Origin of the sequence: Siminovitchia thermophila, assembly GCF_016909185.1 — a bacterium.
GTDB classification, from domain to species: domain Bacteria; phylum Bacillota; class Bacilli; order Bacillales; family Bacillaceae_C; genus Siminovitchia; species Siminovitchia thermophila.
In genome coordinates this window covers 1-57,671 of the sequence record NZ_JAFBFH010000020.1, presented here as the reverse complement: position 1 = coordinate 57,671, position 57,671 = coordinate 1, and the positions used below count along the sequence as shown (strand labels likewise).

Here is a 57,671-nt window from a genome sequence, read left to right as displayed (position 1 = left end):
ATGATTATGTTGCGCACGGAGAAATCGTCGACTTTGTAGTAATTATGACTTACGAATGGGGATGGGCTGGCGGAAGGCCATGGGCCATCGCACCCATTAATGAAGTAAGAAAAGTTCTTGATTATGCGGTTACGGCGATTCCCCGCCACAAAATTCTTATGGGCGTACCGCTGTATGGACGTGATTGGAAAATACCTTGGGAAGAAGGAACATTTGCTAAAACAGTTTCCCCGGAAGAGGCGGTCGACCTTGCGGTCAAGTACGGTGCCTCTATCCATTATCACGAAACCTACCAATCTCCCTTTTTCCGTTATACAGACGAAACAGGCCAACAGCATGAAGTGTGGTTTGAAGATGCCCGCAGTGTACAGGCAAAGTACGACACGGTAAAGGAATATGGCCTCCGCGGAATTGCCTATTGGGTGCTTGGGCAGGCTTTCCCGCAGAATTGGCCGGTGTTGGATGCCAATTTTACAATCATAAAGCGAAACTGCCATTAAGTGAGATTGGGTCCACTAATAGTTGGGCTTTTACTGTAAAATGATCTCCCTTTATCTAGCTTACCGCCAGTTAAATCGGGTGATACCAAAAGAGCGGTTTCGGCAATATGATCTTTAGCTAGGGCTGTCCAAAAAGCATAATTTCAGCTTGAAATTTTTTTAAAAAACCCAAGAATGCTGTAAAATCAACATTCTTGGGCTTTACATTTTTTACTGGATTTACTTTAAGTTGGACTTTTTACACAGCCCCTTCAATGTTCGTAAAACGTTCCATTAGGATGAAAGTATATTCACATCTCGATCTTTGGGACGTTTATTCCATCTAAACCACGCGATGATGATTGCCGCAATAAGTGTAAATCCAAGATAACCCATAACGGGGTACACTGTGCCGACAAGCGTCGTAAATCCTACAAAGCTGGCAGCAAATGCGGCGATTCCGCAAGCGACTACCAAGGTTTTGAATCTTGGTGTATCGATTGGACTGATCCGCGCCGTGAATGAATAAAGCATCCCGACCGCAGTATTAAAAATCATCCCTAACAAGACTATCGACATTATGCCGCCAAAAATCGGGGATATTTCGTTAGCCAAATAAAGCATCGGCATATCCGCGCCAGAGACGGTATCAAGTTTGGCAAACATCCCAATATTAATGAAAAAAATTAATGCTCCCAAACCGATCCCGCCAATCATTCCGCCAATCCCGGCAGTCTTCTCATCTGTCGCAGCTCCCCCCATCACGGCAAGCATCGCCGCACCAGCCGCAATATTATAGGACACATATAAAAAAGCCCCTAACAACCAATGAGTTGCAGCCGGTTTTTGAGAATGGGCAACTTCCTGCATTTGAGCGAAGGTTCCGTCCATTGTTAACAAGGAATAGATAGCAATAACGATGACCGCCAAAATTAAAAACGGCGTAACCAAACCCATTGCAGAAATTACCTTTTCAATATTAAGACAAACAACCATAATAGTTATGAACGAAAGGATTATATTGCCAATAATGCCTGGTACCCCGAATTGCTGCTCGAAAATGGAACCCGCTCCAGCAAACATCACTACCGTAACTCCAAACAAGAAGAATGTCATGATAATATCAACAGCAAGACCAATATACTTGCCGCAAATGTGGTAAATGACCCGCTTATGAGATTTCGTTTGCAGCCGGCATCCAAGCTGTGTAAGATTCATGCCCAAAAAGGCAAACAAGAAAGTGGCTACTGCCGACCCGATTATTCCCGGCCAGCCAAAACTTGTAAAAAACTGCAATATCTCTTGGCCGGAAGCAAAGCCCGCGCCTACAATGAGCCCGATAAATGCTCCCCCTATATGAATACTCTTTTTCATCCATTACTCTCCTTTTTTTGAATCTTTTGTCAATTTGATAAATAAGGAGAAAAAAGACATTTTTTCTCCTTCAGAACCTTACGAAAACGTTTTTTTCTCCATTGTAAAACGGTCGATCGCTTCCAAATCCGGTTCGTACCCAATTCCTGGTTTTTCGGGAACGGAAATATAACCGTCTTTAACAGTCACTTCCGGTTTGATAATGTCTGTTTCCCAATAACGGGAAGAAGCGGCTGTATCACCAGGCAATGTAAAGTTTGACAATGTCGTCAATGCCACATTGTGAGCTCGTCCGATTCCCGATTCCAGCATGCCGCCACACCATACAGGAATTTCATGGCTTTGGCACAAATCGTGAATGCGTTTGGATTCGCTCAGCCCTCCCACACGGCCAATTTTAATATTAATGATCCGGCAGCTCCCCAACTCAATCGCTTTTCTCGCATCTTCATAAGAATGAATACTTTCATCAAGGCAAACGGGAGTTGCGATTTCTTTTTGTAGCCGGGCATGATCGATAATGTCATCGGAAGCCAAAGGTTGTTCAATCATCATTAATTCAAATTCATCCAACGCTTTTAACGTATTAATATCTTTTAAAGTATAGGCTGAATTGGCATCAGCCATTAATGGAACGTCCGGAAACTCTTTCCTCACTTCCCTCATGACATCAACGTCCCAACCGGGCTTGATTTTCACTTTCATTCTTTTATAACCTTCTTCAACATGCCCTTCGATCAAGCGCAAAAGATCCGAAACAGTATCCTGGATGCCGATGCTGATACCGACTTCGATTTTTGATTTTTGTCCGCCAAGCGCAGCCGCAAGAGAAATCCCTTGTTCTTGACAGTATAAATCCCATACTGCGCCTTCAAGCGTTGATTTGGCCATGTTATTTTTGCGGATATTGGAAAAAAGTTCTGAAACTTCGTCGGGATGTTTGATCTCCTGATCTAATAAAGTCGGAATTAAAAAGTCCTCCAGTATATGCCAGTTTGTTTTCATTGTTTCTTCACTGTACCAAGGAGAATGAAAAGCAACTGATTCACCCCAGCCGCTGCGGCCGTTCTCATCTTTTGCTTCAAGTAAAATAAAATCTCTGTTCTGGAGTGTCCCAAAGCTTGTTGTAAATGGAAACTTCAGCCTCATTTGCATATGACGCAATGTAACTTCCTTAATTCGCATGTTTTTCTGCCTCCAATAATTTTCTTTTAACCAATTTATAATAATGGACAGGTCCTTCCTGCTCTTTCTCAAGCGCTATGGCCACATACCCTTTGGAAAACAATGTTTGAAAAATAGTCCTCGTTTTCATGCGCCAATTGATGACGAGCATGTTGTCTTGCTGTTTCATTTGCTGGAAAGCGGCAGGGATCGGGACAAAAACGAGATCATAATCCTCTATTTCAGATAAATGAGGTTCAATATTTGGCAGTTTGGGCATTTCATTTTGTGCATATTCCCAAGGAATTCTCCATTCTTTTCCACCGTCTGGCAAACGGAATTGCCGGTCAACCCACCATTCCAATTTAAAACGGTCTGACGGCAAGCCGGAGTTCAATGAATCGTTCATGTCACCATAACAATTTTCAATATAAGTGGAACAAATGGCGCCCAATTTGGATAAATTTAAATACGCGTTTTTACTTTCCAACGGGTCATATGTCCATGTCAACAGTGAATATCCCTTGTTTAATGCGGCTTTCTTTTGTTCTTCTTTCAACGCTTTTCCAATTCCCCTATGCTGGTAATCGGGGTGAACTCCAAGAAGATGTGAGCATAGAAAGCTATTTCCATTGGCATAACCGGGAAAACTGTAACTGAAACCGACAAGCTCCCCATCAACGAATGCCCCAAGCATCAGTCCGCCATTTCTCACGGCGGTAATCGTTTGATGGATTGGGATCGGCTCCATGCCCCAGACCTTTTTTTCAAGCTTTTGTATGAGCTGTAACTCCTGAATAGTGTGAAGTGTACGTATTTCGATCATTTGATTCCCTCTTTTTTACCAAGATTAATTGAAAAATAACTCGTCACTGTGTATTTGGTCATATTCTTCTTTCCGTTTTTCAAAGCCTTTTTTATCCTTGATGGTTACACCCGCCACAATGGCATTAATGAAAGAAATTAAGGCGGGTGTCATATCGAGTGTGGACATTTCCGTCGAATGAAGCGGCAACAAAATATCGGCAACGTTCCGAAGCGGGGCAAGCGGAGAATCGGTGACTCCGATGATGGCCGCCCCCTTTCTTTTGGCCATTTCCGCAATATGAAACGTTTCCTTCATGTAACGATGAAAAGAAACGGCAATGAAAACGGAATCAGCATTCATTCCACTAATGGCGGACAAGATATCGTCTGTATCCCTCCGAATGAGATAAACGTTTTCCCTGACAATGCCGAGTGAAAACGCAAACCAATTGGCTGGTGAAAATGACGATCTCAGCCCGCATATATACACCTTCTCGGCTTGCACTAGCCGGTCAACAGCCTTGTTAAAATCTTCCTCATTTATACGGACGATCGTTTCCTGTATAAGTTGGCGGTCTTTTTCCATCATCTGCTCAAAAAAACGGGGCCCATCCGCCAACTCTCGTTTGGAAGAATAGTAGTGGGACAAACTGCTTTTTTCATAAATAATTTGGTCGCGTACTGTTTTTTGCAGCTCTGAATACCCTGACAAGCCGATGGCGTAGCAAAACCGGATCACGGTCGTCTCACTTAGCCCGATTATCTCCCCGATCTCTTTGGCAGAATGAACGACAAATTCCCTTGGTTGTTCCAGAAAATACTTGGCAACTTTTTGCTGGCCTTTAGACAGTTGGCCATAGTGAGATTGAATCATTTCCGTTAATGTCATTTCATTCACCCTTACAAAGAAGGCAATCCTTTCCCGATAATTAATTATGCAGTTTGTACTTCATGATTACATTTAAACTTATCACATTTGCTCGATATGCACAATCACTTTTCAGAAAATTTCAGGAAACTGGATTCCCCATGGAAAAGTGGCTGTCCGCCGTTTGCCGATGGTTCCTTTTGATGAAGTATTTTTTCAGTTATCCTAATCTCCTAAAGACTTTTTATCTCGTATCCCCACAAAGGTGTCGCCGATTTGCATGTTTTATCATTTCATCTTAAAATCTATTGCGAAATTGACGATACTTGAAAAAAGGGTTACCATAATTTCAAACATCATCTTGATTCACACATACATGATTCTTTTTCTAACAGACAAAAAAGCGAGGTTCTAAAAAGGGGAAATCCAATTGTTAGCACAAGAGCGATATAGTATTATTATGGAAATGTTAGAGTTGAATAAAATCGTCAAAGTGCCCGAACTTTGTGAAAAATTCAATGTATCCATTGAAACTGTTCGTAGAGATTTAGAATTTCTTGAGCAGGAAGGCAAGTTAAAACGGGTATACGGCGGAGCGGTGTTACAAAGCAAGTCTGGCGCGGAACCTTCTTATAATACCCGATCTACCAAAAATGCCAAAGAAAAAATAATGATCGGCAAAAAAACCGCGGAGCTCATTTCTGACGGAGAGACATTAATGATCGACCTCGGCACGACAACCTTGGAAGTTGCCCGCCACTTAAAGAACAAAAAAAACCTTACCATTATTACAAACTGCCTGACCATCGCACAAGAACTAGTAAATGTTCCAACATTTCGAGTCATTTTACCCGGTGGAATATTACGGCCGAATGAACTGGCTCTGTCCGGATTTATTTCCGAACAATTTATGAAAGAGTTCAATGTGGATAAAACAATCATTGGTGTTGGCGGCATTACAAAAGATACCGGCATTACAGATTATCATCTGGAAGAAACACGGGTTAGAAAAATAATGATTGAAAATGGGAAGCAAATCATTGCCGTGGCCGACCATAGTAAATTTGGCATAAAAGCGCTAGTAAAAGTATGCTCTATTCGGGACGTAGACACCATTGTGACAAACGACAAATTAAACCAGAAGATCGCACAAGAATATATAGAGGAAGGCATTAAAGTAATAGGCTATAAAAACTGATTAAAAATCTACTCTTATTGATAAGAAGAGTAGATTTTTTTTATTATTCCCTTCTTTTTCATAGAAATCGTTTGCATAAAGGAGTATAATACACGAAAGCGCACATAAAGTTATTATAAAACCGCTATTAAAACACAATAACATAATAGGAATCCACCTTTTCTGCACTATTCTTATGTTGTTTTACTTTGAATGTTAGGGGGAATACACATGAGTTTTGATGAATTGATTATTTGGATCATGGCGATAGGCCTACTCCTAGGCGCACTTGACAGGATTATTGGAAATAAATTTGGGCTCGGCGAGAAATTTGAAGAAGGTTTTCATTCAATGGGCCCATTAGCCCTTGGAATGGTTGGGATTATCACCTTAACTCCTGTCATTGCGCGTGTATTGGGACCGGTCATTATTCCAATCTTTGATGTAATGGGTGCCGATCCGGCAATGTTCGCTTCTATTCTGGCAAATGATATGGGCGGCTACCCATTGGCCATGGAATTGGCTGTGAATGAAGAAGCGGGATTATTATCTGGTTTGGTTGTAGCTTCAATGCTTGGATGCACATTAGTCTTTTCGATCCCAGTCGGGTTGGGACTGATCGAGCAAGAAGATCGGCCATTTTTTGCTAAAGGCTTATTGGCTGGAATGGTAACGATCCCATTTGGTGGATTAATCGGTGGATTAATAGCCGGCTTTGATGTCAAGATGATTTTTATCAACTTAATTCCGGTCATGATTTTATCTCTTATTTTAATAGTAGGCTTAGCGATTATCCCGGAAGTGTTCATCAAAGGTGCGCTTATTTTTGGGAAATTGATTGTCATCATAATTACGATCGGTTTAGGGGCTGCCGCGTTTGAATCGTTAACCGGCGTAGTAATTATACCCGGAATGGCTCCCATATCGGATGGAATTGAAATTGTAGGATTTATCGGGATTATCCTATTAGGAACTTTTCCTATATTACATTTGGTAGTGAAAGGTTTGGAGAAGCCTTTGGGAAAAGCGGGCCAAAAATTAGGTATGAATGCTGTTGGAGCGGCGGGCATTGTCATTACAATGGCGAATAGCATTCCGGTTTATAAGATGATGAAAGATATGGATGTAAGAGGAAAAGTCATCAATACCGCTTGGCTGGTGCCGGCAACCGCGGCATTAGGAGATCACTTGGGTTTTACCGGCGGAGTACGGCCCGATATGATTACTGCTGTTGTATTAAGTAAAATAGCCGCGGGTATTTTGGCCATTGCACTAGCTTACTGGTTTACAAGAGAAAAACAAAACAAACAGCATGAATCTGGTAAAAGAGGTGCTTAAATATGAAAAAATATTTCATTGGACTTGATCAAGGAACTACAGGTACAACAACGTTAATTTTAAATGATGATTGGGAAATTCATTCCCAAGGGTATGTAGAGCATACGCAATACTATCCTCAGCCGGGATGGGTTGAGCATGATGCGTTAGAAATATGGGAGAAAACAAAAGAATCCATCGGGACTGCCCTCGAAAAAGGAAATCTAAGAATTAATGAAATCACAGCAATAGGATTAGATAACCAAGGTGAAACAGTCGTTGTTTGGGATCGGCATACCGGCATACCCGTGTACAATGCCATTGTCTGGCAAGATAGAAGAACGGCTCAAGAAGCAGACAAATTAAATGAAGAATGGGGAAAAGTCATAAAAGAAAAAACCGGTGTCTTAGTTGAATCATACTTCTCCGCATTGAAAATAAAATGGATTTTGGATCACGTGGATGGGGCAAGAGAAAAAGCGGAAAAAGGAGATTTGTTGGCCGGAACCATAGATACGTGGCTCATCTGGAAAATGACCAATGGACGGCTCCATATTACCGACTATTCAACCGCTTCCAGAACGATGTTAATGAATATTCATAAAGGTTGTTGGGATGATGAAATTTTAGAAAGATTAAACATACCAAAATCAATGATGGCCCAGATACGTCCTTCCTGCGAACATTATGGCAATACAGATCCGGGGAGCTTTTTAGGTGGAGCAATTCCCATAGCCGGAAGTGTCGTCGATCAACAAGCAGCTCTTTTTGGACAGGCTTGCTTTGAGCCAGGTACTGTCAAAACCACCTATGGAACAGGTTGCTTCATGTTAATGAACACGGGAGAAAAAATAGTAGATTCCAAAAACGGTTTATTAACGACAGTTGCTTGGAATATCAACGACAAAACTTCCTTTGCTTTAGATGGCGGCATTTATATTACTGGAGCAGCTATTCAATGGCTGCGAGATGGAATTAACATCATTGAAACCGCGCAAGAAACAGAAAACTTGGCGAAATCTGTACCAGATACAGGCGGAGTTTATTTCGTGCCTGCATTTGTTGGATTGGCCGCACCTCATTGGGATCCATATGCCCGGGGTACAATGGTAGGCATTACTGCTGGAACAACAAGGGCCCATATTGTAAGGGCGACACTGGAAAGCATTGCTTATCAAGTGAAGGAAAACATGGATGTTATGGAAAAAGACTCGGGAATCAACATAAAAGTGATGCGTGTGGATGGCGGTCCAGTAGTGAATGACTTTTTAATGCAATTCCAAGCAGACTTACTCGGCATACCGATTGATGTCCCTGTCATCACCGAAACAACTGCCCTTGGTTCGGCTTATTTAGCGGCTTTGGCGATTGGGGAATTTAACAGCCTTGATGAAATAGCCTCTAAATGGAAGTTAAGCAAACGATATACGCCAAAAATAACAGAAGAAGAAAGAGAAAAATTAATGACCGGCTGGAAAAGAGCGGTGGAACGCTCAAAGAATTGGACCTCTGAGTAACATGAAAGGGCATTAATGAATGTATTAATGCCCTTTTTGTTGAAATTATTGCCAACTTCTTGTGTATTTGTTACAACTTGACGTGTATTTGTGTTGATTGTATAATAGTTTTAACAAAATGATCTGTTTGATGAAGGGAGAAACGAAATGCAGAATGAAATAAAAGACGTAGTAGTCATTGGCGGCGGAGTTGTAGGAACTGCCATATTACGAAAACTATCCCTGTATCATTTATCTATTGCTTTAGTAGAAAAACAGCCTGATGTTTGTGAAGGTGCCAGTAAGGCGAACAGCGGAATTATCCATACAGGCTTTGATGCGCCGCCCAATTCTTTGGAAGCGGAATGTTTGAAACGTTCCCGTGATTTATGGCCTGATTATACAGAACAATTAAAAATTCCTTACATTCCTTGTGGTGCCATCATGGTCGCTACAAACGAAGAGGAAAAGGAAATCATTGAAAAGAAATATATCCCAAATGCAGAAGCAAACGGTGCCCATGTGGAATGGTTAGATCGAGACGAAGTATTGGAAATGAATCCGGCTGTTACAGACAAAGTAGTCGGCGCTCTTTCCATTCCTGGTGAAGCGATTTGTGACCCTTTTACTGCCACCCGTTCTTATGCCGAATTAGCAGTCATCAATGGAGCTGAACTATTTTTAGGGTCCGGCGTCATTGATATAAAAGAGATCGAGAATGGCTTTTCCGTCATATTAGAAGATGGCCGGGAAATTAACACAAAATATATCGTGAATGCGGCGGGGGTATATTCGGATCACATTAGCCGGATGATCGGCGATACGAGTTTTACCATTTCACCAAGAAAAGGACAATTTATCTTAACAGAAGAAGAAATTGATATTTCGCAAATTATTTTGCCGGTGCCTACTGCCAAATCAAAAGGCACATTAGTTTCTCCAGTCGTGTTTGGAGGATTTTTACTCGGTCCGACAGCAGAAGACCAGCAGGATAAAGAGGATAAATCTACAAGTACGGAAGGAATAGAGCAAGTTTTAACTGGTTGTGAAAAGCTCATCCCTCAAGTACGAGAATATGATAGCATCCGGCAATTTGCCGGCATTAGAGCAGTCTGCAGTACAGGCGATTATGTCATTAGACCATCAGAAAAAAACAAACAATTTATCCACGCTGCCGGTATTCGCTCTACTGGATTATCCGCTTCACCAGGCATAGCCGAAGTTGTTGCCGAACAATTACAAAGTGCCGGATTAGAATTGGAAAAAGATCATGATGCGAAAATAGAAATCCCCAACTTATTTGATGATTCAGAAGAGAATGTGGGAGAAATTATTTGTTTATGCCGGACCATTACAAGAGGCGAAATTACGAATGCAATGGAAGGTCCTGTTCCACCAACAACCATTGATGGAGTCAAAAGGAGAACTGGCGCTACCTTAGGCGAGTGTCAAGGTAACTGCTGCATTCCAAAAATTGTCGATATCCTTCATGAATATGGATTGGATGATCATAAGGTACCTCTAAAAGGTATACAACATTCAACGATCGCTGTAAAAGGGGGCCAACAAAGATGAAGTATGAACTTGTCATTATAGGCGCAGGTTTAACTGGAATCGAGACTGCATTAAAAGCGCATGAGTTAGGCCTGAAAGATGTGTTAGTCGTCGACTATCACGATGAATTTGGCGGTTTTAGCAACCCCCTTTTTCATGAAGAGGGATTTGAAGCAGAAAAGAAGTTAGTCGAAACATTCAAGGAACTGCCATATGAAAAATGGACGAAGGCAACGGTGACAGGTTTATTTGAAGCATTTGCCGGAGGAAATCACGAATTGAATATCCAGACTTCTTCGGGAACAAAAGATATAACGGCCGAAAAAATCATTATTTGCTCGGGCGCTCTGGAAAAACCAAGAGAAGCGCATAAAATCGATGGAACAAGACCGGCCGGCGTGATGACGCCAACGATGGCAATCGGCTTAATGAACAGAAACTTACTCCCGGGAAAAAAAGTAGCTGTATATGAAAACAGTAAAACCTCACGTGCTGTCTCTGCCATTTTAGCAACAAAGCAAGGCGTTGATGTCGTAACGGTCCAAGCAGATGATTATGCTGTACACAAGATTCATGGGACATCACGTGTTGAAAAAGTAGATATAAAAAATAAGCATAATGACCAAATGGAATCATTGGATTGTGATAGTTTCATTTTTAGTGAAGGATTCATACCGTCAACGTTCTTCCTCAAAGGCACCGGGATTGAATTAAATGATCAACACTTTGTTGTGACCAATCATGCGGGTCAAACGAGCGTGGAAAATATACTGGCTTTTGGCCATTGCACCGATCAATTCGAAGTGGCTAGCGAACGAATCGAGGCAAGTGTGAAGCAATTATTTCAGTAAAGAAAGGAACGACTTTCATGAAGATAAAAGATTCATTTACGATCAATGCGGCAAAAGAGGATGTTTGGACGGTTTTTATGGATGTTGAAAAACTGGCCAGTTGCGTACCAGGATGTCAAAATTTAGTCGCTCATAGTGATACGGAATATGAAGCAGATATGGTTGTCAAAACAAAATTCATGACCATTAAATTTAAAGCCAATGGGGTTCTGGCCGATGCTGTGGAAGGTGAAGAACTGAAAGTTGAAATGGTTGGCAAACCGATGAAACTGGCTGGTTTATTTAAGTCAAAAATGACTGTTCAGCTTGAAGAAGTGGAGGAAAATGTTACAAAAATTCATTATGAAATGGATCTGCAAATGACAGGTCGTTTAGCTACATTGGGAGATATTTTAATGAAAGGAACCGTTAAAAAATCCGCCGACGAGTTTGCGGATAATGTGCAAAAGCTATTTGCAAGTTAAGGGCATTGTAAAGAGTGCACATTCCCCTTAACCACGCTGAGATAGGCGCCGTTACAATCACTTGGTGATGATCATCCATCTTGGCAGGTGTGCGCACTCCCCTGATCCCGGAGGCAGACCTGATGATATCATTGATAATTACATTTCTTTCTACGAAGTGAAAATCGTCAGAAACCCAATTGTTCCCGCATAAAAAGATAAGGCTCCTTCATCTGATCCATAAGGAGCCTTAGACTGTCAAAAAACCCTCGAAAGCTTAAATCCATTCACTCTTTGGAATTTGCTCGTCTTTTTTAGGATTATTCGCGACTTTTTTCATTTACTATCCACTATTTCGGTTTACTAGCGACTATTGGAAAATACTATCCATTTTTTAAATTTACTCGCCGATTCCAGGTCATTACTCGCGACTTTTTAGATTCACTCACGATTTTGGAAAATTGTCAGCGACTTTTTAGATTTACTCATGACTTTGGGGAATTGCCAGCTACTTTTTAGATTTACTCACGATTTCGGAAAATTGTCAGCGACTTTTTAGATTTACTCATGACTTTGGAAAATTGCTCGCGACTTTCCAATAGTTAAAGAGGCTATCCGAAAAGGAATATTGCAGCATGAAAACTAAAAAACAAACCCAAGATTGCCGTAAAATCAACATTCTTGGGCTTTACATTTTAGTGTATTAACTCTAAATTGGACTTTTTACACAGTCCCCTTTTTCTCATTCGCTTACACCAGCTTCTGCCCGCAGCTCGAGCAGAAATTCCCGCCGCTTGTTTTCTCCCCGCAATTCGGACAGAAATTCGGTAATTTTCCTCCCCCTGCTTGCGGTTGGCCAGTCTGATTGGGCGCCTCCTGCTGGTCTTGATTCATATTTTTCATCATTTTATCGGCCATGCTCATCCCCATCATCATTCCGGCCATATCCGCAGCGGTTCCGCCGCCTTGAACCTTACCGGATGCGATGCCATCCGTCATTGATACTTGCTGATAGGTTTGAAGGTCTCCGATCATGCCGTGCGAAGCAGTCTTCGTAATCATGTCTTGGATTTCTTTCGGATAATTGAAGCTCATAATGTGGAAGCCCGTGATCGTCATGCCGCTATCAAGAATTTGCATGTCAAGATCTTCCTGAATTCCCCGGGCAATTTCAAAAGCGTTTGCCTGCAAATTAAACATGTCTTTTCCTTCTTTTGAAATCCACTTCATTAAAAGCTGATCAAGAATGGAGATGATCCTGATTTTTACATCTTCTACGAGATAGCTGTTTTTTACTCCGGCAATTTTATCAATCAGCGCGATATAATCATTGACTTTAAATTGGAAAGTACCGTTGGCCCTGACTGGCATGCCGCCCGGAAGCTGGGGCGTGGGAATATTAATGGGGTTTTTCGTTCCCCATTTCACGGTAAACTCCTTCGTGTTGACAAACAGCACTTCAACCCTCATGCCGCTGTTGAAGCCGAACTTAAATCCTTTTAAAGTCGATAAAAAAGGGATAATCTGTGATTCAATATTATAATCTCCTTCTTCTTGAAAGATCCCTTCGATTTTTCCGTTATTTAAAAAGATCGCATCCTGGCCGGGCCGGATAATGAGCCGGCTTCCTTTTTTGATTTCCCGGTTGCTCCATTTCCAAAAAATCATATCGTCCCTGAATTCTTCCCACTCAACTACGTTAGCAAATTGATTTTTAAAAAATACCACCGATGATCATTCCTTTCAAACCTAAAATTTCCCCATACTGCCGCTGTGGGAATGTCCGCTTTTTGTGGTCCCGCCGCCAGAACCGGCACTCTCACCACTGCTATTGTTGGAAGGCTTTTTTCGTTTCGTTGTTTTTGTTCGGATATACTGGTCTTTTCTTTGTTTTACCTTTGTATTCTTCTGGTCGTGGTATGTGCGCGCGTTGACAGTCACTTTTCCACCTGTATTGAAAGCCATTATGCCAACCGCCGCTAATGCGATCACGAGCGAAGCGATGATTTGAAACCACCCGTTAAATAAGATATTATCCGGATTCACTCCCGGCCTGAATCCCATGTACTTGGAAGACGTCTTAATAAATGATTGAAACGCTTTGTCGTAATTGCCATCAGATAAGTCCGGGGTAATTTTTTTTCGGACGAGATCTGCCCGCTCATGGTTCAAATATTTTTTCGCCTTGTAAAAACCCGCTACATATACGTTCCGATTCTTCATATCAAGCGTCAGTATAACGGTATTTCCATGAGGCTTATCATAGCCCGGCGCCTGCTGATCATAAAAATCTTGGGTAAGCTCCTTCGTGTCTTGGCCTTCCTCGTTCTTGGTGGTCAATATGATAAAATCTGTATCTCTTTTCGCCCCATATTTTTTGGCCAGCGCTTCAAGCTTTTTGACTTCACTTTTGCTCAAAAGTTCGGCATTATCAAAGATTCTTTGTTTTTCCGGAGAATTTGCTGCCGCGGTTGTAAAAACCAAAAGGGACAACAACAAGAGAACAGCCATCAGCAAAATGTTTTTTAAAAAATAGTTCCTCACCACAAGCCACCTCCCATAAGGAGAGAGACGATCTTCAACGTGATAAATGAAGTGCCTGCGATCCCTCCGAACCAAGCGGCTGCCTTTGAATAACTGATCGGGGGCTTGCCGACAATCTTGCCGGTTTGACCATTCATGGCAAAAGTATGTTCCGTTTTATCATAATCATAATAAACCATCCAGACGGGGAGCAGGACATAATCACTGCGAACCTTTGTAGTATCAATATCTTTTCGACGATATGTAACAGAAGAATACCCCGAAATGGTAGAGCTGATATATGAATCTATGAATGGTTTGATCTTGGACTGAACACGAGGGAAAAGCTCTTGATCATCGTAGTTGTATTTTTCCGCAATATATCCTGCCAAGTAAGGTGTTTTAAAGTCTTTTAATTGATCATAAGGAAAAGGTTCCAGTTTATCCATGATGTTGTCGTCCATTTTTTCAGATGCATCAATGGGAACCTTCACATAGGACAAATCGATATCCCGGTACACCTCATAATATTTCGTCTCAGTGTATTCATAATCTCCCTTTGTATACCTTTTGACTTTCGTAGCGACTGCCTCCACCTCCGCTTGGCCGCTTACGTCATAAAGCCAAAAAGGAACATACATCCCGGTGATTCCTTTGACCCTGTCGGCCGACATAAATCCTCTTGGTGTAAGAAGACCGTTTTTACACCATTTCTTGAAAGCGCTCATCGCCTCTTCCTTACTAATTTTAAAAGGAATCACCTTTGCCGGCGCCAATACACCGGACAGACGATCCTGCAAAACGACCCCCGCGCCACAGAAACTGCAAGTCGTTGCTGCTGTCTCCGCTTCTGTGATTAAGGCGGCTCCGCAATTTTCACAATGATACTCCTTTGCTTCATCATCTGAAAAAACGACTGTCTTTAAGTTTTCTGATATTTGATCTATATGATCTTGCCTTCCACAGCTTTGGCAAGCCAACATCCCCGTCTCGCTGTCAAAGGCCATATCATCCCCGCAATTCGCACATTTATAATGAATAACCAACCGATACGCCCCCTTTCATCGCTCAAATCACTTGCTAAAACAGTGCAAAAGCTGCAGCCCGGGCTACAGCTCACACTAAGGTTATCTATTTGTGTTCAAGCGCCTTCTCATAAAATATTATTCTTTATTTTCAAGTTGTTTTTTTAAAGCGGTCAGCTCATCTTCTACATCCGGCTTACGATCATATTTGGCAGTCAATTCTTCTATGTCATCTTTTGGCGCCATATTCAACTCGGCCATGGCATTCGCTTCATCCAACGCCCGTTCCACTTTCTCTTCCATTCTACCAAATGCCGACATGGAGGCGTTCGCTCCTGTTACAGATGACCCCATTTTATTCATCCGCTCCTGAGTCCTGGCAACGGCGGCCTTGCTTTTCAACATCGCTCTCCGGGCTTCCAGCTCGCCGATATCAGCCACAAGCTTGTCATGCATTTCCCGCATGCGAATGGCGTTGGAGGCGGCCAGGCTGTATGCTTGCTGCAACTCTTGTTCTTTTTCCGTTAAAGTTGCTTTTTTCTCCAAAAACTTCCGCGCGTCATCTTCATTTCCCGCTTCCAATGCTTTCACCGCATAACGCTGCATTTTTTCAATTTCAGCAGAACACTCATTTAACGCTCTTTTTGACCTTTGCTCCTCCGCCATGACGGAAGCTGTTTCAGCTTTTACCTTTCCCAAGTCGCTATTTACATTTCTCATATACTGATCGATCATTTTCTCAGGATTCTCTGCTTTGTCCAATAAGGCGTTCATATTGCTGGCCATAATATCCTTAAACCTTGCTAAAATCCCCATTTAAACACTCCTAAAAATGTATTTCTTATACTTATATACTGAATTAGGAGAAAAAAAGTTTCATCTTTTTCATGTAGCACTTTCTTCCATTATGCAAGAGGGGCTGTGTAAAAAGTCCAACTTAAAGTAAATCCACTAAAAAATATAAAGCCCAAGAATGTTGATTTTCCGGCATTCTTGGGTTTTGTTTTTTAATTTTCAAGGTGAAATATTACTTTTCGGACAGCACCGCCTTTGTTAGGTTTGAAAAACAATATCTCCACCGATGATGGTCATTTCAACTTCTATATTCAATAATTCATCCGCATGGTCAATCGCCAGCAGATCTTTTGAAAAGACGGTCATATCCGCCAGCTTTCCTCTTGAAATGGTCCCTTTGACAGCTTCTTCATTCGTCGCATATGCTCCGCCAATGGTAAATAACTTCAAGGCCTCTTTCATGGATAGTTTTTCTTTTTCACCCCAGCCCTCGTGAGATTCTCCAGGATGCCTCCGTGTAAGAGCGGCATGAATGCCCAAGAGCGGATCAACAGGTTCGATGGGCGCATCAGATCCGCCTGCACATAACACTCCGGCGGAAAGCAAGGATTTCCACGCATATACATACGGTATCCTTTCCTCACCAAGCCTGTCTTGTATCCAAGGAAAGTCCCCAACTACAAACCTTGGCTGAATATCCGCCACCAAGCTTGGTTTCGCCAAACGTTGTATTACATCCTCTCTTAGCAACGATACATGGATGATGCGGTCGCGAACTTTTACGCTGGGAAATTGCTCGAGTACGCGCAGTACATTGTCCACCGCCTGATCCCCGATTGTATGAACAGCAATCGGCATGGAATATTCCCGGGCATTTTTGACTATTTGAAAAAGGGTTTCCTGATCATGGATCGCTTCACCGTACTCGCCAGGCGCATCATGATAGGGCTCGGAGAGCAGCGCGGTCCTTCTTCCAAATGCGCCATCCGCAAAAATTTTAATCGCGCCGATCCGCAATGACGCATTGCCATACCCGGCATACATTCCTCTTTCCTTTAAGCGGTTAAGAAAGGGGTAGTCGATCAATAAATTGCAGCGCAGCCCATTTTTCTCTCGATTAATCAATTCATCGTACAATTGATATGTTTGATCCAAACCGCCCAAATAGCTCGGGTCATTCGTATGGACACTGGTCAATCCCCGTTCCATTGAATATTTCATCGCCTGCTCCAGCCCGTTCTTCAATTCTTCATATGACTTTTCCGGAATGCGGTCCGTAATCAATTTGGAGGCTGTTTCAAGCAGCAATCCCGTAGGCTTCTTCGTATTCGGGTCAAGAACAACGCTTCCACCCGCCGGAACGTCCATCGAAGAATGATAGTCGGCCATTTCGAGTGCTTTACTGTTCACAAGGAAGGCGTGATGGCAAATCCTTTTGATAAAAACCGGACAGTGCGGAGCCGCTTCATCAAGTTCCTGAATCGTGGGGATTCCGCCATCATCAAAAAGATTTTCATCAAATCCCATTCCTAACAACCACTTTTCTGATGGAGTCGTATTTGCCCTTTGCCTGACTTTTTCCAGCAACTCTCTTTTGGACCCGACTCCTGTCAAGTTCAAATCCAAAAACTGAAAAGCAACTCCCGACAGATGCATATGACTGTCAATCAGGCCCGGCGTCACCATTTTCCCTTGCAAATCAATGACTTGTACTTCATTTCTTCCCCACTGCAACATCATATCACTATGTGCACCAAGATCTACGATTCTTCCATTTTCAACAACGACCGCTTCCACTACCGGATGACGTTGATCAAAAGTATGTATTCTTCCCTTTGTAAAAATGATTTTCGACATGTGCATTCCTCCATATAACCCATGTGCAGGGGGAATCATCCAGACTTCCCTTTATTCTATCAAAGTCCATTTCAACAAGTAACTCAATGAACGAAGTTGGAAACAAATGTCCGGAATAGATGAAATCCGTATTTTGCAAAAATCGAACGATCTTTTTTTCCCGCATGTAAGGTGCCGTAACACTCCCACCGCAAAACTTGGGTGGATACAAAAGGTCCAAGTGGGAGATAACGGCACCTAAATGCCCGATTGGTTCAACTAACATTCAGTAGGGAAAACGCCTGCTGAATGAAGTTTCACTTTATCCCGCATGTAAGGTGCCGTAACACTCCCACTGCAAAATCTTGAGTGAATACAAAAAGGTCCAAGTGGGAGATAACGGCACCTAAATGCCCGATTGGTTCAACTAACATTCAGTTGGAGATGGAAAAAACTCCTACTGAATGAAGTTTCACTTTATGGTTCCCAATTTGTAACGATGACCCCGCCCATATTATCACCCGATATCTCATACATATTGCCGACACGCACCTCGATGGAGGGGTGATCTGTTAACTCATAATACGATACTTCATACTCCTCCCCATCCACGCGTACTAATAGATGCTGTTTCTGTTTAACATACTCCAGGTATTGTTCCAAGACAAAGCCTTCCTGATGGATGACAGCGCTGTGCGGCAAACCGACATATCGGAAATGCCACGGTTCATATTGTATTCCAGTAATAGCCGACTTGTCCTTGGGATAACGCAGGATAAATCCATATTTCCATGCGTTTTTTTCCAGCCACTTTCCCTCTGGCGCTTTTTCCATTTTCATTTCAGAAGAACCGATATCCAATGCGAATCCCGCGTTATGTTCGCTGTACCCCTCCGGCATGGCGTAATCTGCTCCCATTTCTAAGTAGAGCCGATTTTGTTCTTCAAAGGTACGAAATCCACTATTTACCATAAATTGATCAATGCCTTCTTTCTCAGCGTCTTTGACCATTTTCGAAAATTCATTCGCTACATGTTCTGAAAGCCTGATATCTGATCGCAACAATCCGTATCCTTTGGACACAAAGGTATTTTCCGATAAGTGAATAATGTCCTTCATCATTCCGGATTTTCGGACAGGATGGTCGTGATTGATTAATAACAGATGGCCCGTATAAATATGATCTTTATTAATGGTTATGGTGGATTTCCCGGCTTTGTTGCTCGGTTTCCGGACGTCGCTTTCCGGTCCAAAAACAATGAATGCAACAGTAAGCCCTAGTAAAAGTAAAATAAAAATACTCGAGCCTGCCTTTTTCATATAAATCTCCCTCCTATAAGGTTAATCGTAGGAAAGGACACTTAAGAAAGCAGGAAGAAATGATTAAGTTTTTCTTAAATTTTCATGGGAAGTCGCACCGCAAAGATCGTTTGAACGGGATCACTCTTGGCGGTTATGGTCCCATTATGTTGTTCCACAATATTTTTGGCAATAAACAAGCCAAGCCCTGTGCTGCCCTGATCGACAGATCTGGACTTTTCCTCCGTAAAAAAGACGTCAAAAATATGGGACACGTTTTCGGGAGCAATATAACTTCCATAATTAACGACTTCTACAACAGCATCTCCTTCATCAACATACGCTCTTATATCAATGTATTTGCCGTCCGCGCCGTAGCGAACCGCATTCGAAAGCAGATTTTCAAAAACTCTGGCCAGCATTTCTCCATCCGCGGATATTTGTAAATCAGGCGTCACATCCACTCTGGCTGTCAATCGTTTTTTTTCAAGTTCCGGGTAAAATTCTTCCTTTAGTTGCCTGAGCAATTCTCCGAGATCTAAAAGTTCCTTTTTCATTTTTAACATTCCATAATTTAACCGCGACACTTCAAATAGCTCATCAATAAGCTTTTCCAGCCGAACAGATTTCGTATGGGCGATTGTCAAATAGTGCTGAACTTGATCCTTGGTCAGATCGCTCTCTCTTAAAACCAAGTCCAAATATCCCAAAACGGATGTCAGCGGTGTACGTAAATCATGAGCTAGATTGACAATTAACTGATCTTTACTGCTTTCGGCAAAATCTCCACGTTCCAATGAGTCTTTTAACTTCTCTCCCGCTTTATGAATATCTTCCGCAATGTCGCCAAATTCGTCCTTTGTCCTTATACGGACGCGGGTATTAAAATCTCCATTTGCCAGTTGATGAATCCCAGTGGAAATCTCTTTAAAATAAGAACTGTAAGATTTAGTGAAAAAGAAGAAAAACAGGATGGCAAGCGGAATAAAAATGATCAGGAAAAAATTTATATCCCCTATCTCGGCTATCTTCAAGCGGACTTGCGCAAGAGGATCCTCTGCTCTCACCTCTTTTTGATAATAAAACTGAAGAATTTTATAAAGTCCGTATGTGATGCCTCCGGCGGCAGCCATACTCATGCAGAGACGGATAATCATCTGGGTTCGAAAGCTCCGCAGCATGTTACCCATTGAATTTATACCCTATTCCCCAAACGGTTTTAATGAACTTGTTTTTATCCCCATCTTCTTTCAACTTTTTTCTTAAACCGCGAATATGTACCATCACTGTGTTACTGCTTCCATAATAAGCTTCGCCCCATACATTCTGAAAAATATTTTCCGTACTAAATACCTTATTGGGATAGCTTGCCAACAAATGAAGAATGTCGAATTCCTTAGGCGTTAATTCGATGGACTCACCATACAGTTTAACGGTCCGCTCATCGGCGTTCAGAACCAATCCTCCGGAAATGATTTCATTTTTTTCCGTGGAATAACCTATCAGTTTCGAACGCCGAAGCTGGGCCTGCACGCGGGCTACCAACTCCATCGGGTTAAATGGCTTGACCATGTAATCATCCGCCCCCATGACAAGTCCGGTTATTTTATCCAAATCAGATGCTTTGGCGCTTAAAAAAATCACCGGAAGATAATATTGCTCCCTTATTTTCTGAACGACCCCATAACCGTCCATTTCCGGCATCATAATGTCCAATATGACCAAGTCGATATGTTGCGAATGAATGGCATGAAGCGCTTCTTTGCCATTGTACACTTTGATAGTATGTAAGCCTTCCTTTTCCAAATGCAGACATATTAAATCAGCAATATCCTGGTCATCGTCGGCTACTAAAATGTTTGTCACTTGTTCGTCACCATCCGAATGTGAATTCAAGTTTTCTGTTTAGGCAGTTCCTTATCTTATAGTAGCACATATACAAAATGATTCAGTACTGGGATTTTGTGCAAAAAGGAGGGAAATTATCGAGTGCGATGAGACTCTGGACTCGGGCCGTCCAAGAAAGACACTAGACAAAGTCGCTGGGAATAAAAATAAAAGCGAAGTCTTTTCACTCCGCTTTTTGTAAAAATATGCTTTTCAAAACCAACTCCTCTCCATCAAGAAAGCTTACTGGCATCTATATATGCGGCATCCTAATCTATCCTTATAGATCATGGATAAATATTGGTGCTGGTGGAGTGTGTGAAAATAGGAGGGATCTATATTTTTTGAAAGTGAGAAATCCAAGGCATGGCACATATTCTGTGCGTCTGGATGCAACTTGAAATTTTCTGAAAGAACTTGTCGGAAACCGGCTTTTTGAAAATGGGCACGCCATTCTGCCTCGCTCAGTAGTTGCCTCACCCCATAAAAGTGAAGAATCTGGGCTAATTCAGCTTCGGTAATCAAATTTTCCAGTGTCATTTCAATAGCCAGCAATATGCCATTTGGCTTTAACACCCGTTTGTATTCTGGTATGGACTTGGAGACATCTGTAAACGCAGTAACCGATTCGGACAAAATCATATCAAATGATTCGTCTTCAAAAGGCAGGTGTTCGGCACTTCCGTAACAAGTAACGACCGGAAGCTGCAGCGAGCGAAATCTCTTTTTTGCCTTTTCGATCATAATTGTATGACAATCAAGGGCTGTTACGTGACAGCCGTACTTTTTTGCAATATAGGCAGAAGTTTGCCCTGTTCCACAGCCCACATCAAGGATTTTTGTAGTGCTACCGATTTTTTCCCTGGATAAGATGTTTTTTGTCAATTGCAGACCGCCTGGGTGGGCGCCTCCCACTCCGAAAAAAGCCAGACAATTAAGATAGGTGCTTTCCACATTCATTCCCGCCCTTTTGTTCAAGTTCTTGATATGATATTCAAAAGAGCGGCTAATGCCTCAACTTCGATACAAGAACAAACCATCTCCATTTGTATCCGTGCCAACCGTTTCTTCCTTTCCATTTAAAAACTTCTGTTTTTACGCCGCCTGGTGCTTTACTGTACGGTAATGTTTCCTGAAGCGGTCTCAATATCAACCTGATACAAGCCTTTTCCCCCTTTGCCCTCGATTCTTTTTTTATCTCCATGTTTAATGAAAAGCGGAACAGAAATGATTTGCTGGCCACTAGCCGTCTTCGTTGTTAACTGGATATCGGGTTCCTCCTTTTCATGTAATAAAAGATTTACATTGCCGCTAGCCGTTTGGGCAAAAACATCACTGTGAAAATCGGCAAATTCAAGGGAGATGTTGCCGCTCTTTGTAGTCGCTTCGATATGTTCCGTTTCTAATTCTTCCGATGTGATATTGCCCGAACCTCCGTTGATGAAGATTTTTCCTTTATAATCCTTTGGAATGTTCACGTGAAGATTTTTATTAAAGTTCATTTTTGGACCAATATTAAAGAAGCTTTTCTCCAATTTGATAGAGATTTCTTTTTTTCTTTTATCCATGATTAATTTTGAATGAGATGCCTCTAACTGAGATTGATTCACACTATTGATATGAACGTTCGTACTGCCATGATCAATATAGATTGCTTCGATTTTATTAAGATCGGCCGTTTCCTTTTTATTTCCGCCACCAGTCGCGCAGCCAGCCAAAAGCAAAACCGATAAAACCAAACAGATACACATCTTCTTTTTCAATTTGCTCGCCTCCCTATTACACACCAAAAAACTACGAATTCAATAATAAAATCAAGCCGGCGATCGTCATCATCCATGAAAGAGCGGACCCCGAGTTTTTTTCGATATATAATCTGATTCTTTCCAATGGTCCTTGCAGCCACCCTTTAAACAAGCAATGTGCCGCCAGCAACAGAATCCCTGGAAGAACCATGATCACATTATAGCCCGCCAGCATGGGGAGCCACTCCACCGGATGTAAATGTGCAGCCGTCATAATGCCTATAGCCGCAAAATAAGGCAACGCCGTCCCGACTTCCACCACTCCCGTTGTGAATCCGAGCGCCACCATCGCCAGCATGCTTGCACTCTTCGGCTTCCGCACTTTAGGAGCAGTTTTTTTTGTTGGCACAAAGAAACTGCCAATCAATAGAGCCAGTCCAATGATGAACATACCTCTGCTTACTATCATGTTGTCGGTTATATTGGAAATAGCCCTGGTTATAGTATCTAATCCCAACATGAGAATGAGCCCGGCCACAAAGTAGAAACACGCAACAGTACCCAAATAGACCATCAGCCTGCCCGCGACTTTACTTCTCTCCGAAAGGAGCATATAGACGGTCACTCCCAAAATCGTCGGGCTTAGTGTATCCAACAGCGCCAATGCCCCTACTGAAAGCAATAAGGCCGTACTCATCACAAATCTCCTTTTTTACTCAAATAAATATCGGAAGCCGCTTCAAAAAAATCCAGCACTTCCGGTTCAATCGGATAAAATCCGGCCTTTTCCGATGCTTCCGGAGACTTCCGGACTTGCCAGACCTTTTCCAGAAATTCGTCGTTATTCCCAAAAGCTTCTTCCGACTTTTCAAATACGCGTCTGATAATTTTTTGGATTTGTGGTGCTTCCGGCCCCTTGTCCATATGTTTCTTCAATTGCGCTAGCAAGGAAATCCACTCCAATGTATCAGGATCGGTTCGATTGATGTTGGGCAGCTGTCTCAATAGCTCCATTTCTGATTCATTAAATACCTGTTTCCTGTATATGTCTCTGCTGTTAGGGTCCTTTGTATATAGCTTAATTAAGTGCTGAACTTTCAATAGATCCACTTCACCATCTATCGCTATTTCGTTTAATAATCCTTGCAAGGTCATTTCCATTTGTTCCAATTTCTTCTTTTCATTGGAAACAAAAGTCAACTGATCTTGCAAACACTCAGTCCAATTCCGTTCATTCGAAAGCATCTCTTTAATCTCGCCAAGACTGAAGCCCAGCGACTTTAAAAATTGAATTTCTTGCAGTTTTATCAGTTCTCTTTCTCCATATAACCTATGTCCTCCTTCCGTCTTGCCCGCCGGAAGAAGCAATCCGATTTGATCATAATAACGCAGCGTCCTCACTGTCACCCCGGTCCGCTTTTTTACTTCTTTAATGGATAGCAATGAAAACTTCACCTCACATAGAGTGTTTAACATCAGTATACAAGATGACGTAACGTCATTTTCAACTATCATTTAAGCCAATTTTTAAAAAAACTGTGCGATATTTATGGAGGCCATCAACTCATCTGTTTAAGAGACATTTGAAAAGATCATCACCCATATTCGACAAAACCATGCAAGCTTTGTTTTAATCTTGTGCGAGATATTTAAATAAATAATGCCGTTCTTTTATTTTGGTGATCAAGGATGGGATACCAAAGAGTGACGGGGCGTAGTTATGCGCAGTCCGGACAGCATATTCCCTATTACCCTTGCCTCTCCGATCAGGAGACCTCCGCTTCGGATATTACGTTTATCTTTTTTACTGTATCCCTCACGAAAATACGAGCATGCGGCGGCTTCCAGTTATTAGTGGCCTCGCATCATGTGTGACCGCAGTCGGATTAACAATGCGCTCGCCATCTGCTTTAAGGACCATTATAGATAGCTCGCCAAACTCACAAATGAGGGCAAATGTATATCTCTTCATATAGCAAATGGCGCAAAAACTTTTGATGTTTTTAAAGAATAAGACATTAATAAACAAAATGAGGATGAAAAAGCGAGTGAAGTGTTCAAAACTGCTACAGTTGTAGCAATACATTGGGGGACAGGCAATCATCAAACTTACCGGAAAAAGCGTCGCTTAAATATGTTTTGAGCACGGGGAGGTAAATACGGGAAGTGAATACGCAAGAAAAAAAACGAAAGGACAGGGACGCGTGCGCAAGCCACATGCAGGGGGAGAAAGGACAGGGCGTGCGGAAGCCAAATGCAGAAGGAGAAAGCACCCATGCAGTCTTTAAAGACAGCACGGGATACTGATACGATCCGAACTTGGGAAATACAAACCAATTAATAGTTTTATAATCATAGTATTTGTGACTTTCCACAATCCTTCAAGCCATTCTCGTTCAACAAAGCCGCATATTCAGATATTCCTAATGATATTCAATCGTGTTTGCCGTTCGAATAGCCGCTTCTTCGTCGAGAAGTCTTTCAACTATGTAAAGGGACATGTCAATCCCGGATGATATGCCGGCCGATGTCACGATGTCTCCTTGATCTATGTATTTGACGTCTCGAATGACCTCGATTTCAGGATAAGACTTTTGCAAGAGATGTAACGCCGCTTGATTCGTTGTGGCTTTTTTTCCATTCAACAATCCTGCCTTCGCTAAAAGAAAAGCCCCGGTACATACAGAAACAATCAAACTCTTTTTTGACTGTTGCGTGATCCAGTCGATAATGCTTGCATGGCCAGATACATTTTTGATGCCACGATATGGCCCTCCCGGGACAACAATCACATCAAAGCCGGGCGCTGTATCAAAACTGAAATCAGGCTGCACTTTTAAGCCATTATGAACCGTTATTGGCTCGCCATCTACCGAAACAGTATTTACAAGGAACGGCTTTTCCTTTAGGGGCAATTGATTTAAAAATAACTTGGGTACATCACTTTCTTTATTGGTAGATAAATTAAAAACTTCATATGGACCAACGAAGTCCATGGCATCAACATCGTCGAAGATCAAGATTCCTACATGGAATTGTTTCATTCCTATTCCAGCTCCTTTCTTCGACATTATATACCCTATCTGGGTATATGTAAATGAGAATGATTCATGTTGTAAAAAGCACAATTTCCAAATTGGACCGTATTTTCTTTTCCTCGATCGTATAGCTACTCATTTGGAGAGTATTTCTTTTGGCTCGATAGGCCCCTACTAAGTGAAAGAGTATTTCCTTTTCCTTCATTTGAATTTTTCCCCAAAAAAGCACAGCTCTGTGATCATCTTTGTGCAAGAAGAGTTCCCTGATGAAACACCATCCGCCATTGATTTTCATTGCATTTCCAAATGGAACTTCTGACCTGTTTACGATCCAACATGTAAAAAAAGCAGAAAGAACCAAGTCATTTTCTCCTTCTGCTTTGTATTACTTTTGAAAATTTATCTCTGCTCGGTAAACGATCGACTATTCTCTGAGCTTCATTAGATGATTCTTTCTTATGAAAGGTATTGCCAGGCATGCAATGATTACCGTAAGCGGGAATTTACCGTCTCCTGCAACCCACTCGATGACGGTAACAGGAGTATAAATTCCGTATACAAAAATCATGATAAACAGATATATTCTGCGCCACTTCTTTTCCTTTGTCATGTCACGCATACCCACTTTCCATTTTATTCATCCAGGGAATGGGTTCCTCGAATCGATAAAAACTTGACAAAATCAATCTTGGGTCCGGCTGACTCTTGGAATAATTTCTTTTTGATTCCTTTGAGGTAGTCGCCATAAGCTGTGGATTCCACATTGTTCGATGCTTTTACATAGATTCTTTCTTTTTCAAAAATGCGAATTTCCGCTTCGCTCGTATTTCCGTTATTTTCATGGATTGTATCTTTTGCCGCGGCTTTCATAGCGGGTATAATGTGAAAACGCAAATCATCATCTAATTGATCCCGTAACATATCTCCCCATTTTCCATTCTTAATTTCATCTGAAATCACTTGATTCATCGCTTTTCTTCTTGCTTCGTTTTGACTGAGTTCGGGTTTGGCTGATTGGATTTTTACAGTCTCTTCATCTACTCTTTCGGCAATCGTTTTTGGATACAATTCACTGATGGTCGTCTCCGATTCAGGATCTAAACCCTCAAGCAGCTTTTTGTTCAAGTCATCTTCATAGGCATCAATTGAATCCCAAATTTGTTCATATAAAACGGCAGTCGCCGCCAGGCTCGCCTGTTGGGCAGTCGTGTTTGCCTGCTCCTTTACGGCCAATACCTTGGATAAATTTAACACAAAAACAAACATGATCATCATAACCGATAAAATGCCGATCATGAATATGGCCGCATTGCCTCGTTCATTGTTCAACCTTTTGCTCCATATTTGTTTCATTCAATAACCCTGCCTTTTGCGGTGGAAGAGAAAGGATAGGAGGTTGTACCAAAATATTTTTTGGGAAGAAACACAAACCGAATTTTCGCGTTGACCTCTGCCGTATAATTCTGATCTCCACTTATCGGCGCGCTTTGAAATGTAAGATAACCGCTGCCCGTCGAAATAATATCCTGAGCCGCCGAAGCCGCTTCACTTTTATCTTTCGTAATGGAATAAACCTTTCCCGCCTCATTCGCCGCAGATTGGATGAGCACAACGCCGTGGATGGTCACAACCAATTGCCATATAATGACCGCAATAAGCAACATAAAAGGCATGATTCCCAAAAACTCTATGGTGGCAGAGCCTTTCTCATCTTTTAACTTTTTTATCCACTTCATCATGTGTGAGCCCCTCCATTTAAATGACCGCCTCATTTTTGACTTCAAGAGAGTTTAATCCTTCACGCCATTTGATGACCAAGCTGGTTAAAATAACGACAAACACCGGAAAAAAGATCGTATTTAAAAAGATTTGCGTAATGACGACCGCGGCGTAAGAATCCGTTATTGATAAGAGAAGAAAATTTAATACGATCCCTATGATAAACTCCAATATGCTAATCAGGAAAATAAACAAAATGATTTTCCAAGAATGCTTCTTGAAAATTTGAAAGCTTTCCTTCGTGCTTTTCCATACAGACTTTCCATCCATGATTGCGATAATGGGAGCCGAAATAAATGCCGCCAATATGACGAACCCGGGAATAATAAAAAGAATAAAACCCAATACTGTCAGTAGTGAAATAACAGCCGAAAACAGAAAGATATGGAAGCCCTGTGCCGCAAATGTATAGAAAGCATTTTTTAATGGATTCTCTCTTCCTTCATATTCATTAACTGTATACTTGATAAAAGGAACCATCGCATAGATTAATAGAAGCATTGTAATGTAGGCATAGTAAATATCCGCAACTGAAAAAATGGAACCGTTTGTCGGTGTCACTGCATGAACGTAATTGGTTGTAAATGAATGCAGGAGCAATATCGGAACCTGCACTAAAAAAGCAATCAACAAAAATTTTTCATACTTGCCGACAAATAATGAAAAAGCATATGGTATTGGCTTATTCATGATATAAAACTCCTTACTCTCCAGGATTCATTCATAAAGCCGCCGGACCTCTCAACAGCTTTTCCCTGTCTTGTATTAATTTTTCAGCGTTCTTTATAATGCGTTCTTTTTTTATCTCGATTTGCTCTTCTTCCGAAAGATGCATTATATCCCGCTCATATGTGAACTCGGCCATCCCCTGCTCAAAGCTATCTTTGCTGGACTGCATCCCTTTTATAAATTGTCGGCTTTCGGTAGAAAATACTTTTTTTTCTTTCATGATTTTTTGGAAGAACTCCGAAAATTGATTGTCCAGTTTTTCCAGTATAAGCCCTTGTCTGAATTGCAGGAGATCGAGTTTTGCTAAAACAGTGAGTGTGTAGTCAATATCCTGATCCGTAATCTGTCTTTTCACTAATATATGATGATCATAGTAACTCTCATATTCATCATAACTACCTTTGAAACGGACTTGCAGGTCCATAGATTCTTTAAAAAGCTGATTTCCTTCCCGCATTGTGGGGTCATCTGCAAAATGGGTTTCTACTGCGTCAATAATACCTTTAAAGTACTCGGGCAACACTTTGCTTCGCGGGCCGACTACCTCAAAAACATTGTGGGCAGCAAGAGACATCAATTTGAGCGGAAAAACAGCCTCCCTGTACTCGCTTTTTGGGCCGCCATCAAGTGATATGATGGCGTGCCCTTTAAAATCACTCGTCTTGTTTCCATGATAAATAACGTAATGATACTTTCTTCCGTTTATGTCATAAGCAAAAGGGTTTAAGCTATAACGTTCAAACCATTTTTTATAGCGTGCCGCTTCCTTCATTAACTTTTTATGCTCCATCTATATCCCAACCCTCTCATCTCAAAGCATGAATGGCTGGCACTCATCAACAATGTTCCTCACTGTTCACACTAACGAAATCAGCTTATTCATGATAAGACTTCTTCTGGAAGGTGTCGACTATAAGGCCGCGGGTCCTCGCAACTGCTTTTCCCTGTCTTGTATTAATTTTTCAGCGGTTTTTATCATGTGTTCTTTCTTTAGCTCGATTTGCTCTTCTTCCGAAAGATGCATTATATCCCGCTCATATGTGAACTCGGCCATCCCCTGCTCAAAGCTATCTTTGCTGGACTGCATCCCTTTTATAAATTGTCGGCTTTCAGTAGAAAATACTTTTTTTTCTTTCATGACCTTTTGGAAGAACTCCGAAAAATGATTGTCCATTTTTTCCAGTATAAGCCCTTGTTTGAATTGAAAAAGGTCGAGTTTTGCTGCAACAGTAAGCGTGTAGTCAATATCGTGATCAATAATCTCTTTTTTTACCAACAAGTCATTGTCATAGTAATTCTTATATTCATGGAACAAGTTGTTGAAACGGACTTGCAGATTCATTAATTCTTTAAATAGTTGATTTCCTTCCCGCATTGTTGGGTCATTTGAAAAATGGGTTTCTACTGCGTCAATAACACCTTTAAAGTACTCGGGCAACACTTTGCTTCGCGGGCCGGCCAAATTAAAAATATTGTGGCCAGCAGCAGACATCAATTTGAGTGGGAAAATGGCCTCCCTGTACTCACTTTTGGGGCCGCCATCAAGTGATATGATGGCGTACCCTTTAAAGTCACTCGTCTTGCTTCCATGATAAATAACGTAATGATACTTTCTTCCGTTTATGTCATAAGCAAAAGGGTTTAAGCTATAACGTTCAAACCATTTTTTATAGCGTGCGGCTTCCTTCATTAACTTGTTATGTTCCATCTATATCCCAACCCTCTCATCTCAAAGCATGAATGGCTGGCACTCATCAACAAATGATGGATAAATGTTTAGTATCAGGCTAGGCTGTTGCTACAATATGTAATCATTACGCTCACTGTTTTATCAAATTTCTCTTTCACCACTCAAATGAAGTTTCGGCTATTGTCCCGAAAATCCACTTGTTATATTGCCCTGTTTCTTGAATTCTTGTTTGTGTTTTCTTTTTCATCTTATAAAGTGAAACTTCATTCAGTAGGAGTTTTCTTCCCTCTCCTTCTGAATGTTAGTTGAACGAATCGGCCATTTAGGTGCTTTTTTTCTCCCCACTTAGACCTTTTGTATCAACTCAGGTCTTGATGTGGTGTATATGGCACCTTACATGCGGGGTAAAATCTTGTTCCTCACTGTTTACGAAATCAGCTTATTCATGATAAAACTTCTTCTGTAAGGTGTCGACTATAAGGCGGCGGGCCCTCTCAAGTGTTTTTCCCTGTCTTGTATGAATTTTTCAGCGGCTTTTATCATGTATTCTTTCTTTTTCTCGATTTGCTCTGCTTCCGGAAGATGCATTATATCCCGCTCATAAGTGAACCCCGCCAACCCTTGTTCTAAGCTATCTTTGCTGGACTGCATCCCTTTTATAAATTGTCGGCTTTGATTAGACAGTACTTTTCTTTCTTTCATGATCTTTTGAAAGAAATCCGAAAATTGATTGTCCAGTTTTTCCAGCATAAGCCCCTGTTTGAATTGCAGGAGATCGAGTTTTGCTAAAACAGTGAACGTGTCATCAATATCCTGATCCGTAATCTCTCTTTTCACTAATATATGATGATCATAGTAACTCTCATATTCATGATAAATACTGTTGAAGCGGACTTGCAGGTCCATTATTTCCTTAAGAAGCTGATTTCCTTCCCGCATTGTGGGGTCATCTGAAAAATAGGTTTCTACTGTGTCAATAACACCTTTAAAGTATTCGGGCAACACTTTGCTTCGCGGACCGACTACCTCAAAAATATTGGCGGAAGCAGCCGACATCATTTTGAGCGGAAAAATGGCCTCCCTGTACTCACTTTTGGGGCCGCCATCAAGTGATATGATGGCGTACCCTTTAAAGTCACTCGTCTTGTTTCCATGATAAAGAACATAATGATATTTTCTGCCGTTTATGTCATAAGCAAAAGGGTTTAAGGTATAACCTTCAAACCATTTTTTATAGCGTGCGGCTTCCTTCATTAACTTTTTATGCTCCATCTGTATCCCAACCTTCTCATCTGAAAACGTAAATGATTGGCACTCATAAACAAATATGGATGAATGTTTAGCGTCAGACAAGGCTGTCCCTACAACACGCAATCATTATTTGCCAAACAAGCCTTTGAACTTGTTCCAAGTATTCTTGGCAACGTCTTTGGTCTTGTTCCATGCCTTTTTGGCAGTGCCATCCGCAAAGAATTTCGTTACTTTGGATGCTCCCCAAACAACTCCACCGGCAACCATTAAACCGGCACCGACGGCTTGGCCGCCCGGAATGGCGGATGATACCATACCGGCATTAAAAAGCGTTTCCCCAAAACTTGCCGTAGCATCTGCAGTGGCGGCTGTTTTTTCGGCACCACTGGCATTGCTATTCCATACATCAATTGCCTTCTTTGTATTTATTGCTGTGTCAACGGCAGAGAATCCGGCGCTGATTCCCGCGCCCACTGCTGACAGTTTAGAAACAGCTCCTATCGCAGGGGCGGTGGTGGATGCCCCTCTTGCAACTGTCGAGCCAAAACTTCCACCCGTGCGAAGTTGGTGAAGTGTACTACCCGCGTCGTAGACGCCTTTCCCTTTATCATAAAAATCTTTGGCATCAGAAGCGGCGTTTACGTACCACGGGGTCCTCTCCCCCATGCCCATTTTTACGCCATTTAATAGCATCCCGGTCATATAACCGCCGGCAGCGCCAAAACCACCGCTTCCGCCACTCGTATAGGATCCTATCATACTAACTTGACCGCCCACGACATCGTTGGCTATATATTTGGTTACATCGTAAGCAGTGGGACTGTTGGTTGAGGCTCCTCCACCGGAATTTCCAGGAGCGTTCCACGGGGATCCATTATAGCCGGGGGTATTCCATGGGTTCCCGTTATAGCCGGGAGCATTCCACGGATTCCCGTTATAGCCGGGCGCATTCCACGGGTTCCCGTTATAGCCAGGGGCATTCCACGGGTTCCCGTTATAGCCGGGGGCATTCCACGGATTCCCGTTATAGCCGGGCGCATTCCACGGATTCCCGTTATAGCCGGGCGCATTCCACGGATTCCCGTTATAGCCAGGGGCATTCCACGGATTCCCGTTAAATTCTGATCCGTTCCAGTCGCTGACTCCTTCTCCGGGTCCCTGGTTCCAAGACTTTCCTTCCCAGGTGTCACCTTCCCAGGAATCACCTTCCCAGGTGTCGCCTTCCCAAGTGTCGCCTTCCCAGGTGTCACCCTCCCAAGAATCACCTTCCCAAGAATCACCTTCCCAGGTATCGCCTTCCCAAGTGTCACCCTTCCAAGGATCGCCAGTCCAAGGAGCGACTGCTGCAACTGGCAGCGCAAACGATTGAAACAAAATGAAAAACAGCGCGATCAGTGCAGCAGTTCTATTTAATATTTTCGGGTTCCTCATATTTGATTCCTCTCTTTATTACCCAAGGCTGTCTATTCAGTGGTTGTATTCGATTGGTATTTTTTATTTATTTGCTTTTTAATTTCTTCCGCTTTCTCCACATTTAATTGGTCCAACTCATCTCTGATCTCATCCTGTATCTGATTCGCCAGTGCGTCTACCTCTTTATTTCTATTTCTTAATTCATCTTTCTGATGAACATCGATCTTTCCTTCATCTTTCATGATTGTTAGAACCTTATTGAGATTCAGAAACTGCTGTCTCGTTTTGCTTCCCCAATTATTAGAAAACCCGATAATCTCAAAACTCTGTTCCACTCTTTGATGGTCAACATCCCTAATGGAATCTTTCTTCCACTCTTCCCATCTTTCCAAAACTTCATCAGCACGTTTGAATTCTTCCTGTAATTCCTCCCCATTGTTGACAGTTGTGTAAGTGCCGTCAGCAATTCTTGCCATCTCTTTCAACTGCTTCTGGGCGTCCGAGTCCACATTAAACCCGATAATATTGATAATGGGGGAAATACCGGAATCGCTTAATGCCTTGGCCTCTTGTACGGGGTCCCCGTCGCAAGTTTCAACCCCATCACTCACCAAATAAATTAAGTTGGTAGTTGTTTTCGGATCAAAAGCTTCCATCGCTTCCCTCGCCTGCTTCAAAGCACCTGAGATCGGTGTCCATCCGCTCGGTTTAAGAGTTTTCAAGGCTTCTTGAAACGTTGATTCATTATAGGTTTCATAACCATATAGTTGCTCAATACTGGAACAAGACATTTTCTTGTCCCCATCTGAACCGCTCCCTTTATGACCATACACACGCAAGGATACATTCGCCTCTGCCGGAGCACTTGAAAGAAAATCCGTAATCGTCTCTTTGGCAAGGTCCATCATCGTTTTTCCATTGATGACATTTGCCATGCTGCCGCTCGAATCAAGAATGACTTCAATATTATAGTTTTCTTTGAATTGATATTTTTCATCTGGAAGATCAGGATTGCCGGACATCGCAAATTCCCACTTGCTCATTATATCTTGCGGATCAGGAAAGTCGCTGGCCACTTGGCCATATACATAACGAAAATACTTGTCATAATTCTCTTCCGTCGCCTCTTTAGGCAAGGCAGGCATATCTTTTATGGCCTCGATGATTTTCTCCTTGTCCTCATTCAAGTCCAAAACCCGGTCTCCGAACGGACCTGCCGGCTGGTTAATCAGATCGTTTGCATTTTTCGGTATTTCTTGTAAGTCGGAGAAAAAAGATTCCTGCTGTTCTTCATTATCCGCTTGTTTGCCATCTTTTTCTCTTTCAGATCCTTTATCTTTTGCTTCCTCTTGGACTGGTTCTTTCTTGACATCATCCTTGTTGGAGTCCACATCTTGTTGGGCATTGCAGCCGGCAAGAACAAGGAAGGTAAAAAGCAAACTGAATGCGTATTTTTTCATTGTGTTACCTCCCTCGATCTGAATTTTTATCCAATTTTATCAATAAACTCTACAAATTTATCCTTTACCGTGTTACCAAAATCCCCGCCCGAAAAAGCTGTTGAAATAACACCGACAGCGATGACGACAACTGCCGCAATACCAATCCACTCAAGGGTCTGCGAGCCTCTTTCATTTTTAACGAACCCATTCATTTTGTTGACGCTTTTTACATATAATGCAGTTAATTTTTTCATATTGATCTCTCCTACTATTAATTTAATAAATTAAAAATGCTATTGTCTCCAAAAATCAAGTTCAAGACCATCAACCCGGCAATCATTAAAATGGATACTGGCGCCACTACAAAAGTGGTCACCATTGTGACTTTCGGCGAGGCTTTTGCCGCCAATTCCTTGATTTGCTCCTCACGGATTTGACGCAGGGCTTCCGCCTGGATTTTAAATGTTGTCGCTATTGGCACACCTAATCTTTCTCCTTGAATCAAACCTTTAATGAGGCCTTGAAATTCCCGATTGTCATTTCTTTCCAATAAATTCCGATAAGCTGTATCGCGCGGCACCCCTAAATTAATTTCATAAAGGAAACGGGAAAATTCTTCCCTCAGAGGTCCGTCAAAGAAGCGAATCACCTCCTTTAATGCTTGGTCTAAACTGACTCCTGCCTGGAGACTTGTGCTGATCGTATCGAGAAAATCCGGCAAATCAAGCCGCAGGGCTTCCTGTCTTTGCTTCGCTTGTGTCCGCACGATGATAATCGGTGTGAAGTAGCCGGCAAGCGGAAGAAAGATCAAGCCATATTGGGAAAAAGGAAGCCCGATAATGAAAGATAGCACTCCCACAAAAAAGCCAACCACCATCAGGAATATTTTTATCCCTTGAAATTGTTGAACGGACAACTGATATACATTCCCGGATTTTTTCAGCCAAACGGCAACATCTTCATTTTCACTGAAAAAATTGATCCTTTCTCCCAGATCGGAAAATTCATCTGCATATCTTAATACTTTCTGGACGATGGTTGCCCGACTGCTTTTTTTCATCTTTTTCTTGCTAAACGCATCTGTATGGGTGACCTCGGAAACGTGGTCAATCAGCAGACGTTTTTGTTTGATATAAGCGGATAAATGGCTCATTGTCAGTATGATTGTCAGCCAGAAAAGGATTACGCATAAAATGATTAATGCATCCATGTGTTACACCCTAATATTTGTAATTTTGCGGATCAGGAAAAAAGAAAGGGCAATTCCCAGTAAAAACAAAGTCAAAATGACCAAGCCCGGGGCTGTCCATAGCGGTTCAATAAAACCTTCGATGATGTTATTCATCACGAGCAAAAGAAAGATCGGCAATGCCGGGACAATATAGGAAATATACTTTTGCTCCGATGTCATCGTCTTGATCACCTGGGTGAGAACTTTTCTTTCCTCCAGCGTATTGGCCATCGTTTCCAGCGTCAAAGCCAAGTTTCCGCCTGTTTTCTTTTGAATGAGCAACGTCGCAATAAACAATTGAAAGTCTCTTGATTTATTCTTTTTTTGTGTTGATTTTAAAGCACTTTCCAGTGATACCCCAAGCTTCAATTCATGGGATATCCGTTTAAACTCTGTTCCCGCCGGTTCCGGAATTTCCTTCGCTACCAAGTCAATTCCTTGGCTGATCGTCAGGCCGGAGCGGGCAGCGTTTCCAAGCATTCTGCAAACATCGCCAAGCTGTTCATTGAATCTTTCTTCGTATTTATTTTTTCTGAGATAAAATAATGTATAATGTGAAACGATCAGCAAACCTATGGCAATCAATATGCTTACAATAGGAGGCATGTTGAAAATGTTTAAAAATAATACCGTGAAAACAAGAAAGCCCAAGATGTGGATTCCTATGTATTCTGAAGGAAGAATTTTTAAATTCGCATTTTGGAGCTTGCCACTGATCTTTTCCGCGCCTCTAGATTGATCGTAGCGGTCGCCCCATACGCTGATAAAGCTTTTTCTTTGTTCCTCGGGAAACCAGCTGCGGACTTTTTTGTACCACTCTTTTTTTTGGGATCGATAACCAAGGAAATAATAACCGGAAAACAACAGGAGCAAAACAGATAAGCTATACAAAATAGGAATGCTTAGATTCATGGGCTGCTCCTCCTTTTGCTTCAAAAACCGCAGGATCTATATGGATGCCTTGCACGTTCATTTGTTCCAGGCATCTTGGGATGACGCCTGTTGCTGTAAAATGCCCCTCTACTTTTCCTTTAGAATCAATGCCGGTTTTATTAAAACGAAAAATATCCTGGACTTTAATCCGATTTTGATCATCGACATAAACTTCCGCGATATTCACAATTTTTCTCGTTCCATCACTTAATCTTTCTGCCTGAAAAATATAGTCAAGAGCTCCGACAATATATTCCCTGACGATATGGGGCGGCAAATCCATCCCGGCCATCACCACCATCCCTTCCACTCGGCGTATGGCATCCGCCGGCGTGTTGGCGTGCACGGTTGTCAATGATCCTTCATGTCCCGTATTCATTGCCTGAAGCATATCGAAAGCCTCTGCTCCGCGGACTTCACCGACAATGATACGATCGGGTCTCATCCGCAAGGCGTTTCGTACCAATTGCCTGATGGTGACCTCCCCTTTTCCTTCTACGTTGGCAGGGCGGGCTTCCATGCCGACCACACTTGAACGGTTCAGGCGAAGTTCCGCTGAATCCTCTATGGTGATAACACGTTCATAACCCGGAATGGCTTTTGCCACCGCATTGAGGAGTGTTGTTTTCCCGCTTCCCGTTCCTCCGGAGATCAGCACATTCATTTTCACCTCTACAAGTGCTTCAATAAAGCGGGCCATTTCCTCATTTAAAGAATCAAAGGAAATCAAATCCTCCATTTCAAATGGGGTTTTTCTGAACTTCCTGATTGAAATGAGCGTCCCGTTCAAGCTGATGGGAGGGATAACCGCATTGACACGGCTGCCGTCCGGCAAGCGTGCATCCACCATTGGCGAACTTTCGTCAAGGCGTCTCCCAAGGGGGGCGATCACCCTGTCAACGATGTGACGAATATGTGCTTCATCCTTAAATGTGATATTTGACCGCTCTAATCTTCCTTTTTTTTCTATAAAGACTTCATTGGGGCCATTCACAAGAATTTCTGTGATGCTTTCGTCGTTTAATAAGGACTCCAAAGGTCCGAATCCGACACTTTCATCAATAATGCGTGATAGCAGAATATCTTTATCGCTTCGGGGAATGATGACTTTTTCTTCGGCCATAAACTGGTTGATCAGCCGTTCGATCGTCAGCCTTCTTTCCCCTTCGCTTAAGCTGATCAAATGTTCCAGATTCGTTTCTGCCAACAGGCGCAATTTATAGTGCTCTACCAATTCATCAATAAACGGATTGGATTTAGACAAATGAAGGTGATCCTCAACAGGCTCTTCAATTTTGACTGGATCGAATTTTTTCCGAAAGAGCGACAATGACGGCACCTCCTAGTGTTATCCTCACTCTTTGAAACTACTGTTTTATTTAAGCATGGAATGTACCCATTTATGTATATCTTTTGCCGCCAAAATCATCTTCTTCTCTTTTGGCTGGGTGCGAATAGGATTCCCTTTGTTGATTGCTGCCTGAACACCTTTGATATCTCTTCTAATTTCTGCGGCGACAGGGTAGGAGACAAATCTCTCCAAATCTTTCTTTGTCAATTCATTCTCTCTGCCTTTTTTATTGATGACAAACTCGAAACGGTCTTCGGTTGCAATGCCGAGCCGTTGAAAGAGATCTTCTACGCTTTTTAATAGGCGGATAGATGGGGTGTCCATCGTAATCGGATAATAGATGCGATCCGCCTCTACGAGAGCCGCGTATGTCGATTCATCAATCGTTGACGGCAGATCAATAATAATGAAATCATATGTTCTTCGGCAGGCTCGAAGGAGCCGGGTGATAAATTCGCCGTCAACACTTTCCGCCAATTCTGCATCACGGGGACTGATCAGCATCTCCAATTTGGAGGAAGGTTCACCTTCTGCGATATTTCGAATATGGTTTTCGTTAATTTCTTTTATGACTGGTTTTAAGTCGATGATGGACCTTTCGCTATCCATCCCCAGAAAAGTCTCTGCCCCGCCAAAATGTAAATTCAAATCTATAAGCAGTACCTGGGCTGTAGATTCCAATTTTAAGGTTTGGGCAAAAGTGGTGCTGAGAAATGTCTTGCCAGAACCGCCCTTTCCGCTGTAAAAGGCGAAAATTTGCCCGGTTCCTCTCTTGAAACCGCTGGTAGAAGCTGTTTCCGCCATGGTTTCTTCCCTTATGCTCAGTTCCCGAATACGATTTTCCAGCACGTGGATTTCATCCGGCAGTACAATATAGTCAATTGCGCCCAGCCGGATAACATCACGAAGCAAAAGAAAGTCTTGACTGTCGTGGATGTATAAAATCGCCATATGTGGATTTACTTCCAGCAATTGAGGTATTATATCCAGCGGTGAGGCTGATTCGTTTTTTATTAAAATAGCCAGACCGACTTGTTGAAACTGAGACTGAATTTGATTGGGATGGATTAACTGCAGCTCGTACGAATCTAGTCTTTGTTCAATCGATTGGTAAAGTTCATTTTGTTCACCAACTATTACTATGGCTTTACTCGTATTCATGGTTACCTCCAACTATAATCACGGCTTTCTTCATTCCGTGCCGGTCAACAGCGATATTGAATTAGGCTGTTTCTTTTGGGTTTGCCTTCTGCTCTCATTTTATTTCGTTTTCGCTATTTTTCCCCATTTTCTTTCAGGTGTTTTTACTTTTTTTCTGGAGTTGGCTGCTCCGGCGCGGGTTGTTCTGGAGTTGGTTGCTCCGCCGCTGGTGTTTCCGGTGCTGGCTGTTCCGGCGCTGCTTTGGCCTTATCTCGACCTTCCCCCGGCTTTCCCACATTTGCCTTTACGATTCGAACGCTGTCCGCATAATTTTGCATATGTATCAGTTGTGGCGCCTGTTCAGTAGGAATTTCCAACTGGACACCTTTAAATTTATTTTTTTCCTTCGAAACGCGGGCAACTTTTACATCTTTCATAAAATAGGTCGTTTGTTCTTTGGAATCGAAACGATGGGAAACAATAATATCAACGCGATCCAACGCTTCCAACTGTTCATCAAAAATAATTCTGTCCGATCTCATGACGGAAATGAGACGGTTATTCTCTTCAACTACGGAAGAAGTTTGTTTGAGCATATTGCCTGTAATAATATCTCCCTTTGATAAAGGAACCATAGACACTTTATTTACCAATTTTTCGGTGTTAGTAATATGGTAATCTTTTAAATATTTTTGAGGAATCTCTTCAAACGTTATGTCCTCAGGCCGTATTAAAGTTCTGGATGGAATGTCTTGGTTCGCAGTCACAACTTGAACCATTGTTCCTAAATTTGTATTTAGGGCTTGGACTTTTTTTAATATGAGCATACCTGCTGTTATTGCCAGCAATAAGGATATAGAAAAAAATATAATCGCTTTTCTTTTCGATTCCAGCATTTTCTCCCTCGTGACTCCTTTAATATCAAGTTAGAAAAAAAGTTTCCTACTATAATAGTTAATAACATCTTTCCGTACAGCAGGTCAATGCGCCCTCATTCGCCATCAAAAACGCTTATACATTTACAAGTACCTATCAATGAACATTTACATATAACAAAAGTAATAAAATCATTCTATGAAGCATTACTATTCTCTCTTTATTTATCCTTTTTTTGGTAAATTGTTTGAAGGTGGAAAATAACTAGACACATTCTCTTATTTTTCTTTTTTTCTTATATGATGAGGTTTTTCTCCTTCACGACCCTTTATTCTGATTTTTTAGTTATTTGTCCTGCTTTTTCATTGTTTCATTCCCGGTTAAACGGTGTCATAAACCTTACCTCCTATTTTTAAAATAACCAGTCGCATAAAATCGCTGTGTTCGTAAAAAACCCATTGTTTGTTTTTCTAACGCGCAGAATGGATGAAACATCAAGCTCATGGACTTTCTTGTTTACCATTCCTGTTGTCAAAAAGCCGCTGGAATCAAGCAAGCGGTTAAAATCAAATCGTTAGGATTCCCTCTGATAGCAGTGGAGATTTCAAGTAGTCATCCATCCGATTTCATGTATACCTTTCCAATTTTCCGCAACAATCCAGAGACGGAACGGCCAATCGCCCTTGATGAGATTACCTTGGTTTGCACGGAGCAATGGTTATTGCTTTCGTATCTCTTCATATTAATAGTCGAATGGATCAGCAAAAGAAGGGGAGATCTAATAGCCATTTTTCCGCCCTTAGACTTCTCCCCTTCATTTAAAACGTAGTGCTATCAAATAGGACAGCCAATAACCTGCAAGAGTGTAGTATTGCAGGCTGACTTCTTCTCAGCGTGTTATTGAATTTTGACAGCTGGAAGTGTATATACGATCATTAAAACACACACACAACCATCACTTATCATGTGTAGAGATGCTCTGCGATCATCGAACAGCTTCTTTCATTAAATAGCGCTTCTTTAATCGAGTAGACGTCAATTCCAACAGTACAGCGACAAGAAGGATGGCGTACGTAATAAAGCCGACTTCCCGCACGTCAAAATAAAAGCTTGACGCCATAAACAATTCAAAACCGATTCCTCCGGCACCTGCCGCCGCTCCCATGGCAACCGCTACGGTAAAGTTTGTCTCAAACCGCAGGAATGTCCAAGATAACAGGGATGTAGCCGCAGAAGGCAGTACAGCGTTTGTCACAACATGCCACCAGCTTGCCCCGGAAGCACGCAAAGCCTCAATAACACCGTCATCCAGCTCCTCAAATGACTCTGCGAACGCCTTAACCAAGAAGGCAACGGTATGGAACAGCATGCCCAAGACGGCTGCTTCGCTGCCCAGCCCCGCGGCAATCGCAAAAATAAGTACCCATAATACTGTAGGAACAGCCCGGATAAAAGCCACAATCACAATGATTGTATTGGCGATCGGTTTTGGCGAGAGATTTCTGGCGGCAAATAAGGCAATAAACAAAGATAGTACAGCACCTGCTATTGTAGCTAAAAACCCCAGCCCGACTGTCAAGGTTATTTGATATAAAGCCTCTCCCAAAGAAAAATTATTGAGGGAAGGTTGCAGAAATACCAGTTTTAAATTGTTTAGCGTATCAATTGTCGCCTGCGCAAAATGAATATCTTTATAATCAAGCGCAAAAAACCCATAAACGGTTAGAAGCGCCAAGCTCACAAACGTTGCTGTCATGACAATCTTTGATTTATTCCAGTTCGTGATCTTTATTTTACCTGAATGGGTTGTCCTCAATTCCAAGGCCGGGCTGCTTTTGGCCGTAATCATTATAAAATGACCCTCCTTACATAGTTTGAGATTAGCTCTATTCCAATGACAACAACGACAATACTCATGGTAATCAGACTTACCATGTTATAATCCATGCTCTTGTAATATAAATCGAAGGAAAAACCAATTCCTGTTCCCGTTAAAATTCCGATTAATGTCGAGCTACGAATATTCGTTTCGATCATAAACAAAATCCAACTGACGATTTGTGGAGCGCATTCGGGGATTACGGCATTGTACACTACTTGGAAATAAGTAGCCCCTGTTGCTTTAAGGGCTTCTACGGAACTGTTGCTCGTTTCATCAATCGTTTCAGTAAATGCACGTGTTAAAAATCCCAATGTTGTTAAAAACAAAGCAAAATAACCGGTAAGGGCATTTTGTCCGAATGATAGCAATAAAATTAAGGCCCAAGCAACAATCGGTACGTTACGAAATACAGAGGCGATAAAGCGGCTTAACGTACTAAAAAACATATTCACTCTCGTTGCTTGTGATCCCAGAATGGCAAGCAATAAGGCAAAGACACTTGCTGTAGTAGTGGAAATGATGGATAAGATGATGGTTTCCAGCAACTTATCCAGGATGGAGGGCAGCTTTTGCAACGATTCACCCGTTATCATAAGATTCGATGCAATCCATTTAAAAGCCTCAGAGACAGATAAGAGGCTATGCATAAATTTAAAGTTGGTTATATTGGCTGATAGGAGTGTCATTCCAATAAGAACGAGTATGAGAAGCGTTAATTGGCGATTCTTTTTTCTAAGCACATCGATATTCATTGTTTTCCCCCTATTCCATAATCAGGTCGCCAGCCTCAGATCCGTAAATACTATGAATGATATCCGGTGTCAGCCCTTCTGCCGGACCATCGTATACGATCTTGCCGCCGTTTAACCCGATAATGCGGTCTGAATACCGTTTCGCCACATCCACCTGATGTAAATTAACGATACACGTAATATTCATGCTTCGGGATATATTTTGTAAATGATCCATAATTACTTTGGAAGCATTCGGATCCAATGAGGCAATCGGTTCGTCACAAAGCAGTATTTGCGGATGCTGTATCAATGCCCGGGCAATACCGACCCGTTGCTTTTGCCCGCCACTTAATTGATCGCATCTTTTGTACACATGCTCCATCATGCCCAGTTTTTCCAACAGGGTAAATGCTTCCTCTTTTTCCGTCTCTGAATATCGCTTTAAAATGCCTTGAATATTGGTCTTATATCCTAATCTGCCATGTAGTACATTTTCGATGACAGTCAAACGAGACACCAAATTATAATGCTGGAATATCATGCCAATTTGCGTTCGATGTTTACGCAAGTCTCGTTTAGATAAATTCATGACATCGACATTCTGAAAAATAATTTTCCCGTTTGAAATATCCACCAAGCGATTGAGGCAGCGAAGCAATGTCGATTTACCGGCCCCTGAAGGCCCGATAATAGATACAAACTCTCCACTTTCGATGTTAAAGTTGACTTCCTCCAGCACCTTTTTATCCTGTTCATACTGTTTAGAGATATTTTTCACTTCTAAAAGCGGCATCTATATTACTCCTCACTCGTTTTTACTCAAACAAAAGAGCGTATGGAAGTTTGAGAAATACGCTCCTTTGCAACTGTATCTGCTATTTTGCCAGTTCACGAATTGGATCAAACCAGGCATCATCCGTAACTACAAAACGCTCCTTGTCTGTTTTCTTGAATAACCCTGCTTGTTCTGAATCCTCCGGAACAAAGATTGTTTCATTATTTGCCACTTCATCCGAAGCGAGGCTTTCCTGGATCTTTTTGAAATCTTCTTCACTTAAAGTGGATGCATTGGCTACGAAAGGCGCGTTTAATACCGGAGTCACGCTAATTAAAGTAAACTCCTCGCCAGTCAATGTATTAAAAGGCTCAGCGGCGTCATCTCTTACTTTATAAGTTGACCCTGCAGTATTTTCTTCACCGTCCGCTACTTCTACATAATTTCCAACACATGTATCACAAAACGCCGCGACATCAGCGCGTTTGCTTAACAGATTTACAGCTGAACCCTGGTGCGAATCGCCATATAGCACTTCTTTAAAGAATTTTCCGCCCTCCATTAAATCTTCCGGAGTCAAGTCTTTCCATTGATCTTGTTTAGAGAAATGAGTAACGATACTGTTGGAAGGTACTTTAAATCCAGATGTTGAGCTATTGGACACGAAAGAGAATTTGGAATCAACGATTTTATCTATAGTAAATTCGCCGTTCTCCTTGTGCTTCTCGGCATCTTCAGCTCTGACAGCCAGCCAGCTATGGTAAACCGCATCCTCCAACGTTCCCGATGCGCCACTTGGCACGACAACGGGTTCAATGTCTTCGCTTTTATTCTTTGCTTCGATATATCCTTGTGCACCCATAAATGCCATTTGGGCGTTGCCATTGGCAATCGTCTCAATGGCTACCGCATAGTCCGTTGTCAATTTATGGGTTACTTTTTTTCCTGTTGCCTCTTCTATCACTTTACCAATCTCATCACGAGCCGCTTTTAAATCATTTCCAGATTCATTTGGATACCATACCATTGTAATTTCTTCTGAACTAGCAGATTTCTTCGTGTTCGAACAAGCTCCCAGAAATACAGAAATGACGATTAACATTACTAATGGTAAGAATGATTTTTTCATCACTGTCTCCTTTTAAAAAAATAGTTCTTATTACTCGTTTGGAGTATTTTTGCTTCTTTTTTCGTTATGATTTCACCCCACTGATACAGATGGACTTCTTTTACTTACTATTCAAACATATCCCGCCGGCTTAAAGAGGTGTTTTACATATTTCTTAAGTAGTTTTTACAATATCTAGATAATTGAATAAACTGCTTCTGTAGGGCTATCAAATTCCCCGAGTTGGATCGGAGCACCAAAGCTGCCATGATAGTCACTTCCGCCCGTCATGAACAGATCAAACTTCTTGGCATAGGCTTCTGTTCTGCTCTTGTCCTGTTCGGAGTGATCGTAATGATTTCTTTCAATGCCATCCAGCCCATGCTGTACAAGTTCTTCAACCATGTCAAATGAATCCAGTTGGCCCGGATGAGCCAAAACGGCATAGCCACCATCTTTTTTAATCGCTTGAACAGCATCAATTGCATCGACGTAGATGATATCCCTTGCACATATGCCCTCGCCTTTGAAAAGCTGTTTGTACAACTGTTGATATGCCGGGGTTGTAAAGTGATCATCCGTTAAACAAGACATAATATGCTGCTTATAAATGATTCCGCCTTCGGCCGCGCGCCTCATCACTTCCTGAACCTCTATGTCTATCCCATTTTTTTGAAGCTGCTCAATTTGCCATAGAGAATTCGCATGCCGCCTCTGAAGAAGAGGGTTACAAAGCATTTGGATATGGTGGGCGCTTTTACAAAAGGCATAGCCCAATATATGCACCTTGCGCTCTCTCTTAAAATCATAAGCAGAAATTTCAATCCCTGGGATCACTGTAATCCCCCGATGCTTACCGACCTTTTGGGCATGCTCAATTCCGCTAACTGTATCATGGTCGGTAAGACTGATATGTGTAATGCCTCTTTCGGCAGCCAATTCCATTATTTCTTCCACTGTATTCGATCCATCGGAAAAGTCGGAATGCACATGCAAATCGGCCTTCATACTTTTATTCCCTCCACACATTTTCCTTTGTGAAAGTCATAGACTTTGTCGCATAGTCCTTCCATAAACTCCAAGTCATGAAAAATACCAATTAGTGTCGTTCCCTCTTTTTTTAGCTTTTCAAGGACTTCCCGAACCTTTACCTTCGAGTCATTATCCAAGCTGGCAGTAGGTTCATCCAACAATAACAGGCGTGGTTTTTTGACAATGGCGCTGGCGATGTTGAGCCGCAGTTTCTCCCCTCCCGAAAAAGTCACAGGGTAGTTATCCCACAGCTCCGGGTCTAAATCGAAATGGGCAAGGGCTTCCTCTGCTGTCACTTTTGCCGTATCAAGCGATTTACCCATTTCCAGAACGGATTGTTCAACAATTTCACGGGCTGTCGTTCTCGGCATGACACTTAAAAACTGCGAAACATAACCAATTTCATATTGGCGTAAATAGATCATTTCTCTTTCGCTGGCTTTCATTAAATCAATGCTTCCAAAACGTTCGGAGTTGTAAATAACTTCTCCGCGCTCCGGCAAATATGTTCGATAAATCAACTTTAAAATAGTAGACTTACCGCTACCGCTCTTGCCGACGATTCCGATGAATTTTCCCTCATCCAACGTAAAACTGATGTCGTTCAGTGCCTGAATATTGTTGGCAAGATGATGGATGGTGAAGGATTTGTACAATGATTTCACTTCAAGCAATTGAGACATTCCATCTTACCTCTCACTATGTTTTTTAATAAACTGTTCCACATGCAGATGAAAATCATCCACCTGTTCTTTGATTTTCTCGTACGGCCAATTCCACCATTGAATGCTTTGGAGTTTGTCGATGACTTCACTTGGAAAGCGATATTTAATGATTTTGGCGGGTACGCCGACTGCGATGGCATATGGCGGGACATCTTTTGTGACTACCGCACCGCTTCCAATCACTGCTCCGTTTCCAATCGTGACTTCCGGATGAATAATGGCGCCGTGTCCAATCCATGTATCATGGCCAATTAAAGCTTTCCGGCTCACTCTTTGCTCAAAAAACTCTTCATCGTCCTCTTCACTAAAGCCAAACATCCTTCTGCGGTAAGTAAAATGGTGGAGCGAAGGTCTCTCATAAGGATGATCTGTCGGCCCAATCCGGACCATCGCGGCAATGTTGGAAAACTTCCCGATGACAGTGTTTTGGATGAAACAAAATTGGCCTGTATAAGAATAGTCACCCAACGCCACATTTTCAAAATAATTGTACGGGCCGATCTCGTTATATTGGCCGAACTGAACATTTTTCAGTGTGACATGCTCATGAATGAACGGTTCATAGCCCAATTTCACTTCTTTTGTATTCATCGATAATTCGTCCTTGTTATTAGTTTTCCATCTACAAACGAGGCTGTTATGACTGGATAACCATCATCCATTTTTTCGATAATGATGATATCCGCTTTTTTTCCTTTCTTAATAGAGCCGATTTGATCATCCATCCGGACTGCTTTGGCAGGATTTAAAGTGACAAGCTGAAACATCTTGTGTAAAGCCATGTCATGTTCCTCGCTTAATTTAAAGAGCGCGTGCAAAAGCGCGGGTGGATAATAGTCACTGCACAAAATATCAATGACATCTTCCCGAATAGCTTCTGTAGCGCATAGATTACCGGAATGTGAACCTCCCAGCATGACATTTGGTGCACCCGCAATGGTCCACAACCCCATTTCTTTTGCCGCTTTCGCCACTTCAAGACTTGTCGGAAATTCACTAATGGATGTGCCATAACTCTTGACCAGAGTCAGCTTTTCAATTTCATCGTCATCATGGGAAGCAATGGCAATATTTTTATCCAACGCGATTTTGCTTATTTCCCTCATCTGTTCCAGCGTAATTTTGTTTTTCTTCATACCGTTGGTAATGATTTCATCTATTTCAGCATCTGAAATATCGTTGTAACCTTTTAGTGTTTCCCGGTAAATTTCCAAATTGCGAAACTGTCCTTGCCCTGGTGTATGGTCCATAAACGAAATAAGATGAACTTTTTCTTCCTGAATGTTTTGGATAAATATGTTTACTTGTTCAATATTGTCAATTTCAAATCTTGCATGCATTCTGTTGCGGATCAAATGCTTGCTCGTATGTGTCTCGTTAATAGCATTGATCAACCGATTTACGTTTTCTGAATGACGTATCGGTTTTTTTCCAAAGCTGTCATCTTTGTAAATGGATAGTGAATGGAACATCGTTGTAATCCCGTGGCTGATCAAGATTCGCTCCGCTTCACGAATCCCCAACGTAAAATCCATCATGCTCGTTGGACGCGGAGAGATGATCCCCTCGATATAGTCGGAATGAATATCGACGAAACCTGGTGAGATATACCCGCCATTGGCATCCAAGATTTTATAACCTTTGTATTTCACAGCATCCTGTTCAGGGATAATATCAACAATGCTATCATTTTCAATTACTACGGCATGCTCGCTCAAAATCTGATTCTCCAAAACAAGTTGGCCATTTGTTAGTAAATACACAAAATCCCTCCGTTATATCAACGAGTATACAAGTTGCTGCGTGTAGGCATGCTGGGGATTTTCCAAAATTTGATCTGTCAATCCCTGTTCGATAATCTTTCCGTCCAGCATTACAATCGTTCGGTCTGCCAACATGCGTATCACTGCCAAATCATGGGAAACGACAATCATGCTGATTCCAAACTTCTGTTGGATCGTTTTGATCAAATCCAAAACACTTGCCTGAACAGATAAATCCAATCCTGTTGTCACTTCATCCAACAATAAAATCGGCGGCTGATTTGATAATGCTTTTGCTATTTGCACACGTTGCTGCATGCCGCCCGAAAACTTTTTCGGCTCATCTTTTATGCGGGCAAGGGGAATATGAACATGTGTGAGCAATTCTTTGCTCCGGTTCTCCATCCTCTCTACATGACGGTCTCCTGCGGCAATCATCTTCTCTGCTATATTGCCGATCGAGGAAAAGTCCATTTTTAAGCCTAATACCGGATTTTGATAGACCATTCCCAGAATCGTGTTGCGGATATGGCGCTTTTGTTGTGATGATTGTTGAAAGACATTTGTTTCACCATCGTCATATGTGCCAATATACGCCGCTCCCGATGTCACTTCTTCATCAAAATACAGACATTTCATCATGGTGGACTTCCCGCTTCCGCTTTCCCCAACGACCCCTAAAATTTCTCCAGGATATAATTCAAAGGAAAGATCATTACAGGCATAAACTGTACCGCAGCGGAGACAACGGTTTTTCTCAAAAATGGACTCATGTCCGTTGCTGCACCATTGACAGCCCGGACCATACTGTTTTTTCAAGTTCACCACTTTTAAAATAGGCTCATCTTGCATCTTGCACCGCCACCCCGGCTTTCTTTTCATTGTTATTTAAAGTCGCAAGGCAATAACTTGTATCGTTGCATTGGTAATAGGTCTCGTCCGTCTCCGGGTTGACCAACTCATCCAGGAACACATCAGTCGAATGACATAAATGGCATTGCTTGCCTGCAAACGATTCTGTTTCCATCGGATAATCTTCGAACGCCAATGAGATTACCTTCGTATATGGCGGTACCGCATAAATTTTCTTTTCCCGGCCGGCTCCAAGCAATATCAGTGATTCCGATTGATCCATCTTTGGATTATCATATCGGGGAATCGGGCTCGGCGCCATGACGTATCTGTCGTGTACAAGAACCGGGTGGTCCGCGTTTGTGGCTGTCTTTCCATACTTCATAATCTGTTCAAACAGCATAAGCCAAGCACCGCTGTATTCTCTTTCCGCATGTAACTGCTTCGTTTTCCGTTCACTTGGTTCAACCCAACGAAGCGGCTCGGGAATGGGAACTTGCAAAACGAGCACTTGCTTTTCTGTCAGCGGCACTTCGGGAATTCGGTGTCTTGATTGAATGATTGTTGCCTCTTCCGTTTCCGTCGTTGTTTGGACATCTGTTGTTCGATTCACAAGTTTTTTAATATTCACGGCATTGACTGATTCGTCTGCTCCTTGGTCAATGACCTTCAGCACATCTTCCTTGCCAATAATGGATAGAGTGATTTGTAATCCGCCAGTGCCCCAGCCACGCGCAATTGGCATTTCCCGTGATGCAAAGGGAACTTGATAACCGGGAATGGCGACTGCTTTCAGGATTGTCCTGCGAATCTCTTTTTTTGATCCTTCATCAAGCAAAGCAAAGTGAAGTTTATTCTTCATGCTGTTCATCTCCCTTTTTGATTTTCCTCACACTGTCTAATTTTGATTGGAAGGTGACATAATGAGGGAGCTTTAAATGAGAGATAAATCCGCTTGATTCAACTGAATCAATATGCAAAAGCACAAATTCTTCATCATGTGTTGGATAATCTTTATTGCCATGCTCCAACGCTTGATCCAATATGCTCATCGCGATCGCCTTTGTTTCATTTTGGCCGTAACAAATGCCATAGCCGATTTCGAATTCAATTTCATCTTCATTTTGTTCATTTTTAGATGTAATTGGAATGAATGATTCTACTTCCGTTACTTTTATTTGACCGATATAATAATCGTTTTCCTCTTCATTTGTCGGGTCGATTGGGTCCGCGATGCTCAAAGGCAACATTCCGACACGCAATTCGCCGACCGTCGGATGCACCGCGCCATACCCTCGTATTGCCGCATATCCAAGGGACGTCACAGCCCCTGTTTGCCCCCTCGTTAACATTTGCAGGCGTTCACTGCGAGTAGTTGGAAATCGGACGCTGCGCTTTGTTACATCAAGCGGCTCCGTATCATCCTCTTCATAGGAAGAAAATAATCCTTCTTTGCGCAAATAATCCACGACTTTCGGCAAAGCCTGTAAATCTGTTCCATTGCTTTCCAATTGTGAACTGTGTTGCTTCTCGTATGCACTCAACCAATCTTGTATCGTTTCCTTCGATTCTGAAAGTAAATCAAAATCCATGAGCCGATGCGTATAGTCATAAGCGGCTCCCAAGATTTGGCCTCCGGGAATGTCTTTGAAACTGGCGGAAATCCTTCTTTCGACAAACATGTTTTCCGTCTCGATCACTCGTGTATAGTAATTTCTCGGCAAAGTGGAGCGATGGGCGCGCAACAGAAAAACAGCCTCTTCCATATTTCCTTCAGCCTGCTTGATTGCCAGGGCAGCCAGCAATTCGGAATACAGACTGCTTTCCGACATGACCTGATCAATCATTCCTCGCATTCCGGCCATGATTGCCTTCACTTCCATCGCTTCTTCCGAGCGAATCCGTTCATATGTCAAGCGCTTGAGCGACTCTTCTATCGCTTCAGTTCCGCCTTTTACAGCTACATAAGCCATCCTTTACACCTCACACCTCTTAATGACTGTCGTCCTCGGTAAACACATGACATTCGACAGTTCATCTACGAAAATCATGTCTATTCCCAACGGAAACTCTTTGTTTAAATTGTTTCGCGCTTCAAGCCACTCGCACTCATCATGAATGGAGACTTCTCTTGTCGTTTTAATGCCCGGCCCTGCCAAAGACCATTTACCTCCCTGGCTAAATTCTGTCTCGAAAATAATCGTTGCCGACTGTTGCGGGTCCTCCAGCGTTCCGATTTTCACTTGCTGAAATACATCAGCAATTTGCTCCTTCGCGGCTTCTTTTGTGATAAACACATAATCGGCTTCGGAAATCTTTTCTTGGGCGGCCATCGTGTAAGCAACCATCAGTTCTTCAGTCTTCTTCGTATCTAAACCAACAACCGCAAAAGAAGCTTCTCGATCGAGTATTGTTAAAGCCGTTACGAAAGTTCCGGGAAGACTTTCCACCGCAGTTGTAAGGCGGTCCGTCACCTCCTTCAAACTTTCAATCGTTCCAGGTCTCGACATGCAATGAAGGATCGTGCGAAATACTTTCTGCGTATCATGAACCATATCGATCGACATCTCTCCACCCCCTGTTAAACATCCATTGTTTCAAAACTCACTTTTGTTTTATGAATCGCCGACGCTTTCACGTTCTTTTCAGCAGCAATCCGCTGTTCTTCTGCAGCCAGCAACGGCAACCACCCATCCACTTCACCGCATTGAGCCTCAAATGCCGCATCGATGACCGCAAGATAATAGGCAAGATCCGGCTCTATGCCCACCACAATGCCCATCCCGACTTGATGATTTACGCTTACTTTACATTCTGTCACCAGCACTTCTCCAAGGTAGAAAAGTGACTTTTGGGCTGTTTCTCTCATCTTGATCATCGTCAATGCTTCCTGAGGTTCCATCAACACTTCAACAGAATGGCTTTCCTCTATTTGACGAGCCATTTTTTTTGATAAATCACGGGAGCCGTCTATTAAAATGTGCATTCTTCTTTTTCTATTCATGACTCCACCTCCTACAAACCCATCTTAACTTGTTGCCAATTTAGCCTGTGTAAAGAGTTTACAAAGAAAGCGTAAAGTTGCGGAGCGTTATAATCGCCTAGCCTTCGGACAGATTATGACAAGGACTTTATGAAAAAACATCTCGCTATCCGAATAAAAACCTTCCCAGTTACTTGCGCTCTATTTCGAGCGGTGTCGCCGGAAAAAAGCCGCCTTTGGGCGTTTTTCCACTCAATAAAAATACCGGACGAATCATCTTGTGATTCATCCGGTATTTTTATTGAAAAGTGATACCTTTATGTTATTTTGTAGTGATAAAATAGTTGAAGGAATCGCTGCGATAAATAATCTTTGTGTATTCCAACACTTTATCTTGCGGAACCGCAATGCAATTGCTTTCCACTATCAAAAGCGGCACCAACACGGGACATTCCAATATGGTACGTTCTTCTCTTGTAGGAAAAGAGATGCTTAACAGGCTTTCACCGCTCGTAAATTCCGTAAAACCCATTTTCCGGTAATAGGAAAAGATGGATTTCAGTTCCTTTCCTTCCTGTTCGATATGTGGAAAAGTGGACTTGGCCAAGTAAGAGCTATGCAAGGCAATGGGTCTCCCTTCAAGCAAACGGAGGCGGGAAATTTTAAATACCTCGGCATCCTCGGACAATTGTAAAGTCTTATATATTCGGGGATGATAAGCAATTTTTTCACAACTAATATTTTTCGTTTCGAGTGTTAAACCGGCATTCAACATTTTTTCCGTGAAGCTTGTACTCCCTGTCAAATGCAGTTCGACTTGCTGGTGCTTGTCCTTCAAAAAACGGCCTTTCCCTTGCTTGGAATAGATATAGCCCATCTCCTCCAATTTGAGGAAAGCATTTCTCACTTTAATGCGGGGTACCTTATAATAATCCGTAAGCTCCGTTTCAGATGGAAGCCGTTTATTTTTCTTAAACTTCCCCTGAACAATCGCCTCCATTAAATCGTCCACAATCATCAATTCAACTTCATCCGCCAACCGTTTCACCCCTGTTTAGGAAATCTTTGCACAATTATCATAATCAACAGAAGCGTTTGTGACAAGAGAAAAATGCACCATAACAATCTCCAGTTCTTTCTATTATTACAAAGAAAAGGGTAAGCGCCCGTTTTTCGACGCATAAACGGGGACACCCAACCATAAGATGCGCGAAACTTGCAATCAATGGCGTTAGGCCCGCGGGATATAGGTCGTGCTGGTGATGTGGGTGTTCTAAGACTGCGATCCGCTGATAAGAAGCGGCACAAAAGCTAGATTAAAAGCGTCCTGTTGCAAGCTAGGCAGCGACGTCCTCGAATCTCGTATTACCGATGGCTGTCCAAGCTTTCCTTCTCCTGTCACTTCGCTTGCTCTCGTACTTCCTGTACAGCGCGATGCCTTTGTGATCGCCATCGTTTTGAAAAACTTGCGGTGTGTCGCTAACGAAGCTTTTACTTAATTGGGCGTTTACTGACAGTTGATCCCCCATTACTTTGTATTTTTGAAGTGTACATCCAGAATTAAAGGAACAGTGACAAGTCGGGACACCTGTTGGTATTTACAATAGCAATTTCCATTCATAAACAGGTTGTTCAATGATCCCCGCTTGCACTATGTTTATAATATAAGCAAAAGGGGTGGCGACGTGGAAGAAAAGTTTAAGCATGTCATCGAGACAATTAAAGAAGGCGTCATGATCATCGATCACCAATTTAAGTTTATTTACGCAAATAACGCGATTCATGCAATTGGTTTAGATCATGAATCCATCATTGGCAAAACAATATTCGAGGTTTTTCCAAATCTGACGAAAGAAAACAGTACTTTCTGTCATGTTTTTGAAGCAAAAACACCGATCATAGAAAAGCAACAAACGTTCATCACTTATCGGGGTGAAAGAAAGACTACTTTATCATCTACCTATCCTTTAATCCAAAATGGCTCTGTAACGGGTGCATTTGAAACTTTTCAAGACATTTCAACCCTCCAAGATATCTCGGATCAATTACGGAAGTTGCAAGTAGAACAACATAAACATACGGATGCGAATCATGATAGTGGCAATATGGATGTTTTATTTTCTGATTTTATCGGAGAAAGTCAAATGATTATGAAAATAAAGGCGGAAATACCGGCCATTGCCAACAGCCCCTCCCCTATTTTCATATATGGAGAAACTGGCACCGGAAAAGAAATATATGTGAATGCGCTCCATAAGGCCGGCAAAAAACAAATGCCATTAATCACACAAAATTGTGCGGCAATTCCTAAAGATTTGCTGGAAACGTATTTTTTCGGAACAGTAGAAGGAAGTTTCACGGGTGCAACTGATCGTGAAGGTTTGTTTGAACTGGCTAATGGAGGAATATTATTTTTAGATGAGTTGAATTCACTTCCAATAGAATTACAAGCCAAATTATTAAGAGTCATTCAGGAACAAAAAGTACGGAGAGTCGGCGGAACGAAAGAACTGCCTATTAACGTTAGAATCATTGCTGCTTCCAATGTTAATCCTAAAGAACTTCTCTTAAACAATGAGTTGCGTGAAGATCTCTACTACCGTTTAAGTGTGATCAATGTTGAACTTCCTCCTTTACGTGCAAGACGAATCGACATTCCTCTTTTGGCCAATCATTTTATCGACCACTATAATAGATTGTTCGATAAACACATTCTCGGATTGACCGAAGAGGCTTATGAGAAGTTCCTCCATTATGAGTGGCCCGGGAATATTAGACAATTAAAAAATGCCGTCGAACGTCTCATGAACGTGAAAGATTCCGGGTATATCGAAGCCGGTGACATTGAATATTACAATGTTTTGGAAGATCTGCGCATCATTGACAAGGCCTATGCGAGACTTGCCTCTTATCCGCATGGAGAAAAAAGCTTCAAAGAAATGATGGAAGAGACGGAAATTGACATCATCAAAAAAGAATTGCTTCATTCGGGGGGAAATATCTCACAAGCTGCAAGAAATTTGGATATGCCCCAACAGTCACTAAGCAATAAAATCAAAAAGTATCAATTAGGAACGTATATTTTAGAAGTAAAGTTACTCAAAAATGGGTAATTACTCAATTTAATACTTGAAATATAGGTAAAAATCTAGTTATACAATGATCAAACCCTGTAAAATCAGGGTTTTTTTATTGGCATAAAACTTGCTTTTTATATTGGCAAAACAGAAGGAGGAATGTAACATGTCAAACTATGAATACAACATCTTACCCGAATATTCACCACTATATCCAAAGCTTCCTTATGAATATAAGGATTATCAGAAAGTGAGCGTATATTGCCGGGGAGATGTTAAAAAGTTAAAGCAATTTTTGCCAAAAGAATTTGAACTGATTTCTGATATATTTGAAGTATTTATTTTACAAAATAATGAAATTGAAGGTTTGGATGTATACAGCGAGGGAGGCGTAGTGATCCCATGTGCTTACAAGGGAATTTCAGGCGCATGCGTGGCATTCGAATATGTGAATACCGATGATTCACTTTGTGCGGGAAGAGAAATATGGGGTTACCCGAAAAAACTGGCGGAAGTACAATTTGAGTGCAATGAACATATGGTCAAAGGAAGCGTTCAAAGAAAAGGAAAAAAAGTGATTGATATTGTGTTTGAGAGAGATGACCAAGAAATAGTCATCCCGAACTTATCTCCCAGACTACAAGTAAAACGAATGCCGCATCCGGAGCATGATGGCACGGATATCAATAAAATTATCAAAAATGAGTTGCAAAATGCGGTATTGAAGAAACAAGTTTACGGCAAAGCACAATTAATAATGGAACAATCAGCGGCTGATCCACTATACCAACTAGGGGTGAAAGAAATACTAGGCGCTATGTATATAGAAGGAGCTTTTACATTGACGTATGGAAAAGTGATAGACGAGATAACAAAATAATCTTTAAAAATAGAAAAGGAGTGAGTGAAGGTGGAAAATACATTTTTAATCGTGTTTCTGTATATTATTGTCCCACTGCTCGGGTTTTTAGCAACCTATATTCTCACTAAATATAAAAATAGAGAAGGGGGACATTCATGATAACCGTTTTTATTCTCTATTTGATTATCGTCTTTATCATTGGCGTCATGTCGGAAAAATATATATCTAAAAGTGAAGAAGGATTTTATTTGGGAGATCGAAATTTCGGTCCATGGGCGACTGCCATCAGTGCAGGTGCCACCGACACGAGTGGTTGGATATTTATTGGGGCTGCAGGTTATTCCTATGCAGCCGGCATATCCACTATGTGGATGCTGCCTGGATTCATCATTGGATATCTCTTAAACTGGTTCGTAATAGCTCCCAAACTGAGAAAAGAAGGAGAAGCATTGGGAGCATTAAGTTTACCGGATTACTTCAGTTTAAAGTTGGATAGTGATAAAAAAACAATTAAAATTATTTCCAGTATCGTCATTATCGTTTTCTTTGTGGCATCGATGGCCTCCCAATTAACCGCCGCCGGGAAAACACTCGATGCAACGATTTCTTTTGATTACAACATCGGTCTTATTTTATCTGCAGCTTTTGTAATCGGTTACGCCATTTTTGGCGGGTATCGGGCAGTCGTATTGACAGATTTTACCCAAGGGCTTGTTATGTTGGCTGTCCTCATCCTCTTTCCGCTTTATATGATCTTTTTTGAATTTGGAGGACCGGTACAGTTTTTTTCAACTTTACATGACATTGACCCCATTTTAGTTTCTTCGTTGGGAGGAGCAACCGGAGCAGCGGGTATTGGTGTGTTTTTGGGCCTATTCCTTTTTGGAGTGGGCGAACCTGGACAACCACATATTGTCCAGCGATTTTTATCTGCCAAAGATGATCAAACCATTACGCAAGGGGCGTTTATCGCCATGTTTTGGGTAATAGTGGTTATGACTGGCTCTAATTTACTAGGATTAATTGGAAGAATAATTGTTCCGACCCTAGATGATCCTGAGTATGTTTTTCCAAAGATTTCAGTAGATACTTTGCATCCAATTCTGGCAGGTGTTGTACTAGCCGCCATTTTTGCCGCGATCCAATCCACCTTTTCGTCACAAGTGATGATCGCAACACAAGCATTCGCGAGCGACCTGTTAAAAGGGATTACAAATAAAACGTTTACCAATGAACAATCCATGCTCATCTCAAGAATAACGATGGTTAGCCTTGGCATCATTTCCACTTTAATCGCATTGTTAAATCTCCAGTCTGTCTTTCAACTCGTCTTGTATGCATGGGCCGGTCTCGCCGCCAGTTTTGGGCCATTATTAATTTTCCTGCTTTATACAAATATCGTTACCAAAAAAGGGGCCGTTTGGAGCATCATCACGGGAACAGTAGTGACAATCATTTGGGTTAACACACCATGGGTAGATTATCTATATGAATTAGTTCCGGCTGCTATTGCCTCTACACTTGTCTTGCTATTGGTAAGTAAAAAAGATGTTTAGGAGGTAGATGTTCTTGAATAAAGCAACAAATAACGTCCCGATTCATGCGCCATTATTTCCGGATCCGTTTAACCCTATTCATGTAAAAATTATTTATCGGTATTTGCGGTTGCAGAAGCAAATGAATCCGAAATCAAACGCATCCTATCTTATACACCCTTTGAATATGTGACCAACAAAATCGTTATTTCCATTACAGACTTCAGCAACACGGACAAAGTATCGTTTATGGATTGCGCCTTCGTTGTTCCAGCAGCATATGGCAATCAATACGGTGGATATTATATATATGAATATGAAAATAATGATGCAGCAATTGCGGCAGGCAGAGATTTATGGGGTTATCCGAAAAAATATGCCAATATACAAATAGTAGAGAATAATAGGGAAATTCATGGAGCAGCCAGGAAAAATGGCGAAGAACTGATTAAAATGACAGTAAATTTGAACGAGACCATGCCCGCTTTAGAAGAACCGATTACCACTCCACATTTGAATCTGAGAACGATTTCAAAACCGGATGGCGGGATATACATGCAAGAGATTATCGAAAGAGATACATCACCTGATTTCATATTGCATGAAAAGACATTCCATCCTGTGCAGCTGCGTGTTACACAAACAGTGACTGAACCTTTACATTTACTAGGACCGCTTCATATCCTTGGCGGCGGGGTTGTAAAAGGAGACTTTTACGCCACAGAAGAAAATGGTTGAGTCAAGTCCACATTTATGTGTAAAAGTTTTCGACCTTTGCATAATGTTAAATTTGTGTATTCATCAAAGCACAGCCACAGCGAAGCTGCTTG

At 41.9% G+C, this 57,671-nt stretch carries 57 protein-coding genes (1 of these 57 running past the window's edge); 12 read left to right on the top strand and 45 right to left on the bottom strand.

From position 1 onward, the window contains the following. Positions 1–500: the end of a LysM peptidoglycan-binding domain-containing protein gene (locus JOC94_RS14110; protein ID WP_077113689.1), read on the top strand. 922 nt of this gene lie to the left of the window's left edge; 500 of the gene's 1,422 nt are visible here — the last part of the coding sequence; the start codon falls outside the window, past its left edge; its stop codon occupies positions 498–500. 273 nt (positions 501–773) lie between these two features. On the opposite strand, the gene JOC94_RS14105 is transcribed toward JOC94_RS14110, so the two are convergent. The 4 genes from JOC94_RS14105 to JOC94_RS14090 form a co-directional block, all read right to left on the bottom strand. Continuing rightward, on the bottom strand, positions 774–1,853 hold the full coding sequence (locus JOC94_RS14105; protein WP_077113688.1) for a YkvI family membrane protein: 1,080 nt from the start codon (positions 1,851–1,853) through the stop codon (positions 774–776). A 78-nt stretch (positions 1,854–1,931) separates the two neighbouring features. Further along, a complete protein-coding gene (menC, locus tag JOC94_RS14100) occupies positions 1,932–3,038 on the bottom strand; it encodes an o-succinylbenzoate synthase (RefSeq protein ID WP_205179652.1) in 1,107 nt (368 codons plus the stop codon). Next, positions 3,028–3,843, bottom strand: coding sequence for a GNAT family N-acetyltransferase (locus JOC94_RS14095; RefSeq protein WP_205179651.1), 816 nt, complete (start codon positions 3,841–3,843; stop codon positions 3,028–3,030). Before JOC94_RS14095 ends, menC begins: the two co-directional genes overlap by 11 nt. Before the next feature lie 24 nt (positions 3,844–3,867). Then, positions 3,868–4,713, bottom strand: coding sequence for a MurR/RpiR family transcriptional regulator (locus JOC94_RS14090; protein WP_205179650.1), 846 nt, complete (start codon positions 4,711–4,713; stop codon positions 3,868–3,870). A gap of 409 nt (positions 4,714–5,122) precedes the next feature. On the opposite strand from JOC94_RS14090, the gene JOC94_RS14085 reads away from it, so the two are divergent. The 6 genes from JOC94_RS14085 (at position 5,123) to JOC94_RS14060 (ending at position 11,551) form a co-directional block, all read left to right on the top strand. Further along, on the top strand, positions 5,123–5,890 hold the full coding sequence (locus JOC94_RS14085) for a DeoR/GlpR family DNA-binding transcription regulator (RefSeq protein WP_205179649.1): 768 nt from the start codon (positions 5,123–5,125) through the stop codon (positions 5,888–5,890). 210 nt (positions 5,891–6,100) lie between these two features. Further along, positions 6,101–7,207: an ethanolamine utilization protein EutH gene (locus tag JOC94_RS14080; protein WP_205179648.1), complete on the top strand. Its 1,107-nt coding sequence runs from the start codon at positions 6,101–6,103 to the stop codon at positions 7,205–7,207. 2 nt (positions 7,208–7,209) lie between these two features. After that, a complete protein-coding gene (glpK, locus tag JOC94_RS14075) occupies positions 7,210–8,703 on the top strand; it encodes a glycerol kinase GlpK (protein ID WP_205179647.1) in 1,494 nt (497 codons plus the stop codon). A gap of 147 nt (positions 8,704–8,850) precedes the next feature. Then, a complete protein-coding gene (locus JOC94_RS14070; RefSeq protein WP_205179644.1) occupies positions 8,851–10,257 on the top strand; it encodes an NAD(P)/FAD-dependent oxidoreductase in 1,407 nt (468 codons plus the stop codon). Beyond that, positions 10,254–11,087 (top strand): NAD(P)/FAD-dependent oxidoreductase, encoded by an 834-nt coding sequence (locus JOC94_RS14065; RefSeq protein ID WP_205179643.1) that lies wholly within the window; start codon positions 10,254–10,256, stop codon positions 11,085–11,087. Before JOC94_RS14070 ends, JOC94_RS14065 begins: the two co-directional genes overlap by 4 nt. Before the next feature lie 17 nt (positions 11,088–11,104). After that, complete coding sequence (locus tag JOC94_RS14060) at positions 11,105–11,551, top strand: CoxG family protein (RefSeq protein WP_077113673.1); 447 nt, start codon at positions 11,105–11,107, stop codon at positions 11,549–11,551. 729 nt (positions 11,552–12,280) lie between these two features. Here JOC94_RS14060 and JOC94_RS14055 read toward each other — a convergent pair. From JOC94_RS14055 to JOC94_RS13855, 41 genes are all read right to left on the bottom strand, one after another. Next, positions 12,281–13,258, bottom strand: coding sequence for an SPFH domain-containing protein (locus JOC94_RS14055; RefSeq protein ID WP_077113672.1), 978 nt, complete (start codon positions 13,256–13,258; stop codon positions 12,281–12,283). 21 nt (positions 13,259–13,279) lie between these two features. Further along, the gene (locus tag JOC94_RS14050) at positions 13,280–14,074 is read right to left on the bottom strand and encodes a TPM domain-containing protein (RefSeq protein WP_139345714.1); all 795 of its coding nucleotides are present in this window, start codon (positions 14,072–14,074) and stop codon (positions 13,280–13,282) included. Further along, the gene (locus tag JOC94_RS14045) at positions 14,071–15,099 is read right to left on the bottom strand and encodes a TFIIB-type zinc ribbon-containing protein (protein ID WP_077113671.1); all 1,029 of its coding nucleotides are present in this window, start codon (positions 15,097–15,099) and stop codon (positions 14,071–14,073) included. Before JOC94_RS14045 ends, JOC94_RS14050 begins: the two co-directional genes overlap by 4 nt. A 117-nt stretch (positions 15,100–15,216) precedes the next feature. Then, positions 15,217–15,894, bottom strand: a complete 678-nt coding sequence (locus JOC94_RS14040) for a PspA/IM30 family protein (RefSeq protein ID WP_077113670.1) — start codon at positions 15,892–15,894, stop codon at positions 15,217–15,219. Between the two features lie 237 nt (positions 15,895–16,131). Further along, positions 16,132–17,730, bottom strand: a complete 1,599-nt coding sequence (locus tag JOC94_RS14035) for an amidohydrolase (protein WP_077113669.1) — start codon at positions 17,728–17,730, stop codon at positions 16,132–16,134. Positions 17,731–18,186: 456 nt separating this feature from the next. Continuing rightward, positions 18,187–19,029: a M15 family metallopeptidase gene (locus tag JOC94_RS14030; protein WP_077113667.1), complete on the bottom strand. Its 843-nt coding sequence runs from the start codon at positions 19,027–19,029 to the stop codon at positions 18,187–18,189. 74 nt (positions 19,030–19,103) lie between these two features. Continuing rightward, positions 19,104–20,198: a sensor histidine kinase gene (locus tag JOC94_RS14025; RefSeq protein ID WP_077113666.1), complete on the bottom strand. Its 1,095-nt coding sequence runs from the start codon at positions 20,196–20,198 to the stop codon at positions 19,104–19,106. After that, positions 20,191–20,874, bottom strand: coding sequence for a response regulator transcription factor (locus tag JOC94_RS14020; RefSeq protein WP_083717702.1), 684 nt, complete (start codon positions 20,872–20,874; stop codon positions 20,191–20,193). The genes JOC94_RS14025 and JOC94_RS14020 overlap by 8 nt, the downstream gene beginning before the upstream one ends. A 264-nt stretch (positions 20,875–21,138) precedes the next feature. After that, entirely contained in the window at positions 21,139–21,855 is a 717-nt protein-coding gene (locus tag JOC94_RS14015; protein WP_077113664.1) for a class I SAM-dependent methyltransferase, read from the bottom strand. A 152-nt stretch (positions 21,856–22,007) separates the two neighbouring features. Continuing rightward, positions 22,008–22,658 carry a DUF4097 family beta strand repeat-containing protein gene (locus tag JOC94_RS14010; protein ID WP_077113663.1) on the bottom strand — a complete coding sequence of 217 codons (651 nt, stop codon included), beginning with the start codon at positions 22,656–22,658 and terminating at the stop codon, positions 22,008–22,010. 31 nt (positions 22,659–22,689) lie between these two features. Continuing rightward, positions 22,690–23,337: a GAP family protein gene (locus JOC94_RS14005; RefSeq protein ID WP_077113662.1), complete on the bottom strand. Its 648-nt coding sequence runs from the start codon at positions 23,335–23,337 to the stop codon at positions 22,690–22,692. Further along, positions 23,337–24,083 (bottom strand): MerR family transcriptional regulator, encoded by a 747-nt coding sequence (locus tag JOC94_RS14000; protein ID WP_077113661.1) that lies wholly within the window; start codon positions 24,081–24,083, stop codon positions 23,337–23,339. Before JOC94_RS14000 ends, JOC94_RS14005 begins: the two co-directional genes overlap by 1 nt. Positions 24,084–25,063: 980 nt before the next feature. Beyond that, positions 25,064–25,684 carry a DJ-1/PfpI family protein gene (locus JOC94_RS13995; protein ID WP_077113660.1) on the bottom strand — a complete coding sequence of 207 codons (621 nt, stop codon included), beginning with the start codon at positions 25,682–25,684 and terminating at the stop codon, positions 25,064–25,066. A gap of 627 nt (positions 25,685–26,311) precedes the next feature. Then, complete coding sequence (locus JOC94_RS13990; protein WP_077113657.1) at positions 26,312–27,031, bottom strand: Tad domain-containing protein; 720 nt, start codon at positions 27,029–27,031, stop codon at positions 26,312–26,314. After that, complete coding sequence (locus JOC94_RS13985; protein ID WP_083717701.1) at positions 27,028–27,417, bottom strand: TadE family protein; 390 nt, start codon at positions 27,415–27,417, stop codon at positions 27,028–27,030. The genes JOC94_RS13990 and JOC94_RS13985 overlap by 4 nt, the downstream gene beginning before the upstream one ends. Positions 27,418–27,433: 16 nt before the next feature. Beyond that, positions 27,434–28,147, bottom strand: coding sequence for a hypothetical protein (locus JOC94_RS13980; protein WP_077113656.1), 714 nt, complete (start codon positions 28,145–28,147; stop codon positions 27,434–27,436). Between the two features lie 31 nt (positions 28,148–28,178). Next, a complete protein-coding gene (locus tag JOC94_RS13975) occupies positions 28,179–28,976 on the bottom strand; it encodes a hypothetical protein (protein ID WP_077113655.1) in 798 nt (265 codons plus the stop codon). Between the two features lie 120 nt (positions 28,977–29,096). Next, the gene (locus JOC94_RS13970) at positions 29,097–29,894 is read right to left on the bottom strand and encodes a hypothetical protein (protein WP_077113654.1); all 798 of its coding nucleotides are present in this window, start codon (positions 29,892–29,894) and stop codon (positions 29,097–29,099) included. A gap of 456 nt (positions 29,895–30,350) precedes the next feature. Next, complete coding sequence (locus tag JOC94_RS13965; RefSeq protein WP_077113653.1) at positions 30,351–31,148, bottom strand: hypothetical protein; 798 nt, start codon at positions 31,146–31,148, stop codon at positions 30,351–30,353. 105 nt (positions 31,149–31,253) lie between these two features. Beyond that, positions 31,254–32,558: a hypothetical protein gene (locus JOC94_RS13960; RefSeq protein ID WP_077113652.1), complete on the bottom strand. Its 1,305-nt coding sequence runs from the start codon at positions 32,556–32,558 to the stop codon at positions 31,254–31,256. Between the two features lie 32 nt (positions 32,559–32,590). Beyond that, positions 32,591–34,000: a vWA domain-containing protein gene (locus tag JOC94_RS13955; RefSeq protein ID WP_205179642.1), complete on the bottom strand. Its 1,410-nt coding sequence runs from the start codon at positions 33,998–34,000 to the stop codon at positions 32,591–32,593. Between the two features lie 26 nt (positions 34,001–34,026). Next, entirely contained in the window at positions 34,027–34,236 is a 210-nt protein-coding gene (locus tag JOC94_RS13950; protein ID WP_077113650.1) for a hypothetical protein, read from the bottom strand. A 17-nt stretch (positions 34,237–34,253) separates the two neighbouring features. Next, positions 34,254–35,192, bottom strand: coding sequence for a type II secretion system F family protein (locus JOC94_RS13945; RefSeq protein ID WP_077113649.1), 939 nt, complete (start codon positions 35,190–35,192; stop codon positions 34,254–34,256). 3 nt (positions 35,193–35,195) lie between these two features. Beyond that, positions 35,196–36,125: a type II secretion system F family protein gene (locus JOC94_RS13940; RefSeq protein WP_077113648.1), complete on the bottom strand. Its 930-nt coding sequence runs from the start codon at positions 36,123–36,125 to the stop codon at positions 35,196–35,198. Beyond that, positions 36,097–37,476 (bottom strand): CpaF family protein, encoded by a 1,380-nt coding sequence (locus JOC94_RS13935; protein ID WP_083717700.1) that lies wholly within the window; start codon positions 37,474–37,476, stop codon positions 36,097–36,099. The genes JOC94_RS13940 and JOC94_RS13935 overlap by 29 nt, the downstream gene beginning before the upstream one ends. A 45-nt stretch (positions 37,477–37,521) precedes the next feature. After that, a complete protein-coding gene (locus JOC94_RS13930) occupies positions 37,522–38,658 on the bottom strand; it encodes an AAA family ATPase (protein WP_077113647.1) in 1,137 nt (378 codons plus the stop codon). A 143-nt stretch (positions 38,659–38,801) separates the two neighbouring features. Further along, a complete protein-coding gene (gene cpaB / locus JOC94_RS13925) occupies positions 38,802–39,533 on the bottom strand; it encodes a Flp pilus assembly protein CpaB (protein WP_077113646.1) in 732 nt (243 codons plus the stop codon). Positions 39,534–40,498: 965 nt separating this feature from the next. Next, positions 40,499–41,362: an ABC transporter permease subunit gene (locus JOC94_RS13920; protein WP_077113645.1), complete on the bottom strand. Its 864-nt coding sequence runs from the start codon at positions 41,360–41,362 to the stop codon at positions 40,499–40,501. Further along, positions 41,362–42,147, bottom strand: a complete 786-nt coding sequence (locus JOC94_RS13915; protein WP_077113644.1) for a PhnE/PtxC family ABC transporter permease — start codon at positions 42,145–42,147, stop codon at positions 41,362–41,364. Before JOC94_RS13915 ends, JOC94_RS13920 begins: the two co-directional genes overlap by 1 nt. A gap of 10 nt (positions 42,148–42,157) precedes the next feature. Continuing rightward, positions 42,158–42,922, bottom strand: coding sequence for a phosphonate ABC transporter ATP-binding protein (gene phnC / locus JOC94_RS13910; protein WP_077113643.1), 765 nt, complete (start codon positions 42,920–42,922; stop codon positions 42,158–42,160). Positions 42,923–43,004: 82 nt separating this feature from the next. Beyond that, a complete protein-coding gene (locus JOC94_RS13905; RefSeq protein ID WP_077113642.1) occupies positions 43,005–44,033 on the bottom strand; it encodes a PhnD/SsuA/transferrin family substrate-binding protein in 1,029 nt (342 codons plus the stop codon). A gap of 174 nt (positions 44,034–44,207) precedes the next feature. Continuing rightward, the gene (locus JOC94_RS13900) at positions 44,208–45,020 is read right to left on the bottom strand and encodes a PHP domain-containing protein (protein WP_077113641.1); all 813 of its coding nucleotides are present in this window, start codon (positions 45,018–45,020) and stop codon (positions 44,208–44,210) included. Continuing rightward, positions 45,017–45,727: a phosphonate C-P lyase system protein PhnL gene (locus tag JOC94_RS13895; RefSeq protein ID WP_077113640.1), complete on the bottom strand. Its 711-nt coding sequence runs from the start codon at positions 45,725–45,727 to the stop codon at positions 45,017–45,019. The genes JOC94_RS13900 and JOC94_RS13895 overlap by 4 nt, the downstream gene beginning before the upstream one ends. A gap of 6 nt (positions 45,728–45,733) precedes the next feature. Then, positions 45,734–46,360 (bottom strand): LbetaH domain-containing protein, encoded by a 627-nt coding sequence (locus JOC94_RS13890; protein ID WP_077113639.1) that lies wholly within the window; start codon positions 46,358–46,360, stop codon positions 45,734–45,736. After that, complete coding sequence (gene phnM / locus JOC94_RS13885; protein ID WP_077113638.1) at positions 46,357–47,532, bottom strand: phosphonate metabolism protein PhnM; 1,176 nt, start codon at positions 47,530–47,532, stop codon at positions 46,357–46,359. The genes JOC94_RS13890 and phnM overlap by 4 nt, the downstream gene beginning before the upstream one ends. 12 nt (positions 47,533–47,544) lie before the next feature. Then, positions 47,545–48,384: an ATP-binding cassette domain-containing protein gene (locus tag JOC94_RS13880; protein ID WP_077113637.1), complete on the bottom strand. Its 840-nt coding sequence runs from the start codon at positions 48,382–48,384 to the stop codon at positions 47,545–47,547. Beyond that, the gene (locus tag JOC94_RS13875; RefSeq protein WP_077113636.1) at positions 48,374–49,246 is read right to left on the bottom strand and encodes an alpha-D-ribose 1-methylphosphonate 5-phosphate C-P-lyase PhnJ; all 873 of its coding nucleotides are present in this window, start codon (positions 49,244–49,246) and stop codon (positions 48,374–48,376) included. Before JOC94_RS13875 ends, JOC94_RS13880 begins: the two co-directional genes overlap by 11 nt. Continuing rightward, positions 49,236–50,357, bottom strand: coding sequence for a carbon-phosphorus lyase complex subunit PhnI (locus JOC94_RS13870; RefSeq protein ID WP_077113635.1), 1,122 nt, complete (start codon positions 50,355–50,357; stop codon positions 49,236–49,238). Before JOC94_RS13870 ends, JOC94_RS13875 begins: the two co-directional genes overlap by 11 nt. A gap of 3 nt (positions 50,358–50,360) precedes the next feature. After that, positions 50,361–50,951 carry a phosphonate C-P lyase system protein PhnH gene (gene phnH, locus JOC94_RS13865; RefSeq protein ID WP_077113634.1) on the bottom strand — a complete coding sequence of 197 codons (591 nt, stop codon included), beginning with the start codon at positions 50,949–50,951 and terminating at the stop codon, positions 50,361–50,363. Positions 50,952–50,965: 14 nt separating this feature from the next. Beyond that, complete coding sequence (gene phnG, locus JOC94_RS13860) at positions 50,966–51,388, bottom strand: phosphonate C-P lyase system protein PhnG (protein WP_077113633.1); 423 nt, start codon at positions 51,386–51,388, stop codon at positions 50,966–50,968. Positions 51,389–51,689: 301 nt separating this feature from the next. Beyond that, a complete protein-coding gene (locus JOC94_RS13855; protein ID WP_139345712.1) occupies positions 51,690–52,406 on the bottom strand; it encodes a GntR family transcriptional regulator in 717 nt (238 codons plus the stop codon). Positions 52,407–53,052: 646 nt separating this feature from the next. Between JOC94_RS13855 and JOC94_RS13850 the strand changes: the two genes are divergently transcribed. From JOC94_RS13850 to JOC94_RS13830, 5 genes are all read left to right on the top strand, one after another. Next, complete coding sequence (locus JOC94_RS13850) at positions 53,053–54,480, top strand: sigma 54-interacting transcriptional regulator (RefSeq protein WP_083717699.1); 1,428 nt, start codon at positions 53,053–53,055, stop codon at positions 54,478–54,480. Positions 54,481–54,610: 130 nt separating this feature from the next. Further along, complete coding sequence (locus tag JOC94_RS13845) at positions 54,611–55,324, top strand: acetoacetate decarboxylase family protein (RefSeq protein ID WP_077113631.1); 714 nt, start codon at positions 54,611–54,613, stop codon at positions 55,322–55,324. Between the two features lie 137 nt (positions 55,325–55,461). Then, complete coding sequence (locus tag JOC94_RS13840; protein WP_077113630.1) at positions 55,462–56,862, top strand: sodium/proline symporter; 1,401 nt, start codon at positions 55,462–55,464, stop codon at positions 56,860–56,862. A 13-nt stretch (positions 56,863–56,875) separates the two neighbouring features. Then, positions 56,876–57,034, top strand: coding sequence for a hypothetical protein (locus JOC94_RS13835; protein WP_171974018.1), 159 nt, complete (start codon positions 56,876–56,878; stop codon positions 57,032–57,034). Next, positions 57,031–57,579, top strand: coding sequence for an acetoacetate decarboxylase family protein (locus tag JOC94_RS13830; RefSeq protein ID WP_077113629.1), 549 nt, complete (start codon positions 57,031–57,033; stop codon positions 57,577–57,579). The genes JOC94_RS13835 and JOC94_RS13830 overlap by 4 nt, the downstream gene beginning before the upstream one ends. Positions 57,580–57,671: the final 92 nt, after the last annotated feature.

Excerpts from the sequence above, each read along its gene's own strand:
- JOC94_RS14070 (WP_205179644.1), top strand. The coding sequence starts at position 8,851 with ATGCAGAATGAAATAAAAGACGTAGTAGTCATTGGCGGCGGAGTTGTA.
- JOC94_RS13995 (WP_077113660.1), bottom strand. The coding sequence starts at position 25,684 with ATGAAACAATTCCATGTAGGAATCTTGATCTTCGACGATGTTGATGCC.
- JOC94_RS13905 (WP_077113642.1), bottom strand. The coding sequence starts at position 44,033 with ATGAAAAAATCATTCTTACCATTAGTAATGTTAATCGTCATTTCTGTA.
- glpK (WP_205179647.1), top strand. The coding sequence starts at position 7,210 with ATGAAAAAATATTTCATTGGACTTGATCAAGGAACTACAGGTACAACA.
- JOC94_RS13880 (WP_077113637.1), bottom strand. The coding sequence starts at position 48,384 with ATGCAAGATGAGCCTATTTTAAAAGTGGTGAACTTGAAAAAACAGTAT.
- JOC94_RS13985 (WP_083717701.1), bottom strand. The coding sequence starts at position 27,417 with ATGATGAAGTGGATAAAAAAGTTAAAAGATGAGAAAGGCTCTGCCACC.
- JOC94_RS14015 (WP_077113664.1), bottom strand. The coding sequence starts at position 21,855 with ATGAATGTGGAAAGCACCTATCTTAATTGTCTGGCTTTTTTCGGAGTG.
- JOC94_RS13950 (WP_077113650.1), bottom strand. The coding sequence starts at position 34,236 with ATGAAAAAATTAACTGCATTATATGTAAAAAGCGTCAACAAAATGAAT.
- JOC94_RS13915 (WP_077113644.1), bottom strand. The coding sequence starts at position 42,147 with ATGAATATCGATGTGCTTAGAAAAAAGAATCGCCAATTAACGCTTCTC.
- JOC94_RS13955 (WP_205179642.1), bottom strand. The coding sequence starts at position 34,000 with ATGAAAAAATACGCATTCAGTTTGCTTTTTACCTTCCTTGTTCTTGCC.
- JOC94_RS13980 (WP_077113656.1), bottom strand. The coding sequence starts at position 28,147 with ATGAATAAGCCAATACCATATGCTTTTTCATTATTTGTCGGCAAGTAT.
- JOC94_RS14030 (WP_077113667.1), bottom strand. The coding sequence starts at position 19,029 with ATGAAAAAGGCAGGCTCGAGTATTTTTATTTTACTTTTACTAGGGCTT.
- JOC94_RS13970 (WP_077113654.1), bottom strand. The coding sequence starts at position 29,894 with ATGGAACATAACAAGTTAATGAAGGAAGCCGCACGCTATAAAAAATGG.
- JOC94_RS13895 (WP_077113640.1), bottom strand. The coding sequence starts at position 45,727 with ATGTCTCAATTGCTTGAAGTGAAATCATTGTACAAATCCTTCACCATC.
- JOC94_RS13920 (WP_077113645.1), bottom strand. The coding sequence starts at position 41,362 with ATGATTACGGCCAAAAGCAGCCCGGCCTTGGAATTGAGGACAACCCAT.
- JOC94_RS13940 (WP_077113648.1), bottom strand. The coding sequence starts at position 36,125 with ATGAATCTAAGCATTCCTATTTTGTATAGCTTATCTGTTTTGCTCCTG.
- JOC94_RS13900 (WP_077113641.1), bottom strand. The coding sequence starts at position 45,020 with ATGAAGGCCGATTTGCATGTGCATTCCGACTTTTCCGATGGATCGAAT.
- JOC94_RS14065 (WP_205179643.1), top strand. The coding sequence starts at position 10,254 with ATGAAGTATGAACTTGTCATTATAGGCGCAGGTTTAACTGGAATCGAG.
- JOC94_RS13990 (WP_077113657.1), bottom strand. The coding sequence starts at position 27,031 with ATGAAACAAATATGGAGCAAAAGGTTGAACAATGAACGAGGCAATGCG.
- JOC94_RS14095 (WP_205179651.1), bottom strand. The coding sequence starts at position 3,843 with ATGATCGAAATACGTACACTTCACACTATTCAGGAGTTACAGCTCATA.
- phnH (WP_077113634.1), bottom strand. The coding sequence starts at position 50,951 with ATGTCGATCGATATGGTTCATGATACGCAGAAAGTATTTCGCACGATC.
- JOC94_RS13875 (WP_077113636.1), bottom strand. The coding sequence starts at position 49,246 with ATGAAGAATAAACTTCACTTTGCTTTGCTTGATGAAGGATCAAAAAAA.
- JOC94_RS14025 (WP_077113666.1), bottom strand. The coding sequence starts at position 20,198 with ATGGGTAACATGCTGCGGAGCTTTCGAACCCAGATGATTATCCGTCTC.
- JOC94_RS14040 (WP_077113670.1), bottom strand. The coding sequence starts at position 15,894 with ATGGGGATTTTAGCAAGGTTTAAGGATATTATGGCCAGCAATATGAAC.
- JOC94_RS13840 (WP_077113630.1), top strand. The coding sequence starts at position 55,462 with ATGATAACCGTTTTTATTCTCTATTTGATTATCGTCTTTATCATTGGC.
- JOC94_RS14105 (WP_077113688.1), bottom strand. The coding sequence starts at position 1,853 with ATGAAAAAGAGTATTCATATAGGGGGAGCATTTATCGGGCTCATTGTA.
- JOC94_RS13930 (WP_077113647.1), bottom strand. The coding sequence starts at position 38,658 with ATGAATACGAGTAAAGCCATAGTAATAGTTGGTGAACAAAATGAACTT.
- phnC (WP_077113643.1), bottom strand. The coding sequence starts at position 42,922 with ATGCCGCTTTTAGAAGTGAAAAATATCTCTAAACAGTATGAACAGGAT.
- JOC94_RS13890 (WP_077113639.1), bottom strand. The coding sequence starts at position 46,360 with ATGAATACAAAAGAAGTGAAATTGGGCTATGAACCGTTCATTCATGAG.
- JOC94_RS13975 (WP_077113655.1), bottom strand. The coding sequence starts at position 28,976 with ATGGAGCATAAAAAGTTAATGAAGGAAGCGGCACGCTATAAAAAATGG.
- JOC94_RS14035 (WP_077113669.1), bottom strand. The coding sequence starts at position 17,730 with ATGTCGAAAATCATTTTTACAAAGGGAAGAATACATACTTTTGATCAA.
- phnG (WP_077113633.1), bottom strand. The coding sequence starts at position 51,388 with ATGAATAGAAAAAGAAGAATGCACATTTTAATAGACGGCTCCCGTGAT.
- JOC94_RS13870 (WP_077113635.1), bottom strand. The coding sequence starts at position 50,357 with ATGGCTTATGTAGCTGTAAAAGGCGGAACTGAAGCGATAGAAGAGTCG.
- JOC94_RS13945 (WP_077113649.1), bottom strand. The coding sequence starts at position 35,192 with ATGGATGCATTAATCATTTTATGCGTAATCCTTTTCTGGCTGACAATC.
- JOC94_RS14060 (WP_077113673.1), top strand. The coding sequence starts at position 11,105 with ATGAAGATAAAAGATTCATTTACGATCAATGCGGCAAAAGAGGATGTT.
- JOC94_RS14005 (WP_077113662.1), bottom strand. The coding sequence starts at position 23,337 with ATGAGTACGGCCTTATTGCTTTCAGTAGGGGCATTGGCGCTGTTGGAT.
- JOC94_RS13960 (WP_077113652.1), bottom strand. The coding sequence starts at position 32,558 with ATGAGGAACCCGAAAATATTAAATAGAACTGCTGCACTGATCGCGCTG.
- JOC94_RS14080 (WP_205179648.1), top strand. The coding sequence starts at position 6,101 with ATGAGTTTTGATGAATTGATTATTTGGATCATGGCGATAGGCCTACTC.
- JOC94_RS13845 (WP_077113631.1), top strand. The coding sequence starts at position 54,611 with ATGTCAAACTATGAATACAACATCTTACCCGAATATTCACCACTATAT.
- JOC94_RS14090 (WP_205179650.1), bottom strand. The coding sequence starts at position 4,713 with ATGACATTAACGGAAATGATTCAATCTCACTATGGCCAACTGTCTAAA.
- menC (WP_205179652.1), bottom strand. The coding sequence starts at position 3,038 with ATGCGAATTAAGGAAGTTACATTGCGTCATATGCAAATGAGGCTGAAG.
- cpaB (WP_077113646.1), bottom strand. The coding sequence starts at position 39,533 with ATGCTGGAATCGAAAAGAAAAGCGATTATATTTTTTTCTATATCCTTA.
- JOC94_RS13965 (WP_077113653.1), bottom strand. The coding sequence starts at position 31,148 with ATGGAGCATAAAAAGTTAATGAAGGAAGCCGCACGCTATAAAAAATGG.